Genomic DNA, 56,306 nt, shown 5'->3' with positions numbered 1-56,306 from the left:
TGACCTCGTGCATGCGGTTGAGCGTGCGCAGGAACGTCGACTTGCCGCAGCCCGAGGGCCCGATGAACGCGGTGACGCTGCGCGGTTCGATGTTGATGGAGACGCCCTCGACGGCGAGGAAGTTGCCGTAGTAGACGTTGAGGTCGTTGACTTCGATGCGCTTGGACATTGCGTTTCCTTGATTCTGAGGTCTGCGGGAGAAGCGGGCGGATCAGCGGCCGGTCTTGGGTGAGAACTTCTTCGCCACGAAGCGTGCGATGAGGTTGAGCGCCATGACGATGAGGATGAGCACGAGCGCGGCGGCCCAGGCTCGATCGATGAACGCCCATGCCGGATTGCCCTGGTTCGCGAACTGGGTGTACACGAACACGGGCAGTGACTGCATGCGGTCGTTGAAGAGGTTGTAGTTCATGCTCGCGGTGAAGCCCGCAGTGATGAGCAGCGGGGCGGTCTCGCCGATGACGCGCGAGATGGAGAGCATGATGCCCGTGGTGATTCCGGCGATCGAGGTGGGCAGCACGACCTTCATGATAGTCAGCCACTTCGAGACGCCCAGGGCGTACGAGGCCTCGCGCAGCTCGTTGGGCACGAGGCGCAGCATCTCCTCGCTCGAGCGCACCACGACGGGGATCATCAGCACCGAGAGCGCGACGGAGCCGATGATGCCCATGCGCACCCCCGGCCCGAGGAACAGTGCGAAGGCCGCGTAGGCGAACAGGCCGGCGACGATCGACGGGATGCCCGTCATGACATCGACCAGGAAGGTGATGACCTTGGCCAGCCGGCCGCTGCCGTACTCGACCAGGTAGATCGAGGTCATAAGGCCGAGCGGCACCGAGATGATGGTCGCCGCGAGGGTGATCATCAGCGTGCCCATCATGGCGTGCAGTGCACCGCCGCCCTCGCCCGTGACATTGCGCATGGAGGAGTTGAAGAACTCGGGATCCAGGCGTCCGATGCCGTTGCCGATGACGGTGATCGCCACCGAGACGAGCGGCACCATCGCGAGCAGGAAGGCGCCGGTGACGAGGTTGGTCACGAAGCGGTCGGTCGCCTGGCGGCTACCCTCGACGGCGGCCGAGATGGCCGTGGTCACGGCGAGGTGCAGGATCAGGCCGACGAGCACCGCGCCCACCAGGTTGAACTCGCCCCCGCTCGCCACCGAGAGCAGACCGAAGAGCGCGAGTGAGACGACCAGGCTCGCGCCGAGGATGATCCACGGGGCGGGCTTCGGCAGCCGATTGCCGGTGAGCACGGAGCCGGACGAGACGGGGCGGACGGTGAGTGCCATATCAGTTGGCTCCAGAGAACTCGGCGCGGCGGCTCACGATCCAGCGGGCGATCGCGTTGACCAGGAACGTGACGATGAAGAGGATGAGGCCGGTGGCGATCAGCACGTTGACGTTCTCGCCGTAGGCCTCGGGGAAGGAGAGCGCGATGTTCGCCGCGATGGTGGAGGGGTTCTCGCTGGTGAGCAGCCGGATGCTGACGAGGCCGGTGGCCGAGAGCACCATCGCGACCGCCATCGTCTCGCCGAGCGCGCGGCCGAGGCCGAGCATCGCGGCCGACACGATGCCGGGGCGGCCGAAGGGCAGCACGGCGAGGCGGATCATCTCCCAGCGGGTCGCCCCGAGCGCGAGCGCCGCCTCTTCGTGCAGCACCGGAGCCTGCAGGAAGACCTCGCGGCAGATCGCCGTCATGATCGGCAGCACCATGACGGCGAGTACGAGCGCGGCGGTGAGGATCGTGCGGCCGGTGCCCGAGACGGTGCCGCCGAAGAGAGGGATCCAACCCAGGTGCGTGTTGAGCCAGACGAACACCGGTTGAGCGGCGGGCGCCAGCACGCCGATGCCCCAGAGGCCGAAGACGACGCTGGGCACCGCGGCGAGCAGATCGACGATGTACCCGAGCACGGCCGACACCCTGCGGGGGGCGTAGTGGGAGATGAAGAGCGCGATGCCGATGGCGAGGGGAAGCGCGATGATCAGCGCGAGTACGGCGGCCCAGATCGTGCCGAAGATGAGCGGCCAGACGTACGACCAGAAGTTGTCGGGCAGCAGCGAGGCGGTCTCATTGGTCGCGAAGAATGCGGGGATGCTCTGGGCGATGAGGAAGGCGGCGACGGCGGCCAGCGTGACGAGGATCATGCTGCCCGCGAAGACCGCGGAGCGCGAGAAGATGCGGTCGCCGAGGCTCAGCACGGGTTTGGACTGGGCGGAGGTGGAGGTCACTCGGGCTCCTGGGTCGGTGGGGGATCGGGATCGGATCCCGCATCTCTGGTCGAGGGGTGGCGCGGTGAGAGCGGGTCCGGTTCCTCGACCCTGCCGAGGAACCGGACCCGCTCAGCACGCTACTTGATCGCGGCGATGGCCGGCTCGATCTTGCTGCGCAGGTCGGCCGAGATGGGGGCACTGCCCGCGGCCTCGGCCGCGAGATCCTGACCCTCTTCGCTGATGATGTAGCTGAAGTACTCCTTGACGAGCTCCGCATTCGCGGCGTCCTGGTACTCCTCGCAGCCGATGAGGTAGCTCACGAGCACGATCGGGTAGACCCCGTCGGCGCTGCTGGTGCGGTCGAGCTCGATCGCGATGTCGTGCTCGGTGCGGCCCTCCTCGACGGTCGACGCGTCCACGATCGCGGCTGCGGCCTCGGGGGAGTAGTCGACGTACTCCTCGCCCACCTTGATCGCGACCGTGCCCAGCCCCTCGGCGCGGGAGGCATCGGCGTAGCCGATGGTGCCGACGCCGTTGGTCACAGCCTCGACGACGCCCGAGGTGCCCTGCGCACCCTCGCCGCCGAACTCGGTCGGCCAGGTCTCGATCGAGCCCGCGGTCCAGTCGTCGGCCGCGGCTGCCGAGAGGTACTCGGTGAAGTTGCCGGTGGTGCCCGAATCGTCCGAGCGGTGCACGGCGGTGATGTTCTGATCCGGCAGCGTCGCGTCAGGGTTCTGCTCGGCGATCGCGGGATCGTTCCACTTGGTGATCGAGCCGTTGAAGATCTTCGCGACGGTGGCCGCGTCGAGGTCGAGCGAGTCGACGCCCTCGATGTTGAAGATGATCGCGATGGGCGAGATGTAAGCGGGGAACTCGACGATCGCGTCGGTGGCGCAGCTGTCGAAGGGGCCGGCCGAGATCTCGTCGGTCTTGAACGCGCGGTCGCTGCCCGCGAACGCCGATGCGCCCTGCTGGAAGGTCTCGCGGCCCGCGCCCGAACCGGCCGGATCGTAGTTCACGGTGACGTCGGCGTGCGCCGTCTGGAAGCCGGCGGTCCAGGCCTCCTGAGCGGATCCCTGCGACGAGGCGCCGCCGCCCACGAGGGTGCCGGTGAGCGACGAAGCCGGAGCGTCGCCGCCCTCGGCGGGGGCGCCGCCCTCGTTCGCTGCGCACGAGGTGAGGGTGAGCGCGGCGATGCCGCCGATGGCGGCGACCTTTGCGAATGCAGAAAGCTTCACTGTGGGATCTTCCAATCTCAGAGCTGAATTGAGGGAATGGTCGCGAACGGCCACACCCCCACGCTAGGGATCCTTCGTGAAGCGGGGTCTGCCAGCAGGTGAACAGGGGGTGAACTCGCGGGAACGAGCGGGCAGTATGACGGGTAGCTGCAACGCGCCGCTAGCATGGTGAGCGTGAATTCAATGAGGAGATTCGCAGCGCTCGGCGCTGGGCTCGCCATCGCTGCGGGAGGGATCGGCCTGCTGGGCTGCGCGCCCGAACCGGAGGAGGCCGCCGCACCGGATCCCGAACCCGCGGCGACGCCCGATCCCGAACCCACTCCCGAACCGGCTCCCGAGCCGCAGCCGGGCGCCGGACCCGCCTGTCCCACGGACCACTGCGTGAGCGTGGCCGTCTCGGGGGACCTGCTGTTCCACGACGGGCTGTGGAGCCAGTACGCGATCCCCACCGACGAGGCCGGACGAAACTTCGACTTCGTACCGCTGCTCGAAGGGCAACGCGCCTACCTCGACCGCTCCGACCTGGCGATCTGCCAGATGGAGACTCCGCTCGCCCCGGTCGGCGGACCCTACGCCGGGTATCCCGCCTTCAGTACGCCGCCCGAGCTCGCGGCGGCGGTCAAAGACATCGGCTACGACGTCTGCACCACCGCCTCGAACCACACCGTCGACCAGGGCACCGAGGGGCTCGTGCGCACCCTCGACGTGCTCGATGAGGTCGGGATCGCGCACACCGGCTCGTACCGCGCCGAGGGCGAGCGCGACGTGCCGCTCATCGTCGAGGCGAACGGGGTGAAGGTGGCCGTCATCACCTCGACGTTCTCGCTCAATGGAATCCCCGCCGAGCACGAGTGGCAGGTCGACTACCGCGAGGAGGAGCCGCGGGTCGACCCCGAGCGCGCGATCGCGAAGGCTCAGAAGGCTCGTGAGATGGGCGCGGAGATCGTGATCGGCGTGCAGCACATCGGCGAGGAGTACTGGTCGCAGCCGACGGGCGGGCAGATCGAGCTCGCGCACCAGCTGCACGACAGCGGCCTGTTCGACTTCGTGTACCAGCACCACGCCCACGCGGTGCAGCCGTTCGAGAACTACGGCGGTAAGTGGATCCTGTACGGCACCGGCAACACGATCAGCGAGTCGGCGCCGCCCGCGCAGCAGGTGAACAACGAGTTCCTCATGGCGCGGGTGCAGTTCGCCAAGCAGCCCGACGGATCCTGGGCCACCAACGACCTCGCGTGGAACGCCGCCACCAATACTCAGGACGGCCGCTACAAGTGGTGCTCGGTGATGCCGGATCAGCCGCAGGGCGTGTGCCAGTCGCCCGACTTCGACGCGGGCGTGCTCGAGCGCACCCGCGCGACCGCGAACGCGATGGGCGCGGCCGCGGCCGGCGCGCGCGAGTGGCTGATCACGCAGGAGTGAGGGCGCTCGGTGAGCCGGCCCGGCGGAGCTGCTGCGCGACAGGTCGAAAACGGCTCTGATTCCAGGGGGCCCGAACCTTTTCGATCTCTCGCAACGAGGCGTCGGCCTCAGTGCTTGATCGGGTAGGTCTCGACCGCGACGATCCCCGCCTCCGGCTGCGACCGCGAGAAGTGCAGCACCGAGAAGCCCGCGGGGGGCAGCGAGGCCGCCTTGTCGAGATAGGGGCCCAGCGGGCTGCCTGTCGCGAGCGCGAGCTCGCGCGCCAGGTCGGGCAGCACGGGCCGGTGGCTGCAGAGGACCGCGTTGCGACCTCGCCCGATAACCTTCGCCACGAGCTTGCGCAGCGAGGTGAGGTCGCCCTCGTCCCAGTTGTCCTGACTGAGCGATTTCTTGGCGCGCACGCGTTTGCCGAGATGCTCGGCCAGAGGGGCGACGGTCGAGAGGCAACGGGTCGCCGTCGACGAGTAGATGCGTCGCGGTCCGAAGGAGCGGAGGATCGGCACGAGCGTCTCGGCCTGCTCCTCACCGGCGTCGGCGAGCGGCCTCAGGTGGTCGACCGGAAACGCGCTGCTGCGGGGCTCGGCTTTCGCATGCCGCAGCAGCGTCACCGAGAACGTATCGACCAGGTCCCGCTCGACGAGCTTCAGGAACACGTCGTAGAGCTCGCGGTCGGCTTCGTAGCTGAGCCGCTCGCGCGCCTGATCCGCGGGCACCCACTCGATGGCCTGCACCTCGTCGTTCGGCTTGAACTTGGCGCGGGCCTCGGCTTTCGCGGTGACCTTCGCGGCCCAGTACTGCACGGTCTTCGAGCGGCCGCCGCTGAGCGCGTAGTGGATCGTGCCGAGGTTGACGCCGAGCGACACCCGATAGCCGGTCTCCTCGCGGGTCTCCCGCACCGCGGCCCGAGGCATGCTCTCGCCCGGGTCGAGCTTGCCCTTCGGGAACGATACGTCTCGCTGCTTGGCGCGGTGGATCAGCAGTACGAGGATCCGCGGATCGCCGTGCTCGTCGTAGACGCGGCGCCAGCACACGGTGCCCGCCGCCAGCACCTCGGTCGCGGCGCCTCGGCCGCCCGCGGCGGCGGCCTTCGAGGAGCGCTTCTTCGTGGCCGTCGGGCTCACCGGTTTCTCCGGGAGCGAGCCTCGGTGCGGTCGATCATGACGAGGTCCTGCAGGTCGGGCAGCGGCTCGCCCTCCTCGCTCACCACGCGGCGCTGCCAGTTGCCGTCGGGCAGCATGCGCCAGGACGACACCTCGTCGCTGAAGGCGAAATCGAAGAAGCGGTCGATGCGGGCGAGGTGCTCGCGATCCTCGATGCGCACGAGCACCTCGATGCGGCGGTCGAGATTGCGGTGCATGAGGTCGGCGCTGCCGATGAACACCTCGCGCTCGCCGGCGTTCTCGAAGGCGTAGATGCGGGAGTGCTCGAGATAGCGGCCGAGCACCGAGCGCACGCGGATGTTCTCGGAGAGGCCGGGTACACCGGCCCGGATCGAGCAGATGCCGCGCACCCACACGTCGACGGGCACGCCGTCCTGGCTCGCGCGGTAGAGCGCATCGATGATGGCCTCGTCGACCATCGAATTGGCCTTCAGCCTGATGCCGCTGGGGAGGCCCGCGCGGGCGTTCTCGGCCTCGCGCTCGATGCGCTCGAGCAGACCGCTGCGCAGCTGCAGCGGAGCGACGAGCAGACGGTCGTAGTCGGTCTCGATCGCGTACCCGGAGAGCACGTTGAAGAGCTTGGTCACGTCGCGGCCGACCTCGGGAGACGAGGTGAAGAGGCCGAAGTCTTCGTAGATGCGGCTCGTCTTCGGGTTGTAGTTGCCCGTGCCGATGTGGCAGTAGTGGGCGAGGCGGCCCTGCTCCTCGCGGATCACGTGCACGAGCTTGCAGTGCGTCTTGAGGCCCACGAGACCGTAGACCACGTGCACGCCGGCCTGCTCGAGCTTGCGGGCCCACGTGATGTTGGCCTCCTCGTCGAAGCGGGCCTTCACCTCGACGAGCGCGAGCACCTGCTTGCCGGCCTCGGCCGCCTTGATGAGCGACGCGACGATGGGGCTGTCGCCCGAGGTGCGGTACAGGGTCTGCTTGATGGCGAGCACGTCGGGATCGGTGGCCGCCTGCTCGACGAACGCCTGCACGCTCGTCGAGAACGATTCGTAGGGGTGGTGCACCAGCACCTCGCGCCGCGCGATCGCTCCGAAGACATCGGGCTTCTCGCTCGGCGAGTTCGTGCGGAACTGGGGATGCGTGACCGGGATGTGCGGCTTGAACTTGAGGTCGGGCCGACGGATACCGCTGAGCGCGAAGAGGCCGCTGAGATCGAGCGGGGCGGGCAGCGTGTAGACCTGCTGCTCGTCGATGTCGAACTCGCTGACCAGCAGCGTCAGCGTCGCCTCGTCCATATCGTCCGAGATCTCGAGGCGGATCGGCGGGCCGAACCTGCGGCGCAGCAGCTCCTTCTCGAGCGCCTGGATGAGGTTCTCGGTCTCGTCCTCCTCGATCTCCATGTCCTCGTTGCGGGTCACGCGGAAGACGTGGTGGTCGAGCACCTCCATGCCCGGGAAGAGACCGTCGAGCTGGTTGGCGATCAACTCCTCGAGCGCGATGAAGCGCACGTCGTCGATGCTCTCGCGCTGATCCACGCGCACGTACCGCGGGATCATCTGCGGCACCTTGAGGCGGGCGAACTCGACCTTCTCGGTCTGCGGGTTGCGCACCCGGATGGAGAGGTTGAGGGCGCGGCCCGAGATATAGGGGAACGGATGCGCGGGATCGACTGCGAGCGGCATGAGGATCGGGTAGATGTGCTGCTCGTAGTAGTTCGTGAGGTGCACCCGATCGGCCGCGTCGAGCTGCTCCCACTCGACCACTCGGATGCCGGCCTCGGCGAGCCCGGGCTGCACCTGCTCGCGGAAGCACCTGGCGTGGCGCAGCTGCAGCTCGTAGGCGGTGCGGTTGATGTCGGCGAGCACGTCGGTGGGAGCGCGCCCGACATTGGTGGGAAGCGCGAGACCGGTGACGATGCGGCGCTTCAGGCCCGCGACGCGCACCATGAAGAACTCATCGAGGTTCGACGCGAAGATGGCGAGGAAGTTGGCCCGCTCGAGCAGCGGCACCCCCGGATCCTCTGCGAGTTCGAGCACGCGCTGATTGAACGCGAGCCAGCTCAGCTCGCGATCGATGTACCGGTCGGCGGGCAGCTCTGCCCGTTCGACGGCGTTCTCTCGGGTTTCTTCGGTCATGCGTCCATTGTGACATCGACCCCTGACGAAGCGGGCCTCGCCCACTGACGGCTGCGTGAATCGACGGTGAACGACGCGTGCTCGTACATGCGCACCGCACGCTCGTTCTCTCCGTCGACGTAGAGGCTGACCCGGTCGGGGGAGTGCTGCGCCATTCTGGCGAGCGTCACATCGAGCAGCAGCTTGCCGAGCCCGCGCCCCGCGTACTCGGGCCGCACGCCGACGGCATAGAGCTCGCACTCGACCCCGGCGTCGTCGCGCACCGTCTTGATCCAGGTCGACCCGGCGAGTTCGTCGCCCGATGCCTCGGCGAGCAGGATCAGGTCGTCGGCGTCGAACCACGGCTCATCGCGTATGAGCGCGAAATCGCTCTCCGTGATCCTCCCCTGCTCGGGATGCGTCGCGAACGCCGCCGCGTTCGCCCGCACCCACGCAGCGGCATCGGCGGTCCGCGCCGGGTCGAACGCGCGCAGGTGCAGGTCGGGTGGTGAGGGGAGGGAGAGCGGATCCCGCCCGTCGCCGGGTAGCAGTGCGGGATCGAGCGCCATGCGGTACAGCGAGCGTACCGGGGCGAACCCGGCCCCCGCGAGCAGCGCCTCGGCGGCGGGATTCTCGCCGTGCGCCCAGGCCAGCAGGTCGCCGTCGGCCCGGGAGAGCAGCTCTGCGAGCGCCGCCGCTCCGATCCCGCGCCGTCTCGCCGCGGGACGAACCGCGAGATCGACCTCACCCTGGCCGACGATCCCGACGGCGACCGGGTCGGCGCTCTCGAGGTCAGCACCGGCCTCCCGTGATCCGCGATCCGCGTCGCCCCGGTCCAGGAACAGCAGCAGCGCGCGCTGTCCCTGCGCGGCCGCGAGCAGCGCCTGATCCGACACCGGCGAGACGCCGTCGGAGGTCTCGACCTCGGCGATCAGCGTCCGCGCGATGCGGAGCGCCCGCTCGGACGCTCCCTCGACGACATCGATCCGTGCTGACATCAATCCCCCTCATCGACCCGGGCCCGCGCGAAGCCGTATCCGACACCCCGCACCGTACTGATGAGCCCTTCGTGCTCACCCAGTTTCGCGCGCAGACGCCGCACATGTACGTCCACCGTGCGCGTGCCGCCGAAGTAATCGGTGCCCCACACCTCGCTGAGCAACTGCTCGCGCGTGAACACCCGTCCCGGGTGCGCGGCGAGGAAGTGCAGCAGCTCGAACTCCTTGTACGTCAGGTCGAGCGGGCGGCCGAATAAGCGGGCTGTGAAATTGGACTCGTCAATGACAACGCCCGCGGCCTGGACCGCGGGCGGAGGAGTGGTGGCCGTCGAAGCGGGCTGACCGAGCAGGCGCAGGCGCAGCTCGATCTCGGCGGGACTCGCGGTCGGCAGCAGCAGCTCGCTCACACCCCACTCCGGGGTGAGCGCGGTGAGCGCGAGTTCGGGCAGGATCACCACGCGGGGCGTCTCGATGCCCTCCGCGAGCGCGAGGCACGCGGTGCGGGCGCGACGAGCGTCGAGGGTGCCGTCGACGAGGATCGCGTCGAATCGACCGGCCAGCGTCTCGGGCACGCGGAGCGACAGCGGTGAGGTGCGCACGTCGTGCGGCAGCAGGTCCAGGCCGGGCAGCGAATCGGCGGGATCTCGATCGGTGAGGCAGAGCAGCTGCATGGACCGGCTCCCTTCGCTGTGCGTTCGGCTCGAGGTAAATAGTACTGCGGGCACTGTTTCACCACCGTTTCGCCGATGTTTCGGCTGCGCGGACCGCTCGCCGCCGCTGTGGGACAATGGGGACGTGAGCGAACCCGTGCAGCCCGAGGCCCCGGAGATGCCGGACGTGCAATCCTGGCACCTGCCGCGGATGATCACCGCGTGGGCGGTGGCCGCGGTCATCGGCGCGCTCGTGACACTGGTCGTGCCGCAGGAGGGGCGCTTCGCCTGGCTCGTCTTCGCAGTCGGGGCGAGCACGCTCGTGACCTTCGCGCTGCAATTGGGGACGGCTCAGCGGGAGGGATTCATCACGCGGGTCTCGTTCAGCGTCGCCGGATCTGTACTGCTGATCGCGGTGATCGACGTGATCGGGATGCTGCTCGGCTGAGACGAGAGGCACCTCGCCGCCGGAGCCGGTGTACTAGACTGGCGTCATGCTTCTCGCGCTTGAACTCTTCTTTCTCGGCCTCCTCGGTCTTGCCGGCGTCGCGATCGCGTGGATCTCGGGCACCGTGGTCTACAAGCTCTTCAAGGGGCAGCGTTAACCATCCGCGCGTGGCGCACCTGGTGAGGTGGCTGGCGTGATGTCGTCGTTCCTCGAGCTTCCCGGGGCCGTCGCCGATCCGGTCGGTGTCGCCTCGCACTACGGCGAGCCGCTGCCCGAGCAGCGCGACCTCGAACGGGGGCGCGCGATCGTCGACCTGTCGCACCGCGGCATCGTCACCGTCTCGGGCCCAGACCGCTTGAACTGGCTGCACTCGATGACGAGTCAGCAGCTGACGGGGCTGCGGCCGGGGGAGGGCACGGAGACGCTGCTGCTCGATCCGAACGGCCGCATCGAGCGGGCGATCCGACTCGTCGACGACGGTGAGCGCAGCTGGTTGCTCGTCGACGAGGGATCGGCCGAGCCGCTGACCGCGTTCCTGCAGCGCATGCGCTTCGCGTTGCGCGTCGAGGTGCACGACGTCTCCGCCGAGTACACGACGGTGCTGGCCTTCACCGGGGCTGGGCCCGCCGCGGAAGCGCTGCGGGCGCTCGATCCACTCGCCGAGTGGCGCGACCCGTGGTCCGGCGTGACCGCGGGCGGGGTGCAGTACGCGAGGTCCGAGGCGCATGCCGCCGAGGGCTGGTCGGTCTCGCAGTTCGTGTTCTCGCGCGAGGATCTGCCGCGCGTCGCGGCGCTGGCGGGCGGCGGCGAGCTGCGCGCCGCCGGCCTGCTCGCGCTCGAGGCGCTCGAGGTGCGCGCCTGGCGGCCCTCGCAGCACGGCGACGTCGATGAGCGCGCGATCCCGCACGAGTTCGACTGGCTGCGCACCGCGGTGCACCTCACGAAGGGCTGCTATCGCGGGCAGGAGACGGTCGCGAAGGTGCACAACCTCGGGCACCCGCCGCGGCGGCTGGCCATGCTGCACCTCGACGGGTCGGGCGGCGAGCTGCCGCAGGCGGGGGCGCTCGTGTTCCGCGCGCCGCAGCCCGGTGAGGATCGGGATCCCGGGGCGCGGCCGGTGGGCCGGGTCACCCGGGCCGCGCTGCACCACGAGTGGGGCGGGATCGCCCTCGCGCTGCTCAAACGGGCGCTGCCCGAGGATGCGGCCCTCGAGGTCGAGTTGCCCGATACCCCCGAGCGGGCCGCGGCTTCGCAGGAGGCGATCGTGCCCGCCGATGCCGGCGCCACCCGCGATATTCCCCGTCTCAAGCGCCTGTAGGCCGGTGCCGTCTCGAGGCGGGCTCGTCGACGCGCCCGCTTCGGAACCTCATAGACTAGAACCTATGACGAACAAGCTGATCCTGCTCCGTCACGGGCAGAGCGACTGGAACCAGAAGAACCTGTTCACCGGTTGGGTGGATGTGCGCTTGACCGAGCAGGGGCGCGGCGAGGCCGCCCGCGCGGGCGAGTTGCTCGCGGAGTCGGGGGTGCTGCCCGACGTGCTGCACACCTCCGTGCTGAGCCGGGCGATTCAGACGGCGAACATCGCTCTCGACAGCGCGGATCGGCTGTGGATCCCCGTGCGCCGGTCGTGGCGGCTGAACGAGCGTCACTACGGTGCGCTGCAGGGCCTCGATAAGACCGAGACGCTGCAGAAGTACGGCGAGGAGCAGTTCATGGAGTGGCGCCGCTCCTTCGACACGCCCCCGCCGCCCCTCGACGATTCGAGCGAGTGGTCGCAGGCGGGCGACCCCCGCTACGCGGATATCGACGGCGAGCAGCCGCAGACCGAGTGCTTGAAAGACGTCATCGAGCGCCTCGTGCCCTACTGGGAGAACGAGATCCTGCCCGACCTGAACTCGGGTAGGACCGTGCTGGTCACCGCCCACGGCAACTCGCTGCGTGCGCTGGTGAAGCACCTCGATGGCATCTCGGACGCCGACATCGCGGGTCTCAACATTCCCACCGGCATGCCGCTCGTGTACAACATCAACGAGGACGGAACGCCCGCGGGCGAGGGGCGCTACCTCGATCCCGAGGCTGCAGCGGCGGGCGCGGCAGCCGTCGCGGCTCAGGGCAAGCACTGACGGCGGCTCGCCGAACGTGAAAGGACCCCTCTCGCGAGAGGGGTCCTTTCACGCAATCCGAGCGAAGCGGAGTCAGCGTTCTCCGCGCTCGTCCGAGGGGTCTTCGTCTTCGACGATATCGTCGTCGGCGTTGTACTTGCTGGCGTACTCAGCCCAGGGATCCTCATCGGAGCCGTGCTGCGAACTCTGCGCGAGTTCGCGCTGGAGTTGCGAGAGGTCCGTGTTGGGGCTGAAATACTTCAGCTCCCTGGCTACCTTGGTGTGCTTTGCCTTCTGACGGCCGCGCCCCATGCGTGACCCCCTTACACATTCAGGCCCCGCGGGCAATTCTCCGCGAGGCAGGTACTTATACAAATAGACGTATGGAGCAGATTCTATCAGATCGCGACAGCCGCCGAAGCGCGGCCAGTACGATGAAGGCATGACCTCGCGCCGATCCCGCACCCTCAGGCTGCTGCTCATCGGCGTGCTCGTGATCGCGGTGCTCGCTCTGGCCGGCGCGATCGCAGTGCTGGTGCCGATCCTCACTCATCAGAGTGCGGGCGGATCCGGCCAGCGCGTACCCGATCAGTTCGTCTCGCAGACCACAGCCAAGGGTGCGGACGGACGCACCCGGGAGTTGGTGGTCGAGACATCGGACGGCGAGCCGGTGGAGCTCGGCGCGCTGAGACCGGGCGAGTCGCTGACGGTCCGGGGCACCGGCTTTGATGCCGGAATCGGCATATATGTCGCGATTTGCGCGATTCCGGATCGCCCGGACGAGAAGCCCGGCCCCTGCCTGGGCGGTATTCCGGAGGGAGCCGAGGAGGGGCACGCGGAGCAGGCCGCCCTGTCGAGCGTGTGGATCACCGACGACTGGGCATGGCGGGCGTTCGCCACGAAGGGATACGACGACGCGCAGAGCGGATCCTTCACCGCCGAGCTCACGGTGCCCGCGGCCGAGAGCGAGGGCCTCGACTGCCGGGCGACGCGCTGCGCGATCGCGACGAGAGCCGACCACACCGCCGGAAGCGATCGGGTGCAGGACATGCTGCTGCCGGTCGCGTTCGCCGAAGCCGCGGGCTGAGCCCACGGGATCGGGGCCGCGGGCTGAACCCACGGGCTTCGGGCCGCGGGGTGATGCGACGTGCCCAGGGCCGGGGGCCTCAGTGGGTGAGCGGGGCGATCGCGAGCGTCGCGATCGTGTAGATCGCGAGACCGGCGAGCGAGCCCACCACCGTGCCGTTGATGCGGATGAACTGCAGATCCTTGCCGACCTGCAGCTCGATCTTCTCGGCCGCCTCCCTGGCGTCCCACCGCTGCACGGTCTCGGTGATGACACCCGCGATGTCGTGGCGGTAGTTGTGCACGAGGTGCTCGACCACCTCCATCACCCACACGTCGATCTTGTATTGCAGCGTGGGGTCGTCGAGGAGCTTGCGTCCGAAGTCGCGCAGCGCTGACACGATCCGGATCCTCAGTTCGCTGCCCGGGTCCTCGAGCATCGAGACGAGCGCGGCGCGCGCGGTCTCCCAGGTGCTCGCGGCGACCGCGCGGATGCGGGGGCTGTCGAACACCTCGTGCTTGAACGCCTCGAGCTGCTGCTGCAGCTGCTCCTGGTGCTGCAGATCGCGGGCGAGATCCCCGAGGAAGCGGGCGATGGCGATGCGGAACGGATGCTCGGGATCGGTGCCCACCCGCTGGGCGAACCGCACGGTCTCGGCGTGCAGGCGGTCGTCGAGGAACCGATCCACGATGCTCGGTACCCAGGCGGGAAGGCGCGAGGAGATCACCCGGTCGAACGCCTCGGGGTGCGCGACGAGCCACTCCTCGACACGGGATGCCGCGATGTCGATGAGGGCCTGCTGGTGGCCGCCCTCGACGAAGGACTCTGCCGCGCGGCCGAGCAGCGGCCCCCATTCCGGATCGACGACGTGCCGGCGCACGAGCAGCTCGATGAGCTCCTGCACATCGTTGTCGTCGAGCACCGTCAGTGCTCCGAGGCCGGCGCTCGCGATCATGTCGCCGACGCGCTCGGCGTTCGGTTGCTGCGAGAGCCACTCGCCCGCGTGCCGCGCTCCGCTGATGCTCGCGAGCTTGTCGTGCACGACGTCGTCGGCGAGGAAGTTCTCCTCGATGAATGATCCGAGTCCCTCGCCGATGTCGTCCTTCTTGCTCGAGATGAGGTTGGTGTGCGGGATCTTGAGACCCATCGGGTGCCTGAAGAGCGCGGTCACGGCGAACCAGTCGGCGAGGGCGCCGACCATGCCGCCCTCGCTCGCAGCCCTGACGTACCCGAGCCAGGGGTAGCGTTCCTGGAGCGCGAACGAGACGACGAACACCACGGCCATTCCGACGAGCAGGGCGACGGCGAGGCGCTGCATGCGGCGCAGCTCTGCGAGCCGTTCGAAGTCTGCGGGGGAGACGGCCCCCAGTGTGCGGCGGGTGCGAGACGTCGGCATCTCTGTATTATGCTCCACGGCGCCGCGAGGTCGGGCGAGGCGCGGCCCGGGAGTGTCGGGGATGCGTGGAATAATCGACTCCATGCACCTTCTCACGGCGCTCAGCCTGAAGAACCGCGCGTTGATCGCGCTCGTCACCATCGTCGCCGCGGTCTTCGGTCTCATCGGGGTGGGGTCGCTCAAGCAGGAGCTGATGCCCTCGGTGCAGTTCCCGGCGATCGCCGTGGTCACCAACTATCCGGGCGCCTCGCCGGAGGTCGTCAACAACGACGTCTCGGGCCCCATCGAGACGGCGCTGCGCAGCGTGCCGCAGCTCGAGACCTCGACCGCGACCTCGAGCACGGGCGCTTCCATGGTGGTGGCGCAGTTCACCTACGGCGTCGACATCACGGCGACGGAGCAGAAGGTGGAGCGCGCCGTCAGCCGGATCTCCCAGATGCTTCCCGAGGCCGCGGACACGCAGGTCATGTCGGGCAGCATCGACGACTTCCCCGTGATCCAGATCGCGGTGACGCCCGCCGACGGCGAGACCCCCGAGGAAGCGGCGCAGACCATCGAGCGCGTCGCGATCCCCGAACTGAGCGACATCGAGGGCGTGCGCGACGCGCAGCTCACCGGCGCTCGCGAGGAGCGGATCTCGATCTCGCCCTACGCCGAGACGCTCGCGGCGAACGGGCTGACCTCGCAGTCCATCGCCGACGCGCTGCAGCAGAGCGGCGTGCTGATGGCGGCGGGCACCGTCACCGAGGGTGATCAGACGCTCGCGGTGCAGGCGGGCACGGCCCTGGCTTCCGTCGAGGAGGTCGCCGCGATCCCGCTGCCACTCGGCCCCGAGCAGATCGCGGCGCAGCAGGCGCAGATCGCGCAGCAGGGCCCGGGGGAGTTCGAGGCCGCGCCCGCCCCGGCCGCCCTCACGATCGGCGACGTCGCCGAGGTGAGGCTCGAGCCTGGCCCCGAGCAGAGCATCTCCCGCGTGAACGGCGCACCGGCGCTCACCATCGCGGTCACCAAGATGTCGGCCGCGAACACCGTCGACGTGTCTCACGCGGTGCAGCAGAAGCTCGAGGAGCTGCAGGATCAGCTCGGCGGTTCGCAGCTCTCGATCGTGTTCGACCAGGCGCCCTACGTCGAGCAGTCGATCGAGACGCTCACCACCGAGGGGCTGCTCGGTCTCGTGTTCGCCGTGCTGGTGATCCTCGTCTTCCTCATGTCGGTGCGCGCGACGCTCGTCACGGCGATCTCGATCCCGACCTCGGTGCTGCTCACCTTCGTGGGGCTGAACTTCGCCGAGTACACCCTCAACATGCTCACGCTGGGCGCGCTCACCATCTCGATCGGCCGCGTGGTCGACGATTCGATCGTGGTGATCGAGAACATCAAGCGGCATCTCGCCTCGGGCGCCGACCGCGCGAAAACGATCATCGAGGCCGTGCGCGAGGTCGCGGGTGCCATCACCGCCTCGACCGTCACCACCGTGGCGGTGTTCCTGCCGATGGCGTTCGTCGACGGCATGGTCGGCGAGCTGTTCCGGCCCTTCGCGTTCACCGTCACCATCGCGCTCGTGGCGTCGCTGCTCGTGTCGCTCACCATCGTGCCCGTGCTCGCCTACTGGTTCCTGCGACCGGACCGGAAGCGGCGCAGGGAGCGGGCGGCGGATCCGGCCGACGGCGATCCCGACCCGCTCTCCACCGGGCCCGTTTCCGAGCCGGAGGACGCCGAGGCGGCGGCCCAGCCCCTGCTCGCGACCCGTTCGGCCGCCGCCGAAACCGCGGCCGAGCCTCTCACCGCGCTGCAGCGCGGTTACCGCCCGATCATCGACTGGACGCTGAAGCGGCCTGCCGTGACGCTGCTCACCGCGGTGCTGGTGTTCGGCCTCACGATCGCCCTCAGCCCCTTCATGAAGACGAACTTCATGGGCGCCGACGAGCAGAACTCGATCGGCCTCGTGCAGACGCTCGCCCCCGGCACCAGCCTCGATGCTCAGCTCGCCCAGGTCGAGCGCGTCGAGGATGCGCTCTCGGACGTCGACGACATCGAAACCGTGCAGGTGACCATCGGCAACGGCGGCGGAGGCATGGGCGCGATCTTCGGCGGAGGGGGCGACGGAGCGGTCAGCTACTCGATCACCACGGCGTCGGACGCCGATCAGACGGGTGTGCAGGATGAGATCCGCGCCGCCGTCGATGCACTCGACGACGCGGGCGAGTTCTCGCTCGGACAGTCGGGCGGCGGCGTGACCATGTCGAGCGCGATCGAGGTCAACGTGTCGGCCCCCGATCAGGAGACCCTCGCGCAGGCCAGTGACGCCGTGCTCACGGAACTCGAACAGCAGCCCGGCCTCAAGCAGATCGAGAGCGACCTGGGCACCTCTCGCCCGTTCCTGCAGGTGGCCGTGGACCGCGCAGCCGCGGCGGCGGCCGGCCTCACGGAGGCCGGGGTCGCCGGACAGATCGCTCAGCAGATGCAGCCCCGCCAGATCGGTCAGATCACGATGGACGCCGACACCGTGTCGGTCTACCTCGCCGACGGCGTCGCCGCGACCGACCGTGCGGGAGTGGCCGCCCTGCCGATCATGACGGCTCTCGGTCCGCAGACCCTCGACGCGCTCGCCACCATCGAGGTGGCCGACGGCCCCGTGACGGTGCGCACCGAGGACGGCGTGCGCATGGTGACGGTCTCGGCTCTGCCCGAGGGCGATGACCTCAACGTCGCCGGCGCTGCTGTCACCGCCGCGCTCGACTCGGTCGATCTGCCGGCCGGCGCCACGGCCGAGATCGGCGGCGTGATGTCGCAGCAGAGCGAGGCCTTCGGGCAGCTCGGTTTGGCTCTGCTCGCCGCGATCCTCATCGTCTACGTGGTGATGGTGGCGACGTTCCGCAGCCTGCTGCAGCCGCTGCTGCTGCTGGTCTCGGTGCCGTTCGCCGCGACCGGTGCGATCCTGCTGCTCATCGCCACCGGCATCCCGCTCGGTGTGGCTTCGCTGATCGGCGTGCTGATGCTCGTCGGCATCGTGGTGACGAACGCGATCGTGCTCATCGACCTCGTGAATCAGTATCGTTCGCGCGGAGACACCCTGCTCGCCGCCGTCGAGCACGGCTCCCTGCAGCGTCTGCGCCCCATCGTGATGACGGCGCTCGCGACCATCCTGGCGCTCACGCCCATGGCGCTCGGGATCACGGGCAAGGGCGGGTTCATCTCCCAGCCGCTCGCGGTCGTGGTGATCGGCGGCCTGCTGTCGTCGACCGTGCTCACGCTCATCGTGCTGCCGACCCTCTACTACGCGGTCGAGCGTCGCCGTGAGCGTCGCCGAGATCGCCGTGGGGATCGCCCGGGCGGTCGCCGAGCTCGCGGATCCGGGCGACGCGGGCCGAAACGCGGCCCTGGATCCGACGGGGCGGCGGCGGTCGCCGGCACCGAGGCACTGGCCTTCGCGAGCGCCGCCGGTGCGGTCGGAACGGTCGGTGTGCTCGGCACCGCACCCACCCAGCACGACGAGTCGGCGACGGGGTATCCCACCGAGACTCCGAACGATCTGTTCGAGCTGTTCGAGGGGTTCCGGGAGGACGAGGACGCCGAGGCGCAGCCCGACGACGGTGTCGCTACCGAGGGCGAAGCCGAGGGCTCGCCGGTGCCGGCGATCGACGGAGAACCTGATCCTGGTTTTGAGGCCGAAGTCGAAGCCGCAGTCGAGGCCAATGACGAAGCCGTAGCCGAGGCCGATGGCGAAGCCGTAGCCGAGGCCGACGCCGGTGGCAATGCCGAAGCTGACGCCGACGCCGGTTCTGCGGCACCCGCTCCGTTGCCCGCGCAGGCCGATCCCGAGGTGCAACGCGCGATCCTCAGTGAACTGATCCGCGTCGGGCTCTCCGCCCCCGAGTTGAGGGAGCACAGCGCCCCTGAGTCGGAGGAACGCGTCGCCCCAGAGTCGAAGGAGCAGGAAGAGCAGGAGATCGGATCCGCGACCGCGCAGATGTCGCTTGCGCTCTCCGATCTCGGCTTCATCGACGAGCGCGACCAGCTCGCGGTCGGCGAGGACTCCGAGGCCGATGCCGGATCCGAGTCCGACGCCGGATCCGAGTCCGACGCCGGCTCCGGGTCCGAGCATGGATCTGAGTCGGAGCCACAGCCCGAACCCGAGCCGGTTTCGACGTCGGAGCTCGTGTCCGAACCTGAACCGGCATCTGGTTCGGAGCCTGGGACGGTCGATTCCTCACCCCGTGCGGCGTCGGAGCCGGAGGCCGAAGCGGACCCCGAATCCGATGCCGAGACCGAACACGAACTCGACTCCGACGCGGCGGATGACACGACCGCGAGTACGAACGCGACCACCGCAGTCGCGCCCCCGGTGACCGGCGAGCTCGACTGGGAACAGTTGATGTGGCAGGCGACGCAAGAGGTCGAGGCGGAGGAGAACGGCCGCGCCGGTGCGTCCGGTGAGAACTCCGAAGACGAGAGCGGGCGATAGCGTGGCGCAGAGGGGCCGCCGAGGTTTCAAGCCCCCGGCGAATTACGAGCCGGGCCGCAAACCGGCTCGTGGCGGTAAGCGGTGGACCGGCGGGCGCACGCTGGGCCGGCCGGCAGGGGAGCGCTCGGAACCCGAGCAGCCGAAACGCGAGGGATCGCGGCCCGAGCGCCGAGACGGAACGGTCGGGGCCGCTCGCGGCGGCGAACGCGCTCCGGAGCGGTGGCGCGCTCGGGGGGAGGTCGTCGGACAGGAGAGAGGAGCCGCCGCAGGATCCCGAGCGACGGAGCCGGTGCACGAGCGCCTCGACGCCCGGATCACGACCGCCGCAGATACCGAGGGCCTCAGCTTCGGGGATCTCGGCCTTGGGTCGAACATCCTGCGCGTGCTCGGCGAGCTCGGCGCTGAGCGCCCCTTCCCGATCCAGGCCGCGACGATCCCCGATGCGGTCGCCGGGCGCGATGTGCTCGGGCGCGCCCGCACCGGATCTGGCAAGACCATCGCCTTCGGCGCGGCCGTGGTCGAACGCCTGCTGAAGCTCAAAGCCGAGGGCGCATTCGCGAATGACGCCGCCCCGGCGCGCAACCGGCCCAAGCGGGGCGAGCGGCAGCGCGCGCCGAAACGTCCGCCGCGCAACCCGAAGGCGCTGATCCTCGCCCCCACCCGCGAACTCGCCCTTCAGATCGACCGCACGGTGCAGCCGATCGCCCGCTCCGTCGGCTTCTTCACCGCACAGCTCGTCGGGGGCGTGCCGCTCGATCCCCAGGTGCATGCGCTCGAGCGGGGCGTCGATATCGTGATCGGCACGCCGGGGCGCGTGCGCGACCTCGTGAACCGCCGCAAGCTCGACCTGCGCGAGGTGCTGGTCTCGGTGATCGACGAGGCCGACCACATGTGCGAGCTCGGGTTTCTCGAGCCCGTGCAGGGGGTGCTGCGCGAGACGGTGCGCGGCGGGCAGCGGCTGCTGTTCTCGGCGACCCTCGACAGCGGAGTGGGCGAGCTGGTGTCGGAGTTCCTGCGCGATCCGGCCGTGCACGAGGTCGCGGGGGAAGCGGTGAGCGAAGCCGAGCACCGGGTCCTGGTGGTGCTGCGAGAGCACAAGAACCGGGTGCTCGTCGAGCTCGTCTCACGCCCCGGTCACGCTGGCGGTCCCGCACGGACCATGGTGTTCTGCCGCACCCGGGCCTATGCCGAGAGCGTGGCCGAGATGCTCGCCGATGAGGGGATCCGCGTGACCTCCCTGCACGGCAACCTCAGCCAGGCACGACGCGAGCGCAACCTCGAGAAGTTCTCGTCGGGTAAGGCCGCGGTGCTGGTGGCGACCGATGTCGCTGCGCGCGGTCTCCACATCGACGACGTCGACCTGGTGGTGCAGGCGGATCCGCCCGACGACTATAAGACCTACCTGCATCGGGCCGGCCGCACGGCGCGGGCCGGGCGCGGTGGGATGGTGCTCACGGTCATCCCGCGCACCCGTCAGAAGCGCACGCGCGAGATGCTCGAGGAGGCGGGGATCGAGCCGACGTACTTCGGCGATCACGAGCCCGGAGACGCCCTGCCGGCCTCGTAGTCCCTACCGTTCCGCGCAGTCACGCCGAGTGGCGCGACTGCGCCGATTCGCGCTGCCGCGCCGAGTCGTGCTGCGTCGAGCGCAACTGCACCGACTCACGCTGAAGCACCTCTTTTCGTCGTATCGAGGTGCTGTTCGCTCCATCGGTGCTGTTGTGTGAAGTCGGGCGGCCGTGTCCGGTTGCGCGGTGGAGATGTTCTCCAGGAACGAAAGACTGTTTTTGGAGGGATTGGACAACAGGGGCCGGGGCGATCTCGGGCCTCGATTGTGGGGAGAGCGGCGCGAGGTTGTCGGTGTCGGAGGTGCCCCCTAGCCTGGCAGCAGGTCAGCGGATCGCGGCGCGGGGCGCCGCAGAACCGCGCATCACGTCGAAGGAGAATCGATGAGCGATACCATCGCGCAGTCCACCGCACGCATCGACGTCGCCAGGGTCGGCGATGCCCTGCTCGGTCGCTGGAAGCAGGAGCGCCTCGAGTCACGGCGACTCGCGGCAGACTCCCGGCTGCACACGATCCCGGGCCAGCCGATGGACGAGCACCGGGCCCGTGTGCTCGAGCAGCTCGGCATTCTCGTGGAGGAGGGCGCGATCCAGCGGGCGTACCCGAGCGACCTCGGCGGCGGCGACAATCACGGAGGCAACATCGCGGCGTTCCAGGAGCTGGTGTTGGCCGACCCCTCCCTGCAGATCAAGAGCGGTGTGCAGTGGGGGTTGTTCGGTGCGGCGATCCTGCACCTCGGCACGCGCAAGCACCACGAGAAGTGGCTGCCCGACGTGATGAGCCTCAAACTGCCGGGCGCCTTCGCCATGACGGAGATCGGTCACGGCTCGGACGTGGCGTCGATCGGCACCACTGCGACCTACGATCCCGAGACCGAGGAGTTCGAGATCCACACCCCGTTCACCGGTGCCTGGAAGGAGTTCCTCGGCAACGCCGCGCTGCACGGCCAGGCCGCCGTCGTGTTCGCCCAGCTCATCACGCGCGGGGTCAACCACGGCGTGCACGCGTTCTTCGTGCCGATCCGCACGCCCGAGGGCGAGATGCTCCCCGGCGTCGGCAGCGAAGACGACGGCGTGAAGGGCGGTCTCAACGGGATCGACAACGGTCGGCTGCACTTCGATCACGTGCGCATCCCGCGCGAGAACCTGCTCAACCGCTACGGCGACGTCGCCGCAGACGGCAGCTACTCCTCGGACATCGAGAGCCCCGGCCGCCGCTTCTTCACCATGATCGGCACGCTCGTGCAGGGGCGCGTCTCGCTCGACGGCTCGTCGGTGCGGGCGATGCAGGCGGCGCTCGCCATTGCGATCCGCTACGGCAGTGAGAGGCGGCAGTTCCCCGGTGCATCCGGTCGCGAGACCGTGCTGCTCGACTACGGCCTGCACCAGCGGCGGCTCATTCCGCGTCTCGCACAGAGCTACGCGATGGCCTTCGCGGACGAGCGTCTGCTCACCGTCTTCGACGAGGTGTTCTCGGGCGCCCGCGACACCCCCGAGAACCGTGAGGACCTGGAGACGCTGGCCGCGGCGTTGAAACCGCTCTCGACGTGGGCGGCGCTCGACACGCTCCAGGAGGCACGGGAGGCGTGCGGAGGCGCCGGGTTCATCGCCAAGAACCGGGTCACCGGGCTTCGCGCCGACCTCGACATCTACGTCACCTTCGAGGGCGATAACAACGTGTTGCTGCAGCTCGTGGGCAAGCGCCTGCTCACCGACTACGCCGAGCAGTTCAAGGGCGCCGATCGCGCGGCCCTCATCAAGGCGGCGGCGAGCCAGTTGGGCGGCAAGGTGAGCCGGTTCGGGCTGCGCCAGGTCGGGCAGAGCATCATCGACCTGGGCCAGGTCGCGCGCTCGGTCGAGAGTCTGCGCAGCCCAGCAGCGCAGCGCGAGCTGCTGGCGGATCGCGTGCAGACGATGATCTCCGAGATCGCGATGGCGCTGCGCGAGGCCTCCAAGGGCACCCCGAAGGGCGACAAGCGCGCCCGAGCGATCGCCGCCGAGGACGCATTCAACGCCCAACAGCACAAGCTCATCGCAGCGGCGCGTGCTCACGCCGAGCTGCTGCAGTGGGAGGCCTTCACCGAGGCCGTCGAGCAGATCGATGACGAGGGATCGCGTCAGGTGCTGACCTGGTTGCGCGACCTCTTCGGCTTCGGACTCATCGAGAGCAACGCCGCCTGGTACCTGGTGAACGGACGCCTCTCGGGGCAGCGCGCAGAGGCCGTGACCGCGTACATCGATCGGCTCATCGGCAGGCTGCGCCCGCACGCCCTCGACCTGGTCGACGCCTTCGGCCTCTCGCCCGAGCTCCTGCGCGCCGAGATCGCCACGGGGATCGAGGCGGAGCGCCAGGAGGAGGCGCACGCCTACGTCGAAGCGCAGCGCGCTGCCGGGACCTGGCCCGTGCACGAGAAGGAGCTGTACAAGGCGAAGAAGAAGTCGCGCTAGGCACTCTTCCTCTCGCAGCCGAGGTGACGCGCTCGGCCCTTCGCCGGCGCTCCAGGGGCGATATACGTCATCTCGATGCGGTAGCCAGGAGCGCTGCTCGGGCAGCCGGAGCGCGATGGTCGACGGGTGGATCGCGCGACGGTCAGGAGGCGCGATCGCACGCGGGGTCCGCGATCCTCGCGCGCGGGGTCCACGATCCTTACACGCGGTCTCCGCGATCCTCACGCGCGGATTGCCTCTAGACTCGACGGCATCGGTAGGTGATCCGCAGAATATCGAGGCGGAGAGCGGCGGGCGGAACGGACGGGGCACCCTGTGACATTCAACGACAACGCGCGAATCGACACCGGCAAGGTGTCGAAGCGGAGCGGCGCACGACGCGGCGGGCTCATTGCCGGCGGTGGGGGCATCGTCGCGCTGCTGCTCGTGTTCGGCTCGCAGATGCTCGGCGTGAACCTGATGCCGTTCGCGCCCGTGGTCGATCAGCTCATCAGCGGCAGCTCCCTCTCCGGGGAGCGCACCGAGGCACTGCCCGGCTGCGAGACCGGGGCCGACGCGAACGACGACGCGGAGTGCCGCATGGCCGCAACCTCAGATTCGCTCGACCGGTACTGGGAGGGGCAGGTCGATGGCTACCGCTCTCCGGCCGACGTCGTGCTGTACGACGGGCAGACCCAGTCGGGGTGCGGTACCGCGTCCTCGGCGACCGGGCCGTTCTACTGCCCCTCTGACCAGGCGATCTACCTCGACGTCGCCTTCTTCGACACGCTGAGCGGCGACTACGGCTCCTCCGACGGATCACTCGCGCAGATGTACGTGCTCGCGCACGAGTGGGGCCATCACATCTCGAACCTCATCGGCACCCTGCAGCAGGCGGGTCGCGAGACCGGCCCCGCGTCGGGGTCGGTGCGCCTCGAACTCCAGGCCGACTGCTTCGCGGGGGCCTGGGTGAAAGACGCCTCGACGGTCACCGATGATGCCGGTGTGCCGTTCCTGCAGCCGGTGACGCAGCAGCAGATCGCAGACGCGATGAGCGCGGCAGCGGCCGTGGGCGACGACCACATCATGGAGTCGGCCGGCGTCGAGGTGAACCCCGAGCGCTTCACGCACGGCACCTCCGAGCAGCGGCAGCGCTGGTTCCAGGCGGGCTACCGCAGCGGTCCGGCCGCGTGCGGCACCTTCGACGTGCCCGCCTCGGAGCTGTAGGCGCGGCCGGCGCTCAGCGCCGCTTGCGCTTCTTCTCAGCGCGGCGCAGGGCCTTCGCGCGCTCGGCCTTCTCCTTCGCCGCCGCGAGCTGCGCGCCTCGGCTGCCCGGTTTCGGCCCCGACTTCTTCGCCGCGGGCTTCGGCTGGGCCCGCTTCGCCGGCTTCGAGCGGGCACGCGCACTCTCGTCGTGAGCGGCGGCGGGGCGCGAACTGCGGGCGGTGCGGCCGCGCATGATGCCGACGAGCTGCTGCACGTCGGGGGCGTCGCGATCCAGATCCCAAGTCGCCCAGATCGTGCTGCCCGCGAGCTCCGGGTCGCCGATGACGGGCACGACGGCGTGCTGCCGCTTGTCGATGAGGTGCCGGGCGAGTGGGAGGGGGAGCAGGATCGCGCCGGCCCCGCTCGCGACGAGGGCGAGGGCGGCCTTGATGCCGCCGGGCATCCAGGAGGGGTCGCTCCATGGCTGCGGGGCGGGCCACTCGGCGAAGTGGTCGGGGTGGTCGAGCAGCGTGACCAGTTCGAGATCGTCGATCGAGATGTCCGAGGCGTCGGCCAGCTCGTGGTCGGCGGGCACGACGAGTGCCACCGCTTCCGTGTAGAGCCGCATCGCGTGCCGGGTGGAGGCGAGGTCCGAGGAACCTTCCGGGCGTTCGCCGGCACGCGTGCGCTCGAGCATCACATCGACATCAGCCGGCCGCGTGCCACGGCCGAAGGGGGCCTCGACGGGTACGAGTTCGAGTGCGCCGCCGCCCGCCTTCTCCCAGCGCCTGGCCCACTTGCCGGGTGCTGTTCCTCGCGTGAAGCCGAGGCGCAGGACGGACGGCTCGGCTGCGGGGGCGAGGGGAAGTTCGGGATCGCTCACAGCGCTATCTTCGCGTAGATCTCGTGCGTGTAGGGGAGCCGTGCCGAGGAGAGCGCGATGCGGTAGTGCTCGGGCGATTCGACGTGCCGCAGCGGGGTGCCCTCCTCGACGTAGTGCGGGTGGGCGAGGCGCGCGTGGCCCTGCGGCGGCAGCCCGCTCGCCGGTACCACCCGCCACCAGGAGACGGCATGCCCGTAGAGGGCGAGAACACGGCCCACCGCACGCGGGGCCTCGGAGCCGATGGCGATCCCGACGTCCCCGTAGGTCATCACGTGACCGGCCGGGATTCGCTCGACAACGTCGAGCACTGCTTCGACGAACTCCGGGCTGGGCATGAGACCAGGGTACGCCTCGCAGCGAATCGCGAATCGCGAATCGCGATTCGCATCGACCATCGACCCGGCCTGTTTGTATCGAGCCGACCCGCGATTCGCGCGCATTCTCGGCCGTCTCGATAGAAACAGGCCGGGTCGACACAAGCAGGTCGACACAAACAGGCCGACTCGGTCCAATCTGGGTTGCTCGGCGCGCCGCTATCCGAGCGAGGAGACTCCGAGCAGCGTGCCGATCAGGTATGTCGCGGCCACGGCGATCCCGCCGAAGACCAGCTGCCGCAGGGCGCCCGAGAACGGGCTGCGGCTCGTGAACCTGGCCGCGGTGAAGCCGGCCGCGAGGAGGCCGGCGCCGCCGAAGGCGAGCCCCCACCACAGCGTGCCGAAGCCGAACAGGAACGGCAGTACGGGGATGATCGCACCCACGCCGAACGCGATGAACGACGAGACGGCGGCCACGAGGGGTGATGGGCGGTCGTCGGGACTCAGCCCGAGCTCGTGGGCGAGGTGCACCTTCAGCGCCTGCTCCGTGTTCGCGTGCACCTGCGTCGCCGCGTCGCTCGCCGTCTCTGGCGTCATGCCGAGGTGCTCGAACATCACGGTGAGCTCCGCCTGCTCGCCGACCGGGTTGCGGTCGAGCGCCTCTCGCTCGGTCTGCACCTCGACCGCGAGCTGCTCGTTCTGGGTGCGCACCGAGGTGTACTCGCCGAGCGCCATCGAGATCGCTCCGGAGATGAGGCCTGAGATGCCGGTGATCGCGATGATGCCGGGGCCCGCCCCCGCTGCCGCGATGCCGGTGATGAGGCCGATGTTCGAGACCAGCCCGTCCATCGCCCCGAATACGGACGCCCGCAGCCAGCCCGAGCCCGCCGAGGATGAATGGGTGTGGTCGTACTCGTGCGGATTGGCGATGTTGAAGTGGGTGTCGTTCATGGGATCCTCGGGACTCGGACGCTACCCGTCACCGGGGCAGCGCTGATCGGAGCGGCCGGTTCGGGGCAGGGCATTGCCGCACGGAATGCCGCGCGACCGCAGCAACCGTAGCAAGGTTGTCGAGCGAGGGAGAAGCCCTGACTGAAGCTCGGTTCGGCGACGGTTCGAAGTTCGCCTGGGCGAACTTCGAACGCGTGCGCGCGGGCGTCATTCGGGGCTGCTCGCTATCTCGGGAGCCGCGCCGGAGGGGGACGCTGCGGGATCAGAACGGCGCCGGAGCCCGAGGGATCAGGGCGCCGTCAACCGCAGCACCTCGCCCTCCCACCGCGATCGCAGCCAGCGATCGTGCGTCGCGATCACGAGGCCCGTTCCCGATTCGGGATCGACGGTGAACTCGCGCAGCGCCTCCTCGAACTCCTCGACGAGGGTGAGCGAGAGGTGGTTGGTGGGTTCGTCGAGCAGCAGCAGATCGGGAGGATCCGCGACAAGCGCGGCAAGCGCCAGTCTGCGGCGCTGGCCGACGCTGAGAGCGCCGACGGGGCGTCCGATATCCCGCTGCGCCAGCAGGCCCGTGGCCGTGAGCGGGACGGCATCCGCGATCTCGAAGCCGACCTCGTCGACGTAGACGCGCTCGGCGGAGCGATCCGGGTCTGCGAACTCCGCCTCCTGCGGAAGGTATCCGACGCGGGTGCTCGGCGCGGTCTCGAGCTCGCCGCGATCGGCGTCGAGGCGGCCGGCGAGGATCGCGAGCAGCGTCGACTTGCCCGCACCGTTCGGGCCGGTGAGCATGATCCGCCCGCCCGGTTCGATCTTCAGCGAGATTTCACGGAGCCGTCCCGCGAGCGCAACGCGATCCGCGCGGATGAGTTCCGGAGGCGGAGTCTGCGCCTCTTCCCGGCTCGCGGTCCCGGTCGCGAGCCCGAACCCTCTGAAGCGCAGCGGCTCCGGGGGTCGCCGCACCCGCTCCCGCTCGAGCGCTTCGAGGCGCACGCGCGCGTTGCGGGCGCGGCGGGCGGTCACCCGGGCATCCTTGTCCGCATAGAACTTGCGCGTGATCTTCGCCTCCGACTTCGACTCGTGCTTGCGGTTGACCTCGCGCGATCCGACCTCGATCTCGTGGAGCAGCTCCTCCCGCTCGACGGTTTCCGCGGCATAGCGGGCGCGCCACCGCTGCATCTCCGCCTGCCGCGCGGCACGCGCCGCCGAGTAGCCGACGCCCCAGAGACGAATGCCGAACCCCGAACCGGTGTCATCGGTCGACGGTTCGTCGTCGGAGGAATCGGCCTCCACGGGTTCCGACGCCGTCGCCCGCTCGGCGTCGGCGAGCACTCGGGCGGGCAGCGGCAGGGCGTCGAGGTCGAGGATCCGCGTGGTGACCGCGTCGAGCAGCGCGCGGTCGTGGCTCGCGACGATCACGATGCCGGGCCAGCTGCTCAGTACGCGCTCGAGGTAGGCCGCCGACGCATCGTCGAGGTGGTTCGAGGGTTCGTCGAGCAGCAGGGTCTGCGGTGCCTCGAGCAGCAGCGCCGCGAGGGAGAGCCGCAGACGCTGGCCACCCGACAGCTCGCCGATCGGGCGGCGCTCCGAGATGCCGCCGAGCCCGAGCCCCGTGAGGATCTCACCCCTGCGGGCCTCAGTAGACCAGGCGTCGGTCTGCTCCGCATCCTCGAGGGCGCGGGCGTAGGCGTCCGCGACGGCGGCGTCTTCGGGCTGCTCGGCGAAGCGCGCGCCGAGGCGCTCGATGCGTGTGAGTGCGTCGAGCGCGGCGCGCTGGGCGTCGTCGAGCACCGTCGCGAGTGCGGTTGCGTCGGGGTAGGGGAGCTGCTGCCTGAGCAGCCCGACCGATCCGGGCAGCGTCACGGTGCCGGAGTCGGGCGTCGTCTCCGGGATCCGCGCGTGCGACGTGTTCGCCGCGATCGCCCCCGGCGTGCCCGGCTCACCCGCCGCTCCCGCCGCGGCGATGCTGCCCAGCAGCGTCGATTTGCCGGTGCCGTTCTCGCCGATGAGGCCGATTCGGTCGCCCGGCTTCGCGGAGAACGAGATGTCGCTGAGCACGCGGCGGTCGCCGTAGGTCTTCGAGACGCCGTCGACGGTCAGGTGGGTGGCGCCGTGCGCCGATCCCGCGCCCTCTGAAGCGGGACGGGATGCCGCGCGGGTCGCGGCGGTGAGGTCTGGAGCGGTGGTGTACGGTGCGGGCATGGTGGCCGCCTCTCGGAATCGGGTGTTCCGCGGGGGCGATGGGGGCGCTGGTGCTGAGCGGGCGCCGCGGCGAGCCGTGACAGGCTTCGGCGGATCGCGATCCGGGTGCGCCGGTGGCGCGTCGGCCGGATGAGCCCGAGGTGAGTACGCAGCAGCCCCTGACATCGACCCCGGCGCGCGCGGCGCGCAGCGGAACCGGGTAGGGGATCTGAGGCTGCGTTAGTTCTTCACGGGAGAAGAGCCTACGCCCGTCGCGCGCCCGCCGCAACGGGGTTCCTGCAAACCATCGACCCCTCCCTGCACCTGTCGAGGGGAGCAACCCGATCCCCCTCTTCTTTCTCCCTGCGACAAGCTCAGGGGGCGGGATCTTCTTGTCGCCGAGATACGGATCTCGCATGCTGGATCGCGATTCCGCATGTGAAATCCTCCTCTCGGCGGGTCGGCGGGTCGGCGGGTCGGCGGGTCGGCGGGTCGGCGGGTCGGCGGGTCGGCGGGTCGGCGGGTCGGCGGGTCGGCGGGTCGGCGGGTCGGCGGGTCGGCGGGTCGGGCGGGGTCGGCAGGCCCGACTTCGCCGACCCGCTGGGAACCCCGGAGCGGGCGGCGTACGCTGGAGGTCTGGCGACGGGAGAGCAGGCATGACGATGGAGACCAGCGGACGGATCACCTCGACGGATCGGGGTGCGGATCTGGCGCTCGCGCGATCCCTCGCCCTGCCCGCCGAGGAGGCATGGGCCTACCTCACGGATTCGGAGCTGACGGAGCAGTGGTTCGGTCCGTGGGAGGGCGACGGGCGCGCCGGCGGTGCGGTGCGGGTGCGCATGCGCTTCGAGGATCACGAACCCGCGATCGGCATCCGCATCCTCGCGTGCGAGGCGCCCGAGCGACTCGTGCTGAAGGCCGAGGACGAGGTCGGCGGCTGGCACATGGAGCTGCTCGTCGAGCGGGACGGCGACGACTCGTTGCTGACCTTCGTGCATCACCTCGACACCCTCGACGAGGTCGGCGAGATCGGACCGGGCTGGGAGTACTATCTCGACCTGCTGGTCGCTGCGACCGAGGGCACCGAGCGGCCGAGCTTCGAGAGCTACTACCCCGCGATGCGCGAGGCGTATCTCGATATGCGCCCGTAGGGGGTGCGAGGCCGTCAGCCGGCGGAGAGCGCCGCGACGACGTCCTTCGCGGTCGCTTTCGCCGATCCCGGGTTCTGGCCCGTGACCAGCCTGCCGTCGACCACCGTGTGCGAGATGAACGGGATCCGCGCCTTCTCGTAGTGCGCGCCGCGCTGCTTCGCGGCCTGCTCGGCGTTGTAGGGGACCAGATGATCGACCCGCGCGAGCTCCTCCTCCTTCCACGAGAAACCGGTCATCCGGCGCCCGGCGATGAGGAGCGATCCGTCGCTCAACCGCGTGTTGAGCAGACCGCAGTAGCCGTGGCAGACCGAGGAGACCACCCCTCCGCGCTCGAAGATCTCGCGCGTGATCCGCTGCAGGCCCTCGCTGTCGGGGAAGTCGTACATGACCGCGTGACCGCCGGTGAAGTAGATGGCGTCGTAGTCGGCGGAGTCCGCGTCGTCGGGGTGCAGCGTGCGTTCGAGCAGAGCCGACTTCTCCGGGTCGGAGAGCCACGCCTTCGAGGTTCTATCGGAGTTCGGGAACTTCAGGGAGCGCGGTTCGAGCGGCGAGGATCCGCCCCGCGGGCTGACGATCGACTGCTCGAAGCCCTGCCGCTCGAAGACCTCCCACGCGTGCGTGAGCTCGGAGAGCCACAGCCCCGTGGGGTGCCCGGGATCATCGTAATGGCCGACATCGGTGACGACGTGCAGGATGCGTGCGGACATGCGAAGCTCTTCTCTTCCGGGTGGCGAGGGGTGCGGCGGATCAGGCTGGGCCTCCGTACGCGCTGCGCAGCGCCCCGACCGAGTCGCGTACGCGGGAGGCGACCGCAGACGGGTCCGACGCGGCGAGTTTGCCGTCGAGGTGGAGGAACGCGAGCCCGTGTGTGAGTGCCCACAGGGCGACCGCGAGCGAATCGTGGTCCGCCCCGGGGAGGACGTCGCGCAGGGAATCGGCGAGCAGGGCGCGCAGCTCGGCAGCTGCCCGCACTCGATCGTCGTTGCTGTCGTCGCACTCCTGACCGAACATCAGCTTGAACACCGCCGGCCGGTCGAGGGCGAAACGCACGTACGCGACGGCGAACTCGATGAGCTCTTCCTCCGACCGTGCGGGCCTGCCGTCGAGCGAGAGACGCTGCCTGAGATCGTCGAATCCGCGCACGGCGAGCGCAGATTCGAGCGCCTCCCGGTCTGCGAAGTGCCGGTACGGGGCGGTCTGGGAGACCCCGGCCCGCCGGGCCACGGCGCGCAGGGAGAAGTTCTCGCCGGCCTCCAGCATCTCACTCGCGGCCTCGAGCAGGGCCGTTCGCAGATCGCCGTGGTGGTAGGCGTCGCGCGCTGAAGCTGGCACCGGGTTCCCTTCGTGAATACTCTAATGTGAGCAGTGTAAACATTTTTGGTCGGGGTGGCAAGAGTCTGGGGCGTCTGCCCAACGGACTCCGCCCGCCGGATCATGGCAGTGCGAATTCGTCCGACTCGAGGTTGCATCGCCGGTAGCAGAGGCCGTTCTCATCCGCGTAGACCTCGGGAGAGATGGCGAAGACGCCGATGAACTGGTAACCGCTGCGGCCCACCGCGTCGCGCACTCGCGCGAAGGTGATGCGTCTCGAGGTGTCCCAGTGCGAGCCCTGGTGGGTCGCCTCGTACTCCTCGCGAGTCACCCCGTACTCGAACGGGGGAAGGGGAAGCTGCGACTCTCCCCGCAGTTTCCTCGACTCGTTCTCCTGCCGGACATCGCGCCTGCGGGCGACGGATTCGGGAGTCGGATCCGCCTGACCGATCCACACGCGGTCGCCGTCGGGGAAGAGCACGTTCAGAATGCCCTTCGAATTCGTGGAGTGGTATCTGCCGTCAGCGTCGGCCTCGCTGAGCGTCGGGCACCACACGGCGAAGGTGTCGTCCAGGCGGAAGTTCGTTTGGAACGTGCTCGCCTTCCCCTCCGGGTTGCCGCGTCCGAAGAGACGGCGGATCTCGCCGTTGTGCGCGAACAGCCACTCGTCGGAGACGCGGAGCACACCCGCATCGCGCGCCTGCTCCCAGTCCTTCCGATCGGTGTCCCAGGGCTTGAGCCCGGTGGCCCAGCTGAAGGCGCCCTCGGCGACCGCCCGCTTCCGTTCCCGGATCTGTTCGACGACCTCATCGAGCGTCGAGAGGATCGCGTTCGGCTCGACGACGTTCCCCTCGGCATCGGTGACGACGCTGACGCGCAGCTCCAGATAGTCGGGGATCACCCGCGCGATGTCGTTCGTGCGCTGGCCGTCTGCGGCTCGGGCTTCGCCGCTGGAGAAGTGCTGGGCCTCGTCGCACTCGACTCCGAGGTGCAGCTGCGGGAAGTAGAGGTCGATGAAGGCGTGGCGGGTGTCGGTCTCATCTCCGTCGTTCTTGACTCGCGCCAGGTTCGCCAGCCCCACCCCGGTGCTCGCGGCGCGCCGATTCACATACTGCTGGGTCACCGGGCGGAGATCGGGATCGCCCAGCGCGTGCCAGATGTGGTTGACCACGAAGTTCTCGTACTTCTTGCCTCGTGTGCGGCCCGAGAACGTCGCCACCAGGTATTCGAAGTTCTCGCGGTTCATGTCGTCCCTCAATTCTCTGCGGAGTCGGCCGGGCGTCGGTTCCAGAGTATGGGGGACCACTGACGGTCTTGCGCTGATCTTGCAGTGGCGCGCTGCTGCGGGGTCCTGTTCCTCGGCCCCGTCGAGAGGCTGATTCCGCAGCTCATCCCTCACCGAAAGCTGCGAAACCCGCCTCTCGAGGGGGATGCATCGGTGCGGGGCGCGAACACGCGTTCAGACCGCGTATCCCTCGACGGGCCCCTCGGTGTTCGGTTTCCATCCGAGCGCGGGTGCCACGTGCTCGGCGAACGCCGAGAGCACGTGCAGGTTGTACTCGGGGCCGAGCTGGTTCGGAATGGTGAGCATGAGGGTGTCGGCCGCCATCACGGCCTCGTCGGCGCGCAGCTGCTCGATGAGGCGGTCGGGGGTGTCGGCGTAGGTCTTGCCGAACGTCGAGCGCAGGCCGTCGATGATCCCGACCTGATCCTGACCGTCACGGCCGCGCACGCCGAAGAACATCTCGTCCGGCTCGCTCACCAGAGGGAAGACGCTGCGGCTCACCGAGACGCGCGGAGCACCGGTGTGCCCGGCCTCCCGGTAGGCGTCGCGGAAGCGGTCGATCTGCTCGCGCTGCAGTTCGTGGAACGGCTGCCCCGTCGCCTCCGTCAGCAGGGTCGAGCTCATGAGGTTGAGTCCCTGCCGACCGACCCACTCTGCCGAGTCGCGGGATCCCGCACCCCACCAGATGCGGTCGCGCAGCCCGGGGGAGCGCGGCTCGATCGCGAGTCTGCCGGGAGGTGCCATCTGCGGGTCGCTGTCGACGAGCGCGTCGCCCTCGATGGCGCGCATGAAGTGATCGAACTTGTCGCGGGCGAGGTCGGCGCCGCGCGGGTCCGTCGACCCCGTGTACCCGAAGGCCTCGTAGCCCCTGAGCGCGGTCTCGGGGGACCCTCGGCTCACCCCGAGTGCGAGCCGACCCTCGGCGATGAGGTCGAGCGCTGCCGCCTCCTCTGCGAAGTACAGCGGGTTCTCGTAGCGCATGTCGACCACGCCCGTGCCGACCTCGATGCGCTTCGTGCGGGCGGCCATCGCGGTGAGCAGCGGGATCGGCGAGGCCGCTTGCCGGGCGAAATGGTGCACCCGCATGTAGGCGCCGTTCACCCCGAGCTCGTCGGCACCCTCGGCCAGCTCGATGGTCTGGTGCAGCATGTCCCCGGCGGTGCGCACCCGCGATCCGGGCACGGGGCCGTAGTGCCCGAAGGATAGGAATCCGAAAGCTCTCATGGCGGATGCAACGCGAGGCAGGCAGCCGTATTCCCGCGGCTGCGCGACCAAGGGTGAGTGTCAAGCTTCCTTGACTTTAATGTAAAGGAAACTGTACATTCAGACTATGTCCCCGACGAACTCCTCCCCAGCGCCCGCCGATTCCCCGCCCCGGACGCCGATGCTCCGCCTGCTCGGAGTGCTCGCCGTCCGGCCCCTGCTCGTGCTCGCCCTCGGCCTGATCCTCGTCGCCGCGAACCTGTCCCTGATCTACGCCAATGCCCTGGTCGTCGTCATCGATCTCGCGGCGCTCGCCGCAGTCGGCCTCGCGATGCGCGCCGAAGGACGCGGCCTCCTCGATCTGTTCCGCCCCTGGCGGTGGGTGGACCTGGCCTGGGGAGCGCTCATGCTGATCATCCTGCTGATCGGATTCCTCGCCTCGAACTTCGCCGCCAACCTCATCGTCTACGGCGGTGCGCCGCCGATCCCGACCGGCGCCCCGAGCGTTCCGCTGTGGGTGGGGATCGTCGCGATACTCATCGCCCCGTTCACGATCGCCCTGGCCGAGGAGGCGGTCTACCGCGGTTACGCGCAGCCTCGGCTCGCGGGTCGCATCGGCACCGCCCTCGCACTCGTCATCGTGGCGATCGTCTTCGGGATCCAGCACATCGGATTCGCGCTCTCCTCACCGGCCGATGTCGCGGCAAAGGTGCTCACCACTCTTTTCGCGGGGCTCATCCTCGGCGCGCTGATGCTCTGGATGCGTCGGATCGCCCCGCTCGTGCTCGCCCACTGGGGGCTCGACCTGCTGCTCCTCGGCCTCCCGACGCTGATGCTCGCACTGGCCTGACGCGGCGCCGATCCCGGGTCCGGCCCATCCCGGCCCCGCCGGGAGCACCCATTTCGAACGGTACCCCGGGACCATGCGGACGGTACCCGAGGGCGATCCGCGATCCCGCACCCCGCCCGTAGCTTCGTGAGCATGGAGATTCAAACGAGCGATATCGGACTGGTGGCGCGCGTCGCCCACCTGGGCAAGCACTACGGCGAGGGACCGCAGCGGGTCACCGCACTCGACGACGTGTCGATCGGCATCAGACGCGGTCAGTTCACGGCGATCATGGGGCCGTCGGGGTCGGGCAAGTCGACTCTCATGCACGTGATGGCCGGTCTCGACACCCCCAGCGAGGGGCGGGTCTGGCTCGGCGACGATGAGATCAGCGGCCTCGGCGACGCGGCGCTGACGAAGCTGCGACGGCGCAGGATCGGCTTCGTGTTCCAGTCGTTCAACCTCGTGCCCACGCTCGACGTGATGGGCAACCTGCGGCTGCCGTTCGAGCTCGACGGGCGCCGTCCGAACGCCGAGGAGCAGCACCGCATCGGCGCGCTCGTCGAGACGCTGGGGCTCGCCGACCGTCTCAAGCACCGCCCGCACGAGCTGTCGGGCGGGCAGCAGCAGCGGGTGGCGATCGCGCGGGCGCTCGCCACGCAGCCCGACGTGATCTTCGCCGACGAGCCCACCGGCGCACTCGACTCCCGCACGGGGCGCGAGGTGCTCGGGCTGCTGCGATCCGCCACACGCACGGCCGGCCAGTCCATCGCGATGGTCACGCACGACCCGGTCGCGGCGAGCCATGCCGACCGCATCCTGTTCCTCGCCGACGGACGCATCGTCGCCGATCGCGGCGCCATGAGCGCCGAGCAGATCTCGGAGACGATGCTCAACCTCGAGACGGTCGTGTCGGGGGCGGCGGCGTGAGCGGCAGGATCCGGGAGCACGCCTCCACCATCGTCGTCTCGGCGCTGTCATCGCTGTTCGCGGTGACGCTGATCCTGTTCACCGGGATCCTCACCGCCGCCATCGACCCCGCCGTGATCGAGAGGAGCGGCACGTTCCGGCTCGTGCTGATCATGGTGGCCGCCATCTTCATCTTGATCGCGCTCTACGTCGGAGCGATCGTCACGGCGAACACCTTCTCGACCATCATCGCCGGGCGCACCCGCACGATCGCGCTGCTGCGGCTCATCGGTGCGACCTCGGCCCGCGTGCGGGCGCGCGTCGCGGGGGAGGGACTCGTGATGGGGTTGCTCGGGGCCGTTCTCGGGTTCGGGATCGCCGAAGCGCTGTGCGCGGCGGCCGTGACCTGGGGGCCCGAGCTCGGTTGGCTGCCCGCGGGGCGCGACTATCCTCTGTTCGATCCGCTGACCCTCATCGCGGTCGCGATCGTCGCGCTCACCACGTGGGTCGCGGCGTGGTCGGGATCGCGGCGGGTGGGCAGGGTCTCACCGATCGCTGCGACCGGCGCGGCCGTCGAACTGCCCGCGGAGCGATCCCGTCGCAGGCCGGCGCGCACGGTGTGGTCCGTGATCCTGCTCATCATCGGAGCCGCGCTGCTCGCGATCGGTATCGCCCTCGGCCTCGTCACGCCGCTCGCGCTCTTCATCGCGTTCTTCGGCGGTCTCTTCTCGTTCACCGGCATCGCCCTCGGCGCGCACCTCATCATGCCGCCGCTGCTGCGGCTCTCCGGCCGCGCGCTCGGCTCCGGTCCGTCCGGCCGCCTGGCCGCCGCGAACGCGGTGCGCTTCCCCGAGCGCAGCGCGCGCTCGACCATCGGTCTCGTGATCGGTGTGACGCTCGTCACGATGTTCGCGGTCGCCCTCGCGAGCTACGAGACGATGACGCTGCAGGCGTTCGAGAACGATCCCGCGCTGCGAGAGGAGCATGCAGGCACCCTCGCCGTCACCACCGCGGTCTTCACCGGCCTCGTCGGCTTCTCGGCGGTCATCGCCGCGGTCGGCCTCGTCAACACGCTCTCGCTCAGCGTGCTGCAGCGCACCCGCGAACTCGGACTGCTGCGCGCGCTCGGCTTCACCGGGGCGCAGGTGCGCCGGATGGTACTCGCCGAGAGCGCCCAGATGACGCTCACCGCGCTCACCTTCGGGCTCGTGCTCGGCGTCTTCTACGGCTGGACCGCCGCTGTGACACTGCTCGGCTCCCAGTCGGGCATGATGGCTCCGACGATCCCCTGGCCGATCATTGGCGGTGTCGCGGTGTTCGGGATCGCGCTCGCCCTGATCGCCGCAGCCGCACCCGCGCGGCGCGCGATCCGCGTCTCGCCCGTCGCCGCGCTCGCCGCTCAGTGAGCAGCGCCGGACGGGACGCGATCCGAGTTGCCCCGGCTATGGGATCTGCCGTCCGTATGGCCGACCAGGCCTGGATCGCTATATCTTCGGCAGATCCCATACCGATGGCCGGTCTGCGAGACGGTCCTCGCGACCGGCCCCTGAAGAATGTCAGAGGCCCCGAGTAGGCTGAAGCCATGACCGTTGTGATTGATCCTGCATTCGATCCCGTCCCTTCTCTCTCCCACGCGCCCAGCGTGAGCCTGTCATCCGAGGCACCGGCCGATACCGGCGCGCTGGCCGTATTCGTGCCCTCCGAGGGCGAGCTGCCCGAGGGCGTCGCCGAGATCGGTCGGGACGCGCTCGCCGCAGCCGGCTTCACCGGCGGCGAGAACCAGACGCTGCTGCTGCCGGGCATTCCGCTGCGGGTGCTGGTCGGCACGGGAAAGGCGGGCATCGACTCCGACGCCCGTCTGCGCGACGCCGTCGCGGCGTTCACCCGCGCGGCTCGGGAGGAGGCGCGGATCGCGGTCGATCTCTCGGGGGTGCTCGCATCGGGCGAGTGGGACGTCGAGGTGGCCGTGCAGGCCGCGATCGAGGGCGCCGTTCTGGCCCGCTATCGCTATGACGCTCTGAAGAGCGACCCCAAGACTGTGGCGCTCGAGGAGCTCATGCTGCAGATCGGCGACGGGCACGGCGACGAGGCATCCGGCGATATCGAGCGGGGCGTCGAGCGCGGCCTGATCCTCGCCCGCACCGCCGCGATCTCCCGTGACCTGGCCAACACCCCGCCGCGCCACCTCAGCGCGGTCAAGTTCGCCGAGGTGGTCGAGCGCCTCGCGCCCGACTTCGGACTCGAGGTCGAGGTCTTCGACCGCGAGGCGCTCATGCGGCTCGGCACGGGCGGCCTGCTCGGCGTCAACGCCGGCAGCGTCGAAGAACCGCGCATGATCAAGGTCTCGTACCGCCCTGAAGGCACCGCTCTCGCGGACGCGGAGGCGCACCTCGCGCTCATCGGCAAGGGCATCATGTACGACTCGGGCGGCATCAGCCTGAAGCCGTCCAACGCCATGCACGCGGCCATGAAGTTCGACATGATGGGCGCCGCTGCCGTGTTCGCGTCCATGACGGCGCTGCGCGACCTCGGGGCGAGCACCGCGGTCACGGGCTGGCTCATGTGCACCGACAACATGCCGTCGGGCAGCGCCACCAAGCTCGGCGACGTGCTCACCATGCGCGGCGGCAAGACCGTCGAGGTGAAGAACACCGACGCCGAGGGCCGTCTCGTGATGGCCGACGGCCTCGTGCTCGCGACCGAAGAGCAGCGCAGGCCCGACGCGATCGTGGACATCGCGACGCTCACCGGCGCCGCGATGATGGCGCTCGGCACGCGCACCGCCGCGATGCTCGCGAACAACGATTCGGTCGCGGAGCAGCTGCAGGCCGCGGCCGACGCGACCGACGAGAACATCTGGCGTTTCCCGCTCGACCACCGCTATCGCGACCAGCTCAAGTCGAACGTCGCCGACCTCTCGAACATCGGCGGCCAGTACGCCGGGGTGATCCTCGCCGCGCTCTTCCTCAACGAGTTCGTCGACGGCCTGCCCTGGGGCCACCTCGATATCGCGGGCACCATGCAGTCCGAGAGCGACGACCTGTGGCGCTCGGTCGGCTCGACCGGTTTCGGCGCGCGTCTGCTCGCTGAGTTCGCCGCCGGGTTCGAGAAGCCCGAGGCCGACACCGACACCGACGGATCGGTTGCCGACGATGAGTGACGCCGCGGCCTCCGCCTCCCGGCGCTCTCGACACCGCGGGAGATCCTCGCGCGCTCCTCAGAATCTGCTCAAGGATCGCGACGCCTATATCGACTACCTCTCGGAGTTCATCGCCGAGGCGCCGTCGTCGTATCACGCGGCTAAGGCGCTCGCGAAGGCGCTCGAGGGAGCGGAGTTCGTGGCGCACGACGAGACCGAGGCTTGGGAGGCGGTGAACGACGGATCGCGTGGCTTCGTGCGCCGCGATGGCGCTTTGATCGCGTGGCGGGCCGGCAAGAAGGTCACCGCTGGCAGTCCGGTGCGCGTGCTCGGGTGTCACACCGATTCGCCCGGTTTCTCGGTGAAACCGCAGCCCGACTTCACGGCCCACGGCTGGAGTCAGGTGGGCGTCGAGGTCTACGGCGGCCCGCTGCTCAACTCCTGGCTCGACCGCGACCTGGAGTTCGCCGGTCGGATCGTCACTCGCGAGGGCGTCGAGCACCTGGCGCGCACGGGCGCGGTGGCCCGCATCCCGCAGCTCGCGATCCATCTCGACCGCGAGGCCAACTCGGGTCTCACTCTCGACCGGCAGCGGCACACGCAGCCCGTGATCGGGCTCACCCCCGTCGGCGGTGCGGAGGAGAGCGCCCCGTCGGCGCTCGCGCTCCTTGCAGACGCGGCGGGGATCCGGGTCGATGAGATCGCTGCAGCCGACGTGCGCCTGCATGACACGCAGCCGCCGGCCCGCATCGGTGCGCACGGCGAGCTTTATGCTTCGCCTCGGCTCGACAACCTCAGTTCGACGGTCGCCGGCCTCGTCGCCCTGCTCGCCGCGGAACCGGCGCCCGGCACCATCGCGGTGCTCGCGGCGTTCGACCACGAGGAGCTCGGCTCCGAGACGCGCTCGGGAGCCTGCGGGCCGTTCCTCGAGGAGGTGCTGGGCAGGATCCGTGCCGGTCTTGACGCCTCGGTCGATGATTCGGCTCGGGCCCTTGCCCGATCGTGGTGCCTGTCGGCAGATGCGGGGCACTCGGTGCACCCGAACTATCCCGAGAAGCACGATCCCCGCGTGCAGCCGCTCGCGGGGCGCGGGCCGATGCTGAAGGTGAACGCCAACCAGCGTTACGCCAGCGACGCTCACGGCGCCGCTCTGTGGTTGCGCGTGTGCGAGGCGGCCGGGGTGCAGACCCAGGAGTTCGTGTCGAACAACACGTCTCCGTGCGGATCCACGATCGGGCCGCTCACGGCGACGCGCCTCGGTATTCGCACCGTCGATGTCGGGGTGCCGCTGCTGTCGATGCATTCGGCGCGCGAGCTCGCGCACGTCGACGACCTGCACGGACTCGCCCGGGCGACTGGCGCGTTTTTCGCGACCCTGTCATAATCCGGCTCACGTTCGCTAGGATCGTGCTATGAGTGAGATGCAGCAGTCGGGACACAGCGGCGTCGCCCTCTCGCACAATGCTCTGATGCCGAGTGTGCAGCGAATCGGGCAACGCGACATCGAGATCACCTACCTGGGCACGAATGCGGTCGGACAGCCGACGTGGATCATGTGGAACGCGTCGGAGCCCTACCTCATCGGCATGCTGTCGAGGGGCAAGATGGGGTACCACTTCGAACAGCGCACGAGCTCGGGTGTCATGCTGCACGAGAACATCTCGCTCAGCAGGGTGCAGCGAGCTCTCGGCGGGTGAGTGGCCCCGTCTGCTGCCTCAGCATCGAACGGCCCCCAGCGCGGCGATCTCGCCCGTCTGGGGGCCGTTCTGCGTATGCGACGCGCTGGTCTGACTCGAGGTGCGCTCTGGCGATCCGGCTGCCCTGGCGGCCGGTCGTTCTGTCGGTCGCGAATGGAGTGCAGTCCGCACCGAGAGGCGCGACACGCCAGGGATGCGCACTTATCGGTCCCGATTTGCACTGAACCCGCATCCCCGCATAAGATCATATCTCGGTAGCAAGCGCGAAAACGCTTCGGCCCCATCGTTTAGCGGCCTAGGACACCGCCCTTTCACGGCGGCAGCACGGGTTCGAATCCCGTTGGGGTCACTAAATACCGAATACAATTGAATACACCATGGCCCTGTGGCGCAGTTGGTTAGCGCGCCGCCCTGTCACGGCGGAGGTCGCGGGTTCAAGTCCCGTCAGGGTCGCCAGTCGAAGAACCCTTCCATTGGAAGGGTTTCTTCGTCTCGGGCGATCGCCATGAAAGTGATTGTCTGGCTCTGTAGCTCAGTTGGTAGAGCGCACGACTGAAAATCGTGAGGTCACGGGATCGACGCCCGTCGGAGCCACTGCGGGAGTATTACGCCCGCTCCGAACCCCCGCGTAGCTTCTACATCGCGGGGGTTCTTCTGTGTTTTCGAGATGATGTCCTGGCCCTGATCGCGGACGGGCTGGAGAGCGGATTCAGGCCGCGTCTCTCCGGTGGTGCTCCTCTTTACCTGTTCTTGATCGCGCGGACATGGTCCTCGCGAGGCTCGACGACGTGTTCGGCATAGTCGGGATGCTTGCGCAGCCAGGACTTCACGTATGGACAGACCGGCACCACCTTCGCCCCGTCGACGATGGCGTCGTCCACGGCCGCCCGCACGAGGGTGGAGGCGAGGCCATGCCCGGCGTAGTCCTCCGAGACGCCAGTGTGGTAGAAGACGCGCTCGACCCGACCCCCGCCGTCGGTGACGTCTACGAAGGCCTCCTCACCGATCTCCACAGGGTCGGATGCGTCTGCGACTCCGTTCTCCTCGGGACGTTGGTCGATGAGCACATAGCGGCTCCGCTCTGTCTGCTTCTCAACGGTGAAGCGATTGTCTGGCATGGTCGCTCCCTTCTGCTGCAGGTTGTCAGTTCCTATACGATCTTGCGCCTACTCGTCTCAGCCCTCAGCCCTCAGCCCTCAGCCGCGGGGTCGTAACCGGGTGAGTGGAAGAACGGGAGCCGGCAGGGGATCACGTTGACCCGGCGGAAAATCGCCGAAGAGTGCTGGCTTTCCGACATCGCGCGGATCTGGTGCTTCGAAGCCGAGTTCGGCCTGGTAGCGGCGGCGGAATTCGACAATCTCTTCGTGCGAGCGCCCCACGAAGTTCCACCACATGACGATCTGTTCGCCGAGCGGGACTCCGCCGACGAGGACGATACGAGCCCCTTCGGGCCCGGCCTCGATGAGGATCGTGTCGGATCCGGCGGGAACGTAGGCCAGGAACCGGTGCTCGATCTCGGTTCCATTGACCCGGATCTGGCCCGTTTCAGCCAGGAGCCCGTGCTCGAAGGAGCGACGCACGGGCAGCCGCACCGACGCTCCCGCTTCGATGATGAGCTCAGATCCGAGGAGGTCGGGGGTGCGCGTGTCCACCGGCGACGAGGCTCCGAGGAACTCGCCGATGAAGGTCCGCGCGGTCAGCCCTGGAATCCGGACCGGATCGGGAACCCAATGGACGAAGTGATTCTCACTGAAGCGAGTCGATTCTGGCAGGGCGTACCAGAGCTGGACGCCGTGGAGGATCGGAGACCGGTCCGTGCTTATCTCCTGATGCGTGATCCCTTTCCCGGCGATCATCAGGTTGAGCTCACCGGGTCTCACCTCGGCGCCGTTGCCCGCCGAATCGTAATGGTCGATACTGCCGGTGAAGAGCCAGGATACGGTGGCGAGACCGGTGTGCGGATGCCGCGGCACGACCATCCCGCCCGTCTTCGCGACGTCATCGGGGCCGTAATGGTCGAGGAAGCACCAGGCTCCGATCAATGAGCGGGTCCGTTGAGGAAGCGTGCGGTAGACCGTCATCGCGCGCGGCCCGCCGAGGGGCACGAGACGCGGTTCGAGGAGTTCGACCGCTGTGCACGGAGCGCCCGGCTCGAGCACCATCAGATCAGGGTTCTTGTCAAGGTTGCTCATGCGAGGTCGGCGCGCCCATCGTCATCGATCAGTGCGGAGGGGCCCACCTCGGCTGTGGCGAGGCGTGCTGCCTCCCGCTGGGTATACAGGTCAGTCTCTCTCCACGCTAGCAGCAGGTCAAGCTTCTGCTACCTCACTCCGGATCGCCTCGTGCGCTGCGTATGCATCCGAGCAGCCCTGTCCATGAAAAGGTGCACCTCGCAATCCATCGAGCCCGATCCGTGGGTGCCACGGCGGCTCCAAGAACGCCCTGCGATGCCCCAGGTCCGGTAGTTTGTGCAGCATGAGCAATATCGCTGCTGACGCACTCTATGAGGTGTCGTATCGGTCATCCTGGGGCGCAGGCGATGACACGCTCGGGCACGTGGTGATCCGCCGGCTCGACGACCACGAGGTCGTCGCCGAGTTCCCCGCGCGCACCGAGAAAGAAGCGCGCGAGCTCGTCGCGCGGGCCGAGGCAGAAATCCGCGGATCGGCCGGCGCGTTCGAGTCGGCGTGGGACATCGGCTCCGGGGTCGCGGCGGATCCCGGCCCCGATGTGCTGCGGGCGAGCGTCGCTGGGGAGCGGGGCGTTCGGGATCAGCGAGCAGAGCCGGATCGCGGCCCCTCTCCGGGCGAACGCGTCATCGGGCCGGACCCGCGCCTCACGGTGCTTCCGGGACCGGGTGATGTGTTCGCGACGGATCAGATGTGGCTCGAGCGGTTGCTGCACCCGCTCGTCTCGGTCGATCTCGGCGCGATCGATCCTGCGTGGAGCGGCCGTGTGCACCTGCTGAGTCCTGTCGAACCGGTCGAGGGGCTGCTCGGTGCGGACACGGTCGAGCATCACGATGAGTTCGCCTGTGAGGACTGGATCTCGTTCCGCGTCGAACCGGATGGGCATTACCGATATCTCGGGCAGCGGGAGCTCTTCGCGCTCGAGGCAGGGGAAGGAGCTGGGTCAGCCGGTGCGGACGAGCCGGTGGAGCTGCGCGAGTTCTACGCTGAGGCCGAAGCCGAGTTCGCCGCCGCGAGGGTGCGATGGGAACGCCTCGACAAGCTGGTCTGGGGCGACGAGGAGGATCCGACGCGCCAGCGCGAAGGATGGGATACGGACATCGCGATTCTCGACCAGCTCGGCGGAGAGCCCGGTTACGGCAACTGGACGAGCTTTCCACCGCCCGCGGCGTTCCGGTTGGACGAGAGCGATCCGTTGACGCCGGTGCTGCGTCTCGTCGACGGTCGGCCCTTCGCCTTCGTGGGGTGTACGGCCGGGTACCCCTGGCGCGAGCAGGGGGCAGACGGGATCCTGCTGTTCTTCGAACCCGAGACCCGCACCGCGGTGCTCACCTTCGACTGGACCTGACCGACGCGGGCGATCCCTCTCAGACTCATCCGGTGAGCCCGAATCCCGAATTCATTGATAGCGTGAAGCCAAGACATAAATTATGGCGGTGCCGAACTGCAGGGCCGCAAGCTCGTACACATGCATCTCGTGCAACGGGCACGGACGGGGAGGAGACCCGATGCCGATCATCCTGGTGATCCTGTTGGTGATGCTGGTCGTCTTCGTCATCCGGCTCATCATCGGGTTCATCATGCATCCGGTCGCAACGATCGCGAAACTGGGCAGCCTGGTGTGCAACCTCATCGGGTTGATGGCACTCGCGGTCCTGTTCCTCGGCATCGCTCTGCTGATGGGATGGGTGGAGTCCAGCGAGGGGGCATCCGCCGAGAACCTCCTGATCACGATCGGTGCCGGTATCGTCATGGTGGTGGCGTTCGGGCTGTCGTCGGTGCTGGGCCGTGCGAGACGTCGCGCTGAGCTGCGGCGCGAGTACGCCGACCACTACGCGGTGTCGCAGGAGATGGAACGCCGGTTCGATCGCTGACCGCTGACGGGTGGTCGCGGCGCTCTGGAGACGGCAGCGCCGAGCTTGTAGGTTCGCATCATGATGAGATTCGTGCCGACGCGATCGCACCGCTCGGTGGGTGACCAGTACAACCCACGGCTGCGGGTGCATATTTACGCAGGTGCCGACGATGAGCTCTGTGTGCACGACCTCGTGGATGCGTCGATTGAAGAGGCGCTCGAAACCGCGCGCATGCTCTCGGAGGACGACGCCCGCCTCTGGTCCCTCGCGCTCGTATGCGACTCCGCCGATCCCGTGCTGATCTGGCTCTCCGGGGGCGATCACCGGAAGCCGCCGGGAGATGCTGACGAGTGGCGTCGGCGGGCGCAGATGCAGGATCGCTATCTCATGGCACGGTCTCTCCGCGACGAGCAAGTGCTGCTGCCCAACGGATTGCGAGCCGTCTCGATGTTCCCGGAGTGGATGGTCAGGCTTCCGCTGTGGGAGCGCTTCGGCGATTCCTACCCGGTCGAACGCGGGGAACTGCCGATCTCGGGCGCGCTGGAGCAGGATCTCATCGAGTGGAGCCGGGAGTGGGAGAGCTATGGAATTCACGAAGACAGGCCGCCGGCCTGGTTCGAACGCGGGTGGAAACTGCATGAGCGGCTGCAGCAGGAGCTGGCCGGGATCGCGGAGGTTCGCCCGCAGTTCGCCTACTGAGCCGGAGTTCCGGGCAACCCGTCGAATGACCGCAGGCCTCGTGCGAACAGCTGCCAGACTGGGCGGAGCCGCGGCCGTTGCCGGAGCGCGGCAGCCGGTGTCGGGCGCTCGACCTGGTTTCGCCGTTGCCGGCGATCTCGACTACGAAAGGAGCAACGATGACCTCGTCATCCTCTGCCTCCGTCCTGCGCCGCGTAGGAGGGCTCGCGGTCGCCGCGGGTTCGCTGTTCACGGCAGCCGGCGTCGGGGCCTGGATCACCGTCACCAAACAGCTGCGCGAGGAGAAGATCGTCGTGCCGGGCAACGCGCCCGTGCTGGCAGGCGAGCCGGTGCAGGATCCGGCGACGGCCTACGTCGAGGCGCTCGTCATCAAGAACAATGCCGAGCGCGGTGCGGAGGGGCGCACCTTCGCCGACATCAGCGAGGCACTGCGCAAGGTCGAATCGGGAAGCGATGAGGAGCGCAAGCTGCGAGGTCAGAGCGCCTCGCTCTCGACGGCGGCAGCGTTGCGTACTTCGCTCATGAAGCCGGTGCTCGCCTACGGTGTGAGCGCGTTCGCGGCGGGGGTCGGTGTGTTCCTCGCGGTCGTCGGTACCCAGCTGCGCCGCGAGCCCTCGCCCCACCGCCGTTCAGTGGTGGCCGTGCGTCGAGGTGCCGTGCGGAACCGCCGCCGCCCCGGGCTCGGTCTCGGCGAGCGCGGGCGTGGTGATCGCCGCCACGATCATCGCCTGAGCCGTCAGTGTCAGCAGGAACGCCCTCGGACGGGGATTGGGGCGCTGCTCCCGGTGTTCCCCGCGCAGGCTCACCGCTGCGAACATGGCCGTGATCCAGTGCAGGCCGACGAGCGCGAGGCACGGGGCCAGCCCGATGGTTCGGGTGAAGAGCATGAGGATCGCGGCGAGACCGAGCACGGCGCACACGCCGATCGCGGTTCCTGGGGCGAGGATCCTGCCGGCGCGCATGACGAGCACCCCCCACACCACCTCGAGCGCGGCCGCCGTGAGCAGGGACGCGGCCACCCACGGATCCGCTCCCGCGGCCACGGCAGTCAGGACGAGGCCAGACCCGATGGCCGCGAGAGCGGACCAGAGTTGGCCGATCATCACACGGCGGGGGATGCCGTGAGGCGCGCCTTGTCCGCTCCGATGCTGACCCCCAGCAGGATGAGCGCGCTGCCCAGGTGGAGGATGTGGTCGGCGGTGTTCAGCGCGAGGATGTTCGCGCCGGTGTCGGCGATGAAGAAGCCCACGATGCCGAGCAGCAGGTAGGCCGCGCCCACGACGCCGTTGACCGCCTTGGCAGCTCGCGCTCCTGCGAGGCCGCCGAACAGCAGCGCCGCGCCGATGAGCAGGTGGGCGACGTTGTGGAAGGGGTTCACTTCGAAGAGACCGAGCAGCAGACCGCCCTCGGTGGCGATGAAGTCGACGCCGCTCGTGACCGTGAATCCGAGGATGCCGACCAGCAAGTAGACCGCTCCGAAGATGACGCCGACGAGCCGGTTGGGTGAGTTTTTCACGATACTGCTCCTTTGGGATCGTTCGTGACGACCGCGGTTTGCCTGCGTGCTGCGCCGATCGCCGGTTCCCGACCAGTCTCCAGCGCGCGGGTTCGCCGCAACAGACGCTTGTGCGCCGCGGGGTCGGTGTGTTAATGGCGGGGCCGATTCCGGCTACCCCACCAGCGATAGGCTCATGGGTTATGGCTATCGGCGCGACGATTCACACCTTCGAAGTGCAGTTGGCGGACGTGGATCGCGGAGTGTACGAAGAGCTCTCGCTGCGCGTCGCCAGACATCCCTCGGAGACGGATTCCTTCATGATGACGCGCGTGCTCGCGTACTGCCTCGAGTACGAGGAGGGCATCGTCTTCGGAGCAGGCGGGGTCTCCTCGACGGAGGAGCCGGCGGTGCTCGTGCGGGATCTCACCGGCCGCATCACCGCGTGGATCGAGATCGGTGCTCCTGACGCGCAGCGGCTCCACTTCGGCAGCAAACTCGCCGATCGCGCGGCGGTATACACTCACCGCGATCCCGCGAAGCTTCTCGCATCGTGGGAGGGGAAGACTGTTCACCGAGCGGAGAGCATCCCGCTCCGCTCGTTCGACGCAGGTTTCATCGACACCGCGGTGAACGAACTCTCGAGACGGAACACGATGACGGTTTCGGTGACCGAGCAACAGCTCTATCTCGAACTGAACGGGGCTTCGAGGGATACCACGATCCACGAGCATCGACTCGCGTGAGTGCTCGCCGGCAGAGCGGCCGGGAACGAGAAGATCTCGGTGTCGAACCGAGGACTGCCTGAGCATCCCCTGGGCATCAGGCCGCATGCAGGGCCCTGCATGGTGCAGCCGATAGTGTGAGAGCAGCGATCGGCACCCGCCCTTGGCTTCACCGAGTCGCATGCCGTGCGGTTCCCACAGAAACAAGGTGCCGCGCATGACGTCCACCCACACTCGCGAGACGAGCCGACTGGACGGCCTCGGCCCGTTGCAGCCCACGAGATCGCGCCGTGAAGACTTCCCGCCGGTGGCGAAGGCTTACAGCCGCCTCTCCGAAGTGGTGCGCGAGTCGGGGCTGCTGCGTCGAGCTCCGTGGTTCTACGCGATGGTCGGCGGCGCGATCGCGCTCGCCTTCGGGGGCGCCGTCACGGGCTTCATCCTGCTGGGGGACAGCTGGTTCCAACTGCTCATCGCCGCAGCACTCGGCATCATCTTCACGCAGATCGCGTTCCTCGCCCACGAGGCCGCGCACCGGCAGATCCTCTCCCTCGGCCCGGCCAACGACCGTCTGGCGCGAGTGCTCGCGGGGGCTATTGGCATGAGCTATTCGTGGTGGGACTCGAAGCACACCCGCCACCACTCCAACCCGAACCGGGTCGGCAAGGATCCCGATATCGAGGTCGACACCATCTCGTTCATCGAGGAGGACGCGGTCGAGGCGCGCGGCCTGCGGAGAGCGATCACGAAGCGCCAGGGCTGGTTCTTCTTCCCGCTGCTCACGCTCGAGGGGCTCAACCTCCACTTCCACAGCTTCAAGTACCTGTTCGGGCGCGGGCCGGTGAAGGGGCGCTGGACGGAGATCGGGATCATCGCGGCGCGTTTCGCGGTCGTGCTGCTGCCCGTCTTCCTGCTGCTCCCGCTGGGGATGGCCTTCGCGTTCATGGGGGTGCAGCTCGCGGTGTTCGGCGTCTACATGGGAGCCTCGTTCGCCCCGAACCACAAGGGCATGCCTGTGATCGCCCATGATGCGAAACTCGACTTCTTCACCAAGCAGGTGCGCACCTCGCGCAACATTCGCGGCGGCTGGTGGGCGACGTGGCTCATGGGCGGTCTCAACTACCAGGTGGAGCATCACCTGTTCCCGAGCATGGCGCGCCCGAACCTGGCGAAGGCTCGCGAGATCGTGCGCGAGCACTGCCGCACCCTCGACGTCCCCTACACCGAGACCTCGCTGTGGCGCTCGTACGCGATCGTGATCGATTACCTCAACCGGGTGGGTCTTGCAGCCCGGGATCCGTTCGACTGCCCCATCACGGCGCAGTACCGTCGCGCCTAACCGGCGGAAGGCCCGATCCTCCCCGTTCATGAGAGCGCCCTCAGAAACGCCTCATACGCCCTTAAGAGCCCCGCACCATCCTGGCATCAGGCCGACCGAGCGTCGGGCGCCATGCAGGGAAAGGGTTCTGATGCGAATCTCCGTGATCGGGTGCGGCTACCTCGGGGCGGTGCATGCGGCGGCCATGACGTCCATCGGCCACGAGGCGATCGGTATCGATGTCGATGAGGGGCGGATCCGCCTGCTCTCGGGCGGGGAAGCCCCATTCTTCGAGCCGGGCCTCGAAGAACTGCTGCAGGCGGGTCTCGCCTCCGGTCGTCTGCGGTTCTCGACCGATATGGACGCCGCCGCCGACGCGGCCGTGCACTTCATCGCGGTCGGCACACCGCAGCAGCGCGACGGCCAGGGGGCGGACCTGGAGCACCTGGATCGCGCGGTCGACCAGCTCTGCGGGATCGCGAAGCCGGGAGACCTCGTCGTCGGGAAGTCCACGGTGCCGGTCGGCACCGCGGCGGGTCTCGCCGATCGGCTGGCGCCTCTCGGCGTCACGCTGGTGTGGAATCCGGAGTTCCTGCGCGAGGGTTGGGCGGTGAAGGACACGGTGTCGCCGGATCGTATCGTGGTCGGGGTGCCGGTCGCGAGCGGTGAGGAGATCTCGCGAGGCGCGCCCACTGCCGAGGGGCTCCTCGCCGCAGACGTGCTGCGCGAGGTCTACGCCCCCGCCATCGAGGGAGGGTCGCCCTTCCTCGTCACCGACTACGCGACGGCCGAGCTCGTGAAGGTCGCGGCCAACGCCTTCCTCGCGACCAAGGTCTCGTTCATCAACGCGATGGCGGAGATCGCCGAGATCACGGGCGCCGATGTCACGCGCCTCGCCGATGCGCTCGGCCACGACGAGCGCATCGGCCGCCGTTTCCTCGGCGCAGGCATCGGCTTCGGCGGCGGTTGCCTGCCCAAGGACATCCGCGCCTTCGTCGCCCGCGCTGAAGAGCTGGGCCGAGGCAGTGCACTCTCGTTCCTGCGCGAGGTGGATGCGATCAACCTGCGCCGTCGCGAGCGAGCCGTGTCGCTCGCCGTCCGCGCCTGCGGCGGTTCCGTCTACGAGCGCCGCGTCGCGGTGCTCGGGGCGGCTTTCAAACCGCACTCCGATGATGTGCGCGATTCACCAGCCCTCGACGTCGCCTCTCGGCTGCGTGGACTGGGTGCCCGGGTCACAGTGACCGATCCGGCTGCGATCGACAACGCCCGCCGCACCCATCCGCAGCTCGAGTACGAGACGGACCTCGACTCGACGCTGAACGATGCGGACGTCGTCGTCGTGGTCACGGAGTGGGAAGAGTACCGCCGTGGACTCTCTCCGGAGCATGCGGGGTCCCTCGTCTCAGCCCGAGCGGTCGTCGACGGACGCAACTGCCTCGACGCGGCAGCCTGGCGGGCCGCAGGCTGGAAGTATTACGGCATGGGGCGCCCCTGAAGCCTGCGTGTCAGGGAGCCGCAGGATCTCGGCGGGGGATCCTGCGCTCCGCGCGCAGGGCGACGAGATCCTCTATCGACGCGACTTCTCAATCATCGTCGAAGTCGTCGTCCGTGTCGTCATCGTCCCAGTCGTCCTCATCGTCATCGGAGACGTCGACGGGCGGGGGAGCCACCGGCTCCTGGGGCTGCGGGTCGGTTTGCGGCGGCGCGGGCGTCTCAGCGGGGGGCTCTTCCGAGACGGGACCGGAGCCGGGATCGGCGGGAGGCTCCGTCGTGGGCTCCGGCGAGGGGGTCGCCGGAGCTGACGGCGCGATGAACGGCTCCTTCTCGAGAACCGTGCGCTGGGGGCCCGGGTTCATCGCAGCGGCGACGCTGACGGCGCCGACGAGGATCGCTCCGACGCTGAGCGCTGTCGCCCCGGCGAGCAGCATCCCGTTCCGCTTCATGCCCATGGTGCTCGGCTCCTTCGCTGCGGTTGCATCCGCTACCAGACTCTCATGTTCGCTCGCTCATTTCAGCCTCGATGTGTTCCCAAACCAGTTGCGCGGCTGATCGCCGGGGCGGTCGCAGCGCGTTGACGCAGACGACGCGCAGCAGCGATGCGGTGCGCCACGCCGTGAGGCGCATCGCGTCGATCCCGAGTGCTGCGGCGACATCTGCCAGCGCGATGAGCGCCGTCTCGGCCCTCTCCCGCGGCCAGTGCCCCTGGTGAACGGCGAACTCGACGTGCGCGGCGAGGTTGCCGAGGTCGAGAGCGGGATCGGCTCGCGCGCAGGTGTCGAGGTCGATCAGGCCGACGCCCTCGTCGGGGTGCCACAGCAGCTGTCCGTCGTGCAGGTCCCTGTGCGACAGCGCAGACGGCGCACTCGCGGCTTCGAGTCCGGCGGCGACACGCTCGGCCGTGCGCAGGACGGGGCCGCCGAGTACCTCCGCGCCCTGCAGCGCCCACTCGCGCAGCACGGCGGTCTCTTCGGCTACGTCGTGGACCGGCAGATCCGACGGCGGTTCGCAGGCCGCCGCAGCCAGCCAGCCCTCGGCCCAGGAGCGCCACGCGGCGCCCCACTCCGAGTCGCTCAGCTCGGCATCCGCCCCCATCTCCGAGAAGGATCTGCCTCGCAGCGGGCTGAAGCAGACCACCGAGGCGCTGTCGAGCTCCGTCGGCACCACCGTCGGCACGCGAAGGCCCGCCGAGAACGCCCGGCCCCGCTCGTGAGCCTCCGCGATCCGCGGGGCGCGCTTGCGCGGCACGACTTTGGCGTAACCGTCGCCCGAGTCGAGGCGAACCACCGCCCGTCTGCCCGGGCGATGAGAGATCAGCCGCCCGTGCGCGACCGCTTCTCCGAGCGCGGGGAGCCTCGGATCCTCACCGGGTGCGAGCAGTTCGACGGCGCCTGCGGCATCGATGTAGCCGCCGCGCACCATTCCGCGGTGGCTCGCCTCGAGGGGCCGCCCGGGATCGGAGCCTCGTGGGGGCCACACCCGCTCGATCGTCCACTCGCACCCGGCTACGACGACCGCGGCGGGCGCGGGAACCGGAACGAGAGCGGGATGCGGCGGGGGCGCCGACGTGGGAGCGGGATCCGATCGGGGCCCGGGATCAGGGATGACGGCAGAGGGAGTCATAGCAGCGCCTTCTCGGCCCGGGCGACCGCCCGCTCGATCCCCGAGGGCCAGTCGACCTGGCCGCTGCGGAAGGGCTCTGTCGCCCGCAGCAGGACTGCGAGCGATTGCCAGACGGGGAGGGAGCGCCGATCGATCCTGCCGCCCGCCTCGCGATAGCCGTCGAGCAGGGCCGGGTCGCCGCCGCAGGCCAGGTACGTGCCGAGGTCGTGTTCGGGCGGTGCGACTACCGCCCGGTCGAGATCGATGATGCGCACTTCCTGCCCGTCGGTGAGTACCTGATCCGCCGACCAGTCGCCGTGGGAGAACACGCCCGGGCCGCCCCCGCGCAGTTCCGAGAGTGTCGCCGCCAGACGTTCCAACCGGCCGGAGAGCTGCGGGAGCAGCGCCGTGACCGCCGTGATCGCGGTGCGGGCGAGCCTCGCAGGGTCGAGCGCCGACAGCGGCAACCCCTCGGGGGCGAGGGCGTGCACACCGGCGAGCGCCTCGCCCGCCTGCCGAGCGAGGTCCGCGGCGTTGCTGTGCGAGAGGTCGCCGACGCCCCACCACGGGCAGCTCGTAACGCCCTCCGCGAGGCGTTCGGGTACGAGCACGGGGAGACCGCGCTCCGCGAGGACCCTCGCGATCACGGGCGAGATGGATCCCGCATCGGCTGTGATCTTGAGCGCCCGCTGCCCGTCGCGCAGCACGAGGCGGCGCAGGGGGTTGTAGCGGATCACCGTCGCTCCGCCGAACGCGGGCGCGGCGGCCTCGAACACGCGCGCGAGCGGCCTGACGAGCAGGCGGTCGGCGTGCGCCGGACCTGCCAGAGCGTGGGGGGAGAGTCCGATCGCCTCGGCTCCGGCGAGCCTGGCCCGGGCCGTGCTCTTCTCGAGCTTGACCGGATCGGAGTACGAGACGACCCAGAACCTTCCGCCCTCGCGAGCGCGTACCGCCGCCACGACCGATGCTCCGGGCTTGTAGCGCAGCCGCTCGACGACCGTCTCGAAGCCGAGCGCCTCGTCGCGGAGCCTTCCGTCGATCACGAGAGGAAGGTCGGGTAGCGCGGGGTCCCGCGCCGCCAGAGCGCGCAGGGATTCCGCCGCCGACGGAATAGCGAACGGCCCCCTCATGCCGGCCTCCGGTCGGAGGGCGCTGCCGAACCGGTCACGCGCATCCACCGCGAGAGACGCGACTGTCCATCGGCGAGCAGCGAGAGCGGCCCGCCGTCTTCGACGACGCGACCGTCCTCGATCCAGAGAATACGATCCGCGCCGCGGACCGCCGCGGGATCGTGGGTCACGGAGATCGTGGTCCTCCCGGATGTGAGCTCGGCGATCGATGCCGACACCTGCTCTTTGGACGCCGGGTCGAGCCCCGTCGTGGCCTCGTCGAGGATGACGATGGGCGCATCGCGCAGGAGCGCTCGGGCGATCGCGATCCGCTGACGCTGACCCCCCGAGAGCGTGCCGCCGCGGTCGCCGAGCTCGGTATCGTATCCGTCGGGCAGCGCCCTGATGAAGTCGTCGGCGAGCGCTCGGCGCGCGGCCGCGACGACCTCTTCATCGGTTGCTTCGAGCCTGCCGAGACGGATGTTCTCCCGCACCGTCGTGGCGAACAGCACCGACTCCTGCAGCACCACCGAAGCGCTGCCGCGGATGCTGGCGAGCGTGGCCTCGCGCAGGTCCACGCCGTCGATGGCGACAGCACCCCGCAACGGGTCGGACGCGCGGGTGATGAGCCCGACCAGAGTCGACTTGCCCGCTCCGGACGGACCCAGCAGGCAGACCGAGCTCCCTGCCGAGATCTCGAGCGAGAGTCCGCGGAAGAGCGGTCGTCCGCGCCCGTCGTCGACGTCCACGTCCGTGAATGAGATGGAACCGCGCACCTCGCGCAGCGGGCGCGCGCCCGGCCTGTCGGCGATGTCGACGGGTTCGTCGAGCAGATCCGCCACGCGCTCGCCCGAGGCGACGGCGCGGGCGATGCGTCCGGTGTGCTTGGCGAGATCCTTCAGCGGCCGGAGCGCGAGCTTGAGGTACGTGGTGAAGATCACCAGATCGCCGGGGGTGAGCGCGCCCTCGATCACCCTGAGCCCGCCGATGATGAGCACGAGCGCGAGGCCGGCGCCGACGATCACATCGGTGCCGCGCTCCAGTGCGGCGGCGAGGCGCTTCGACGCGACTCCCTGCCCGAGGGCTCGGCGGTTGCCCTGCTCGAACGCCCGGCCGCGGTGCGGTTCGAGGCCGTACGCCTGCACCACGCGGATCGCCCCGAACGTCTCTGCGGCGGTGTTCGCCAGGTCGCCCTCGCTGCGTCGAGTGCGCTTCGCCGCGGCGGCGATCCGCGGTGCGCCTCGCCGCGAGAGCAGCAGATAGGCGAGCACGGCGACGGCGACGACGCCGGCGAGCAACGGGTCCATGAACGCCATCACGACGGCCAGCACGATGAGGGTGATCGCGTTGCCGATCAGCGGCAGCCCGGCCGTGACGGTGGCGTCTTGCAGTCGCCCGACATCGCCGACGAGACGCTGCACGTTGTCGCCGTGCGGAGCGCGCGAGTGATACCTCAGCCCGAGCGACTGCAGATGCTGGAACACCCGGGAGCGGAGCTGCGTGGCGATCCGCGAGCCCGCGAGGGCGAAGGTGACCGTGGAGCAGTACTGGGCGACGGCGCGGAGCCCGACGATGCCGAGCAGCAGCAGCCCGCACGAGAGCAGAAGCTGCAGCCCGGCTCCCGCCGTGCCGGCGTTCGCGCCGCTGGTGGCTCCGAGGCTGACGCTCACGGCGTCGATGACGAACTTGATCGGCCACGGTTCGAGCACGCGCAGCGCGACCTCGCCCAGCAGCGCGAGCACCCCGCCGGTGAGCAGGAGGCGGTTGCCGCGCAGGTGCGGGCGCGCGAGCGACAGCGTGCGCCGCAGGGCGCCCGGCTGCGTGGGGGATGTCCGTCTCATCGGCTGTTCTCCGTTCGCGCGGATCGCGAAGGGGCGGATCGGCTGCGAGCATGCCCCTCGGCCGTGAGCGGGCCGAGAATGCCGGCGAGCACCCGATCCCAGTCGTGGCGCTCCACGGCCTGCTCGCGAGCAGCGGTTCCCAGGGCGCGAGCCAGGTCACGGTCGTCGCGCAGCAGGCGCACTGCCCGGCGAAGCTCCCGGGGGTCACCGGGCGGCACGAGCAGGCCGTTGCGCCCGTGGGTGAGGATCGCGGGCAGCTGACCGCAATCGGACGCCACGATCGCGAGCCCTGCGGCGAGGTACTCGTAGACCTTGAGGGGTGAGAAGTAGTCGTCGGCCTCGGCCGGATACGGTGCGACGCCCACGTGCATTCCCGCGAGTACCTCGGCCACGCGAGCGTGCGGCACGGCACCGAGCCAGCGCACCGACGCACCCGTCTCGACCGCGCGCTGCTCCAAGGCCTCGCGCTCCGGTCCGTCTCCGAGCACCGTGAACTCGACGCCGTCGAGACCCGCGAGCGCGTCGATCGCGGTGCCCACGCCGTGCCAGGGTTTGAGAGAGCCGAGAAACACGACCCGCAGCGGACCGTCGGGGAATCGCGCGGATGAGAAGCTCCGGGTGTCGACCCCGTTCGGGGCGATGAGCGGGGCACGGGCTCCCCGCGAGGACGCCCAGCGGGCCACGGCTCCCGAGACGCACGCGACCACGGACGCGCGCGAGAACAGGCGCTGCGTGGACGCCTCCGCCCCCGCACCGTCCACGAGAGAGCGGTGGGTGCGCTGCTCCTCGATCAGCGGTGCGTTCACCTCAACTACGGACGGGACGCCGATCCGATCGCCGACCTGCGCGGCGGCGTCGGAGAACAGGGAGTACCGTTCGTAGATGAGATCGCACCCGTCGTCGGCAGCCCGCGTGGCGAGCGCATCAGCGGCCTTCGCGACGGCTCCCTCGCGCTCCGCGACGTCACCCCCGGGGACGCCGTGCTCGATGATCCGAGCGCCGCCCAGGGCCTCCGGGTCGCCGTCGCCGCGGCGAGTGCAGTAAACGGTCACCGTGTCTCCGCGCCTCAGGAAGGCGCGCACGATCTGCTGCACGTGCACGGAGGCCCCCTTCGACCCGAGAACGGGGATGCCGGGGTCGGCGCACAGGTAGGCGACGCGCATCACGACACCGCCTCTCGGGTGACGGCGCCCGCGGTCAGATCGGCGTGACGTGCGGCCGTGAGCCGCACGTCGTGGCGCAGCTCGACCAGTTCCCGCGCGCCGCGGGCGAGCGCCGTGACATCGATTCTCCCGGTGGCGATGCGCTCGAGCGCCGCGACGAGCCCGTCTCGGTCGCCGGGTTCGCACAGCAGCCCGGTCTCGCCGTCGACGACCACCTCGGGGATGCCGGTCACCCGGGTGGAGACGCAGGGCACGCCCGAGGCCATCGCCTCGAGCAGCACGGTCGGCAGGCCGTCGGCGTTGCCGTCGGACCCGACGACGCACGGGGCGACAAAGACATCGGCCTCGCGCAGCAGCGCCGCGACCCCGTCTTGCGGGAGCGGGCCGGCCATGCGAATGATCGCTTCGAGGCCGAGGTAGCGAATGCGCTCGGAGAGCGGATCGGCCAGTTCTCCGCCGCCCGCGAGTGTGACGAGCATCGGCACGCCTCGGGCGTGCAGCTCGGCCACGGCCTCGATGAGCACATCGAAGCCCTTCTTCTCG

General features: G+C 69.3%; 50 protein-coding genes and 3 tRNA genes (2 of these 53 only partly in view). 25 read left to right on the top strand and 28 right to left on the bottom strand.

The genetic code is table 11. The features are described from left to right. The 4 genes from pstB to pstS all read right to left on the bottom strand — a co-directional run. A protein-coding gene (pstB, locus tag AC0KXF_RS10000) for a phosphate ABC transporter ATP-binding protein PstB (protein WP_473109037.1) crosses the window boundary here: on the bottom strand, positions 1-169 show its start. Its footprint begins 611 nt before the window's first position; 169 of the gene's 780 nt are visible here — the first part of the coding sequence; it begins with the start codon at positions 167-169; the stop codon falls past the left edge of the window. Between the two features lie 42 nt (positions 170-211). Then, positions 212-1,291, bottom strand: coding sequence for a phosphate ABC transporter permease PstA (pstA, locus tag AC0KXF_RS09995; protein ID WP_473109036.1), 1,080 nt, complete (start codon positions 1,289-1,291; stop codon positions 212-214). A gap of 1 nt (position 1,292) precedes the next feature. Then, the gene (gene pstC, locus AC0KXF_RS09990) at positions 1,293-2,231 is read right to left on the bottom strand and encodes a phosphate ABC transporter permease subunit PstC (RefSeq protein ID WP_473109035.1); all 939 of its coding nucleotides are present in this window, start codon (positions 2,229-2,231) and stop codon (positions 1,293-1,295) included. A gap of 119 nt (positions 2,232-2,350) precedes the next feature. After that, positions 2,351-3,451, bottom strand: coding sequence for a phosphate ABC transporter substrate-binding protein PstS (gene pstS, locus AC0KXF_RS09985; RefSeq protein WP_473109034.1), 1,101 nt, complete (start codon positions 3,449-3,451; stop codon positions 2,351-2,353). Between the two features lie 183 nt (positions 3,452-3,634). Between pstS and AC0KXF_RS09980 the strand changes: the two genes are divergently transcribed. Continuing rightward, the gene (locus AC0KXF_RS09980; protein WP_473109033.1) at positions 3,635-4,873 is read left to right on the top strand and encodes a CapA family protein; all 1,239 of its coding nucleotides are present in this window, start codon (positions 3,635-3,637) and stop codon (positions 4,871-4,873) included. A gap of 107 nt (positions 4,874-4,980) precedes the next feature. Here AC0KXF_RS09980 and AC0KXF_RS09975 read toward each other — a convergent pair whose 3' ends face one another. The 4 genes from AC0KXF_RS09975 to AC0KXF_RS09960 are packed head-to-tail and all read right to left on the bottom strand — an operon-like array spanning position 4,981 to position 9,765. After that, entirely contained in the window at positions 4,981-5,994 is a 1,014-nt protein-coding gene (locus AC0KXF_RS09975) for an NUDIX hydrolase (protein ID WP_473109032.1), read from the bottom strand. Further along, positions 5,991-8,117: an RNA degradosome polyphosphate kinase gene (locus tag AC0KXF_RS09970; protein WP_473109031.1), complete on the bottom strand. Its 2,127-nt coding sequence runs from the start codon at positions 8,115-8,117 to the stop codon at positions 5,991-5,993. The genes AC0KXF_RS09975 and AC0KXF_RS09970 overlap by 4 nt, the downstream gene beginning before the upstream one ends. Beyond that, complete coding sequence (gene mshD / locus AC0KXF_RS09965) at positions 8,114-9,094, bottom strand: mycothiol synthase (protein WP_473109030.1); 981 nt, start codon at positions 9,092-9,094, stop codon at positions 8,114-8,116. Before mshD ends, AC0KXF_RS09970 begins: the two co-directional genes overlap by 4 nt. Further along, entirely contained in the window at positions 9,094-9,765 is a 672-nt protein-coding gene (locus AC0KXF_RS09960; RefSeq protein ID WP_473109029.1) for a winged helix-turn-helix transcriptional regulator, read from the bottom strand. The genes mshD and AC0KXF_RS09960 overlap by 1 nt, the downstream gene beginning before the upstream one ends. 124 nt (positions 9,766-9,889) lie before the next feature. Here AC0KXF_RS09960 and AC0KXF_RS09955 point away from each other — a divergent pair, with 124 nt between their 5' ends. The 3 genes from AC0KXF_RS09955 (at position 9,890) to AC0KXF_RS09945 (ending at position 12,318) form a co-directional block, all read left to right on the top strand. After that, positions 9,890-10,192, top strand: a complete 303-nt coding sequence (locus AC0KXF_RS09955; RefSeq protein WP_473109028.1) for a hypothetical protein — start codon at positions 9,890-9,892, stop codon at positions 10,190-10,192. Positions 10,193-10,388: 196 nt separating this feature from the next. After that, on the top strand, positions 10,389-11,510 hold the full coding sequence (gene ygfZ / locus AC0KXF_RS09950; RefSeq protein WP_473109053.1) for a CAF17-like 4Fe-4S cluster assembly/insertion protein YgfZ: 1,122 nt from the start codon (positions 10,389-10,391) through the stop codon (positions 11,508-11,510). A 64-nt stretch (positions 11,511-11,574) separates the two neighbouring features. Then, positions 11,575-12,318 carry a phosphoglyceromutase gene (locus tag AC0KXF_RS09945; RefSeq protein WP_473109027.1) on the top strand — a complete coding sequence of 248 codons (744 nt, stop codon included), beginning with the start codon at positions 11,575-11,577 and terminating at the stop codon, positions 12,316-12,318. Positions 12,319-12,390: 72 nt separating this feature from the next. Here the strand turns inward: AC0KXF_RS09945 and AC0KXF_RS09940 are convergent, their stop codons facing one another. After that, positions 12,391-12,609, bottom strand: coding sequence for a DUF3073 domain-containing protein (locus AC0KXF_RS09940; protein ID WP_223043204.1), 219 nt, complete (start codon positions 12,607-12,609; stop codon positions 12,391-12,393). 130 nt (positions 12,610-12,739) lie between these two features. Between AC0KXF_RS09940 and AC0KXF_RS09935 the strand changes: the two genes are divergently transcribed. Continuing rightward, a complete protein-coding gene (locus AC0KXF_RS09935; protein ID WP_473109026.1) occupies positions 12,740-13,384 on the top strand; it encodes a hypothetical protein in 645 nt (214 codons plus the stop codon). Between the two features lie 79 nt (positions 13,385-13,463). On the opposite strand, the gene AC0KXF_RS09930 is transcribed toward AC0KXF_RS09935, so the two are convergent. After that, the gene (locus AC0KXF_RS09930; protein ID WP_473109025.1) at positions 13,464-14,759 is read right to left on the bottom strand and encodes a DUF445 domain-containing protein; all 1,296 of its coding nucleotides are present in this window, start codon (positions 14,757-14,759) and stop codon (positions 13,464-13,466) included. Positions 14,760-14,841: 82 nt separating this feature from the next. Between AC0KXF_RS09930 and AC0KXF_RS09925 the strand changes: the two genes are divergently transcribed. From AC0KXF_RS09925 to ypfJ, 4 genes are all read left to right on the top strand, one after another. Further along, positions 14,842-19,224 carry an efflux RND transporter permease subunit gene (locus AC0KXF_RS09925; RefSeq protein WP_473109024.1) on the top strand — a complete coding sequence of 1,461 codons (4,383 nt, stop codon included), beginning with the start codon at positions 14,842-14,844 and terminating at the stop codon, positions 19,222-19,224. A gap of 1 nt (position 19,225) precedes the next feature. Next, the gene (locus tag AC0KXF_RS09920) at positions 19,226-20,791 is read left to right on the top strand and encodes a DEAD/DEAH box helicase (RefSeq protein WP_473109023.1); all 1,566 of its coding nucleotides are present in this window, start codon (positions 19,226-19,228) and stop codon (positions 20,789-20,791) included. 382 nt (positions 20,792-21,173) lie between these two features. Further along, a complete protein-coding gene (locus tag AC0KXF_RS09915; protein ID WP_473109022.1) occupies positions 21,174-23,237 on the top strand; it encodes an acyl-CoA dehydrogenase family protein in 2,064 nt (687 codons plus the stop codon). A gap of 315 nt (positions 23,238-23,552) precedes the next feature. Further along, complete coding sequence (ypfJ, locus tag AC0KXF_RS09910; protein WP_473109021.1) at positions 23,553-24,443, top strand: KPN_02809 family neutral zinc metallopeptidase; 891 nt, start codon at positions 23,553-23,555, stop codon at positions 24,441-24,443. A 13-nt stretch (positions 24,444-24,456) separates the two neighbouring features. Here ypfJ and AC0KXF_RS09905 read toward each other — a convergent pair whose 3' ends face one another. The 4 genes from AC0KXF_RS09905 to AC0KXF_RS09890 all read right to left on the bottom strand — a co-directional run bounded on the left by AC0KXF_RS09905 (position 24,457) and on the right by AC0KXF_RS09890 (position 28,769). Further along, positions 24,457-25,305 carry a LysR substrate-binding domain-containing protein gene (locus AC0KXF_RS09905; RefSeq protein ID WP_473109020.1) on the bottom strand — a complete coding sequence of 283 codons (849 nt, stop codon included), beginning with the start codon at positions 25,303-25,305 and terminating at the stop codon, positions 24,457-24,459. Continuing rightward, positions 25,302-25,640: an MGMT family protein gene (locus AC0KXF_RS09900; RefSeq protein WP_473109019.1), complete on the bottom strand. Its 339-nt coding sequence runs from the start codon at positions 25,638-25,640 to the stop codon at positions 25,302-25,304. Before AC0KXF_RS09900 ends, AC0KXF_RS09905 begins: the two co-directional genes overlap by 4 nt. A gap of 198 nt (positions 25,641-25,838) precedes the next feature. After that, a complete protein-coding gene (locus tag AC0KXF_RS09895; RefSeq protein WP_473109018.1) occupies positions 25,839-26,570 on the bottom strand; it encodes a VIT1/CCC1 transporter family protein in 732 nt (243 codons plus the stop codon). Positions 26,571-26,858: 288 nt separating this feature from the next. Further along, positions 26,859-28,769, bottom strand: a complete 1,911-nt coding sequence (locus tag AC0KXF_RS09890; protein WP_473109017.1) for an ABC-F family ATP-binding cassette domain-containing protein — start codon at positions 28,767-28,769, stop codon at positions 26,859-26,861. Between the two features lie 635 nt (positions 28,770-29,404). On the opposite strand from AC0KXF_RS09890, the gene AC0KXF_RS09885 reads away from it, so the two are divergent. Continuing rightward, positions 29,405-29,899: an SRPBCC family protein gene (locus AC0KXF_RS09885; RefSeq protein WP_473109016.1), complete on the top strand. Its 495-nt coding sequence runs from the start codon at positions 29,405-29,407 to the stop codon at positions 29,897-29,899. A 14-nt stretch (positions 29,900-29,913) separates the two neighbouring features. Here the strand turns inward: AC0KXF_RS09885 and AC0KXF_RS09880 are convergent, their stop codons facing one another. The 4 genes from AC0KXF_RS09880 to AC0KXF_RS09865 all read right to left on the bottom strand — a co-directional run bounded on the left by AC0KXF_RS09880 (position 29,914) and on the right by AC0KXF_RS09865 (position 33,719). Continuing rightward, positions 29,914-30,606: a type 1 glutamine amidotransferase domain-containing protein gene (locus AC0KXF_RS09880; RefSeq protein ID WP_473109015.1), complete on the bottom strand. Its 693-nt coding sequence runs from the start codon at positions 30,604-30,606 to the stop codon at positions 29,914-29,916. Positions 30,607-30,646: 40 nt separating this feature from the next. After that, positions 30,647-31,231, bottom strand: a complete 585-nt coding sequence (locus AC0KXF_RS09875) for a TetR/AcrR family transcriptional regulator (protein ID WP_473109014.1) — start codon at positions 31,229-31,231, stop codon at positions 30,647-30,649. Positions 31,232-31,331: 100 nt separating this feature from the next. After that, the gene (locus AC0KXF_RS09870) at positions 31,332-32,456 is read right to left on the bottom strand and encodes an AbaSI family restriction endonuclease (protein WP_473109013.1); all 1,125 of its coding nucleotides are present in this window, start codon (positions 32,454-32,456) and stop codon (positions 31,332-31,334) included. Positions 32,457-32,669: 213 nt separating this feature from the next. Continuing rightward, complete coding sequence (locus AC0KXF_RS09865; protein WP_473109012.1) at positions 32,670-33,719, bottom strand: LLM class flavin-dependent oxidoreductase; 1,050 nt, start codon at positions 33,717-33,719, stop codon at positions 32,670-32,672. A 106-nt stretch (positions 33,720-33,825) separates the two neighbouring features. Between AC0KXF_RS09865 and AC0KXF_RS09860 the strand changes: the two genes are divergently transcribed. The 9 genes from AC0KXF_RS09860 to AC0KXF_RS09820 all read left to right on the top strand — a co-directional run bounded on the left by AC0KXF_RS09860 (position 33,826) and on the right by AC0KXF_RS09820 (position 40,866). Then, positions 33,826-34,548: a CPBP family intramembrane glutamic endopeptidase gene (locus AC0KXF_RS09860; protein ID WP_473109011.1), complete on the top strand. Its 723-nt coding sequence runs from the start codon at positions 33,826-33,828 to the stop codon at positions 34,546-34,548. Positions 34,549-34,680: 132 nt separating this feature from the next. Beyond that, on the top strand, positions 34,681-35,457 hold the full coding sequence (locus tag AC0KXF_RS09855; RefSeq protein WP_223043226.1) for an ABC transporter ATP-binding protein: 777 nt from the start codon (positions 34,681-34,683) through the stop codon (positions 35,455-35,457). Beyond that, entirely contained in the window at positions 35,454-36,842 is a 1,389-nt protein-coding gene (locus AC0KXF_RS09850) for an ABC transporter permease (protein ID WP_473109010.1), read from the top strand. The genes AC0KXF_RS09855 and AC0KXF_RS09850 overlap by 4 nt, the downstream gene beginning before the upstream one ends. Positions 36,843-37,018: 176 nt before the next feature. After that, positions 37,019-38,596 carry a leucyl aminopeptidase family protein gene (locus AC0KXF_RS09845; protein ID WP_473109009.1) on the top strand — a complete coding sequence of 526 codons (1,578 nt, stop codon included), beginning with the start codon at positions 37,019-37,021 and terminating at the stop codon, positions 38,594-38,596. Continuing rightward, positions 38,589-39,959: a M18 family aminopeptidase gene (locus AC0KXF_RS09840; protein ID WP_473109008.1), complete on the top strand. Its 1,371-nt coding sequence runs from the start codon at positions 38,589-38,591 to the stop codon at positions 39,957-39,959. Before AC0KXF_RS09845 ends, AC0KXF_RS09840 begins: the two co-directional genes overlap by 8 nt. A gap of 28 nt (positions 39,960-39,987) precedes the next feature. Then, on the top strand, positions 39,988-40,272 hold the full coding sequence (locus AC0KXF_RS09835) for a hypothetical protein (RefSeq protein ID WP_473109007.1): 285 nt from the start codon (positions 39,988-39,990) through the stop codon (positions 40,270-40,272). A gap of 276 nt (positions 40,273-40,548) precedes the next feature. Next, a tRNA-Glu gene (locus AC0KXF_RS09830) sits at positions 40,549-40,621 on the top strand. A 30-nt stretch (positions 40,622-40,651) separates the two neighbouring features. Continuing rightward, a tRNA-Asp gene (locus AC0KXF_RS09825) sits at positions 40,652-40,728 on the top strand. A gap of 65 nt (positions 40,729-40,793) precedes the next feature. Further along, positions 40,794-40,866: transfer RNA gene (locus AC0KXF_RS09820), tRNA-Phe, on the top strand. A 146-nt stretch (positions 40,867-41,012) separates the two neighbouring features. On the opposite strand, the gene AC0KXF_RS09815 is transcribed toward AC0KXF_RS09820, so the two are convergent. Both AC0KXF_RS09815 and AC0KXF_RS09810 read right to left on the bottom strand, forming a co-directional pair. Continuing rightward, on the bottom strand, positions 41,013-41,390 hold the full coding sequence (locus tag AC0KXF_RS09815; protein WP_473109006.1) for a GNAT family N-acetyltransferase: 378 nt from the start codon (positions 41,388-41,390) through the stop codon (positions 41,013-41,015). A gap of 78 nt (positions 41,391-41,468) precedes the next feature. Continuing rightward, positions 41,469-42,464: a pirin family protein gene (locus AC0KXF_RS09810; protein WP_473109005.1), complete on the bottom strand. Its 996-nt coding sequence runs from the start codon at positions 42,462-42,464 to the stop codon at positions 41,469-41,471. A 283-nt stretch (positions 42,465-42,747) separates the two neighbouring features. Here AC0KXF_RS09810 and AC0KXF_RS09805 point away from each other — a divergent pair, with 283 nt between their 5' ends. The 3 genes from AC0KXF_RS09805 to AC0KXF_RS09795 all read left to right on the top strand — a co-directional run bounded on the left by AC0KXF_RS09805 (position 42,748) and on the right by AC0KXF_RS09795 (position 45,016). Continuing rightward, positions 42,748-43,809 carry a hypothetical protein gene (locus tag AC0KXF_RS09805; protein ID WP_473109004.1) on the top strand — a complete coding sequence of 354 codons (1,062 nt, stop codon included), beginning with the start codon at positions 42,748-42,750 and terminating at the stop codon, positions 43,807-43,809. A gap of 160 nt (positions 43,810-43,969) precedes the next feature. Beyond that, on the top strand, positions 43,970-44,335 hold the full coding sequence (locus tag AC0KXF_RS09800) for a hypothetical protein (protein WP_473109003.1): 366 nt from the start codon (positions 43,970-43,972) through the stop codon (positions 44,333-44,335). A 60-nt stretch (positions 44,336-44,395) separates the two neighbouring features. Further along, entirely contained in the window at positions 44,396-45,016 is a 621-nt protein-coding gene (locus AC0KXF_RS09795) for a hypothetical protein (RefSeq protein WP_473109002.1), read from the top strand. Between the two features lie 629 nt (positions 45,017-45,645). Here AC0KXF_RS09795 and AC0KXF_RS09790 read toward each other — a convergent pair. Next, entirely contained in the window at positions 45,646-46,119 is a 474-nt protein-coding gene (locus AC0KXF_RS09790; RefSeq protein ID WP_473109001.1) for a hypothetical protein, read from the bottom strand. After that, the gene (locus AC0KXF_RS09785) at positions 46,119-46,532 is read right to left on the bottom strand and encodes a DUF4383 domain-containing protein (RefSeq protein ID WP_473109000.1); all 414 of its coding nucleotides are present in this window, start codon (positions 46,530-46,532) and stop codon (positions 46,119-46,121) included. The genes AC0KXF_RS09790 and AC0KXF_RS09785 overlap by 1 nt, the downstream gene beginning before the upstream one ends. 182 nt (positions 46,533-46,714) lie before the next feature. Between AC0KXF_RS09785 and AC0KXF_RS09780 the strand changes: the two genes are divergently transcribed. From AC0KXF_RS09780 to AC0KXF_RS09770, 3 genes are all read left to right on the top strand, one after another. Beyond that, positions 46,715-47,257: a YaeQ family protein gene (locus AC0KXF_RS09780; protein ID WP_473108999.1), complete on the top strand. Its 543-nt coding sequence runs from the start codon at positions 46,715-46,717 to the stop codon at positions 47,255-47,257. A gap of 196 nt (positions 47,258-47,453) precedes the next feature. After that, positions 47,454-48,572 (top strand): fatty acid desaturase family protein, encoded by a 1,119-nt coding sequence (locus tag AC0KXF_RS09775; protein WP_473108998.1) that lies wholly within the window; start codon positions 47,454-47,456, stop codon positions 48,570-48,572. Between the two features lie 130 nt (positions 48,573-48,702). Then, entirely contained in the window at positions 48,703-50,046 is a 1,344-nt protein-coding gene (locus tag AC0KXF_RS09770) for a UDP-glucose dehydrogenase family protein (protein ID WP_473108997.1), read from the top strand. An 88-nt stretch (positions 50,047-50,134) separates the two neighbouring features. Here AC0KXF_RS09770 and AC0KXF_RS09765 read toward each other — a convergent pair whose 3' ends face one another. The 6 genes from AC0KXF_RS09765 to AC0KXF_RS09740 form a co-directional block, all read right to left on the bottom strand. Beyond that, positions 50,135-50,500, bottom strand: a complete 366-nt coding sequence (locus AC0KXF_RS09765) for a hypothetical protein (RefSeq protein ID WP_473108996.1) — start codon at positions 50,498-50,500, stop codon at positions 50,135-50,137. A 43-nt stretch (positions 50,501-50,543) separates the two neighbouring features. Then, on the bottom strand, positions 50,544-51,671 hold the full coding sequence (locus AC0KXF_RS09760) for a phosphotransferase (RefSeq protein WP_473108995.1): 1,128 nt from the start codon (positions 51,669-51,671) through the stop codon (positions 50,544-50,546). Beyond that, positions 51,668-52,693, bottom strand: a complete 1,026-nt coding sequence (locus AC0KXF_RS09755; protein ID WP_473108994.1) for a phosphotransferase family protein — start codon at positions 52,691-52,693, stop codon at positions 51,668-51,670. The genes AC0KXF_RS09760 and AC0KXF_RS09755 overlap by 4 nt, the downstream gene beginning before the upstream one ends. Positions 52,694-52,776: 83 nt before the next feature. After that, positions 52,777-54,600 carry an ABC transporter ATP-binding protein gene (locus tag AC0KXF_RS09750; RefSeq protein WP_473108993.1) on the bottom strand — a complete coding sequence of 608 codons (1,824 nt, stop codon included), beginning with the start codon at positions 54,598-54,600 and terminating at the stop codon, positions 52,777-52,779. Continuing rightward, entirely contained in the window at positions 54,597-55,763 is a 1,167-nt protein-coding gene (locus tag AC0KXF_RS09745) for a glycosyltransferase family 4 protein (RefSeq protein WP_473109052.1), read from the bottom strand. Before AC0KXF_RS09745 ends, AC0KXF_RS09750 begins: the two co-directional genes overlap by 4 nt. After that, positions 55,763-56,306: the 3' end of a glycosyltransferase gene (locus AC0KXF_RS09740; RefSeq protein WP_473108992.1), read on the bottom strand. The gene runs 701 nt beyond the window's last position; the window shows 544 of its 1,245 coding nt (coding positions 702-1,245); its start codon lies off the right edge, out of view; it ends in the stop codon at positions 55,763-55,765. The genes AC0KXF_RS09745 and AC0KXF_RS09740 overlap by 1 nt, the downstream gene beginning before the upstream one ends.

This window comes from Leucobacter holotrichiae, from assembly GCF_055791005.1.
Note: the sequence above shows the minus strand (reverse complement) of the source record. Positions and strands in the feature narration are given on the sequence as shown.

Bases quoted from the DNA above. Each gene is read 5' to 3' on its own strand.
- AC0KXF_RS09940 (WP_223043204.1), bottom strand. From the start codon at position 12,609: ATGGGGCGCGGCCGTCAGAAGGCAAAGCACACCAAGGTAGCCAGGGAG.
- AC0KXF_RS09870 (WP_473109013.1), bottom strand. From the start codon at position 32,456: ATGAACCGCGAGAACTTCGAATACCTGGTGGCGACGTTCTCGGGCCGC.
- AC0KXF_RS09860 (WP_473109011.1), top strand. From the start codon at position 33,826: ATGTCCCCGACGAACTCCTCCCCAGCGCCCGCCGATTCCCCGCCCCGG.
- AC0KXF_RS09790 (WP_473109001.1), bottom strand. From the start codon at position 46,119: ATGATCGGCCAACTCTGGTCCGCTCTCGCGGCCATCGGGTCTGGCCTC.
- ygfZ (WP_473109053.1), top strand. From the start codon at position 10,389: ATGTCGTCGTTCCTCGAGCTTCCCGGGGCCGTCGCCGATCCGGTCGGT.
- AC0KXF_RS09840 (WP_473109008.1), top strand. From the start codon at position 38,589: ATGAGTGACGCCGCGGCCTCCGCCTCCCGGCGCTCTCGACACCGCGGG.
- AC0KXF_RS09800 (WP_473109003.1), top strand. From the start codon at position 43,970: ATGCCGATCATCCTGGTGATCCTGTTGGTGATGCTGGTCGTCTTCGTC.
- AC0KXF_RS09915 (WP_473109022.1), top strand. From the start codon at position 21,174: ATGAGCGATACCATCGCGCAGTCCACCGCACGCATCGACGTCGCCAGG.
- AC0KXF_RS09760 (WP_473108995.1), bottom strand. From the start codon at position 51,671: ATGACTCCCTCTGCCGTCATCCCTGATCCCGGGCCCCGATCGGATCCC.
- AC0KXF_RS09895 (WP_473109018.1), bottom strand. From the start codon at position 26,570: ATGAACGACACCCACTTCAACATCGCCAATCCGCACGAGTACGACCAC.
- AC0KXF_RS09745 (WP_473109052.1), bottom strand. From the start codon at position 55,763: ATGCGCGTCGCCTACCTGTGCGCCGACCCCGGCATCCCCGTTCTCGGG.
- AC0KXF_RS09970 (WP_473109031.1), bottom strand. From the start codon at position 8,117: ATGACCGAAGAAACCCGAGAGAACGCCGTCGAACGGGCAGAGCTGCCC.
- mshD (WP_473109030.1), bottom strand. From the start codon at position 9,094: ATGTCAGCACGGATCGATGTCGTCGAGGGAGCGTCCGAGCGGGCGCTC.
- pstA (WP_473109036.1), bottom strand. From the start codon at position 1,291: ATGGCACTCACCGTCCGCCCCGTCTCGTCCGGCTCCGTGCTCACCGGC.
- AC0KXF_RS09815 (WP_473109006.1), bottom strand. From the start codon at position 41,390: ATGCCAGACAATCGCTTCACCGTTGAGAAGCAGACAGAGCGGAGCCGC.
- AC0KXF_RS09885 (WP_473109016.1), top strand. From the start codon at position 29,405: ATGACGATGGAGACCAGCGGACGGATCACCTCGACGGATCGGGGTGCG.
- AC0KXF_RS09855 (WP_223043226.1), top strand. From the start codon at position 34,681: ATGGAGATTCAAACGAGCGATATCGGACTGGTGGCGCGCGTCGCCCAC.
- AC0KXF_RS09775 (WP_473108998.1), top strand. From the start codon at position 47,454: ATGACGTCCACCCACACTCGCGAGACGAGCCGACTGGACGGCCTCGGC.
- AC0KXF_RS09930 (WP_473109025.1), bottom strand. From the start codon at position 14,759: ATGCCGACGTCTCGCACCCGCCGCACACTGGGGGCCGTCTCCCCCGCA.
- AC0KXF_RS09935 (WP_473109026.1), top strand. From the start codon at position 12,740: ATGACCTCGCGCCGATCCCGCACCCTCAGGCTGCTGCTCATCGGCGTG.
- AC0KXF_RS09890 (WP_473109017.1), bottom strand. From the start codon at position 28,769: ATGCCCGCACCGTACACCACCGCTCCAGACCTCACCGCCGCGACCCGC.
- AC0KXF_RS09845 (WP_473109009.1), top strand. From the start codon at position 37,019: ATGACCGTTGTGATTGATCCTGCATTCGATCCCGTCCCTTCTCTCTCC.
- AC0KXF_RS09780 (WP_473108999.1), top strand. From the start codon at position 46,715: ATGGCTATCGGCGCGACGATTCACACCTTCGAAGTGCAGTTGGCGGAC.
- AC0KXF_RS09835 (WP_473109007.1), top strand. From the start codon at position 39,988: ATGAGTGAGATGCAGCAGTCGGGACACAGCGGCGTCGCCCTCTCGCAC.
- AC0KXF_RS09810 (WP_473109005.1), bottom strand. From the start codon at position 42,464: ATGAGCAACCTTGACAAGAACCCTGATCTGATGGTGCTCGAGCCGGGC.
- AC0KXF_RS09750 (WP_473108993.1), bottom strand. From the start codon at position 54,600: ATGAGACGGACATCCCCCACGCAGCCGGGCGCCCTGCGGCGCACGCTG.
- AC0KXF_RS09795 (WP_473109002.1), top strand. From the start codon at position 44,396: ATGATGAGATTCGTGCCGACGCGATCGCACCGCTCGGTGGGTGACCAG.
- AC0KXF_RS09770 (WP_473108997.1), top strand. From the start codon at position 48,703: ATGCGAATCTCCGTGATCGGGTGCGGCTACCTCGGGGCGGTGCATGCG.
- AC0KXF_RS09865 (WP_473109012.1), bottom strand. From the start codon at position 33,719: ATGAGAGCTTTCGGATTCCTATCCTTCGGGCACTACGGCCCCGTGCCC.
- AC0KXF_RS09960 (WP_473109029.1), bottom strand. From the start codon at position 9,765: ATGCAGCTGCTCTGCCTCACCGATCGAGATCCCGCCGATTCGCTGCCC.
- AC0KXF_RS09880 (WP_473109015.1), bottom strand. From the start codon at position 30,606: ATGTCCGCACGCATCCTGCACGTCGTCACCGATGTCGGCCATTACGAT.
- AC0KXF_RS09765 (WP_473108996.1), bottom strand. From the start codon at position 50,500: ATGGGCATGAAGCGGAACGGGATGCTGCTCGCCGGGGCGACAGCGCTC.
- AC0KXF_RS09925 (WP_473109024.1), top strand. From the start codon at position 14,842: ATGCACCTTCTCACGGCGCTCAGCCTGAAGAACCGCGCGTTGATCGCG.
- AC0KXF_RS09980 (WP_473109033.1), top strand. From the start codon at position 3,635: ATGAGGAGATTCGCAGCGCTCGGCGCTGGGCTCGCCATCGCTGCGGGA.
- AC0KXF_RS09900 (WP_473109019.1), bottom strand. From the start codon at position 25,640: ATGCCCAGCCCGGAGTTCGTCGAAGCAGTGCTCGACGTTGTCGAGCGA.
- AC0KXF_RS09805 (WP_473109004.1), top strand. From the start codon at position 42,748: ATGAGCAATATCGCTGCTGACGCACTCTATGAGGTGTCGTATCGGTCA.
- AC0KXF_RS09945 (WP_473109027.1), top strand. From the start codon at position 11,575: ATGACGAACAAGCTGATCCTGCTCCGTCACGGGCAGAGCGACTGGAAC.